The organism is Streptomyces sp. NPDC002640 (assembly GCF_053592575.1).
Genome location: NZ_JBSFVZ010000002.1, coordinates 113349 through 169595, shown reverse-complemented (window position 1 = coordinate 169595; position 56247 = coordinate 113349). Strand labels below are relative to the sequence as shown.

48 protein-coding genes, 2 pseudogenes and 1 riboswitch are annotated in these 56247 nt (G+C 73.2%); of the genes and pseudogenes, 34 read left to right on the top strand and 16 right to left on the bottom strand.

Going from position 1 to position 56247, the window contains the following annotated elements:
* Window positions 1-111: 111 nt before the first annotated feature.
* A riboswitch (ZMP/ZTP riboswitch) is annotated at window positions 112-201 on the top strand.
* Window positions 202-226: 25 nt separating this feature from the next.
* The 3 genes from ACWD3O_RS03410 to ACWD3O_RS03400 all read left to right on the top strand — a co-directional run bounded on the left by ACWD3O_RS03410 (window position 227) and on the right by ACWD3O_RS03400 (window position 3592).
* Complete coding sequence (locus tag ACWD3O_RS03410; RefSeq protein WP_451410863.1) at window positions 227-1669, top strand: glycine hydroxymethyltransferase; 1443 nt, start codon at window positions 227-229, stop codon at window positions 1667-1669.
* 113 nt (window positions 1670-1782) lie between these two features.
* Window positions 1783-2796 (top strand): tryptophan--tRNA ligase, encoded by a 1014-nt coding sequence (gene trpS / locus ACWD3O_RS03405; protein WP_451410862.1) that lies wholly within the window; start codon window positions 1783-1785, stop codon window positions 2794-2796.
* 223 nt (window positions 2797-3019) lie between these two features.
* Window positions 3020-3592 (top strand): 2'-5' RNA ligase family protein, encoded by a 573-nt coding sequence (locus ACWD3O_RS03400; protein WP_451410861.1) that lies wholly within the window; start codon window positions 3020-3022, stop codon window positions 3590-3592.
* 70 nt (window positions 3593-3662) lie between these two features.
* Here ACWD3O_RS03400 and ACWD3O_RS03395 read toward each other — a convergent pair whose 3' ends face one another.
* Entirely contained in the window at window positions 3663-4424 is a 762-nt protein-coding gene (locus ACWD3O_RS03395) for a decaprenylphospho-beta-D-erythro-pentofuranosid-2-ulose 2-reductase (RefSeq protein WP_451410860.1), read from the bottom strand.
* A 19-nt stretch (window positions 4425-4443) separates the two neighbouring features.
* Window positions 4444-5826 carry an FAD-binding protein gene (locus tag ACWD3O_RS03390; protein ID WP_451414715.1) on the bottom strand — a complete coding sequence of 461 codons (1383 nt, stop codon included), beginning with the start codon at window positions 5824-5826 and terminating at the stop codon, window positions 4444-4446.
* 140 nt (window positions 5827-5966) lie between these two features.
* Between ACWD3O_RS03390 and ACWD3O_RS03385 the strand changes: the two genes are divergently transcribed.
* Genes ACWD3O_RS03385 through ACWD3O_RS03370 form a run of 4 tightly spaced genes read left to right on the top strand, consistent with a single transcriptional unit; the run spans window position 5967 to window position 8938 of the window.
* Window positions 5967-6563, top strand: a complete 597-nt coding sequence (locus tag ACWD3O_RS03385; protein ID WP_451414714.1) for a phosphatase PAP2 family protein — start codon at window positions 5967-5969, stop codon at window positions 6561-6563.
* Window positions 6564-6585: 22 nt separating this feature from the next.
* Window positions 6586-7536, top strand: coding sequence for a decaprenyl-phosphate phosphoribosyltransferase (locus tag ACWD3O_RS03380; protein ID WP_451410889.1), 951 nt, complete (start codon window positions 6586-6588; stop codon window positions 7534-7536).
* A complete protein-coding gene (locus ACWD3O_RS03375; protein ID WP_451414713.1) occupies window positions 7533-8057 on the top strand; it encodes a GtrA family protein in 525 nt (174 codons plus the stop codon). The genes ACWD3O_RS03380 and ACWD3O_RS03375 overlap by 4 nt, the downstream gene beginning before the upstream one ends.
* Window positions 8045-8938, top strand: coding sequence for a YihY/virulence factor BrkB family protein (locus tag ACWD3O_RS03370; protein ID WP_451414712.1), 894 nt, complete (start codon window positions 8045-8047; stop codon window positions 8936-8938). The genes ACWD3O_RS03375 and ACWD3O_RS03370 overlap by 13 nt, the downstream gene beginning before the upstream one ends.
* 48 nt (window positions 8939-8986) lie before the next feature.
* On the opposite strand, the gene ACWD3O_RS03365 is transcribed toward ACWD3O_RS03370, so the two are convergent.
* The 3 genes from ACWD3O_RS03365 to ACWD3O_RS03355 form a co-directional block, all read right to left on the bottom strand.
* On the bottom strand, window positions 8987-9400 hold the full coding sequence (locus ACWD3O_RS03365; RefSeq protein ID WP_451414711.1) for a DNA-binding protein: 414 nt from the start codon (window positions 9398-9400) through the stop codon (window positions 8987-8989).
* Window positions 9382-9666, bottom strand: a complete 285-nt coding sequence (locus tag ACWD3O_RS03360) for a hypothetical protein (RefSeq protein ID WP_451410854.1) — start codon at window positions 9664-9666, stop codon at window positions 9382-9384. Before ACWD3O_RS03360 ends, ACWD3O_RS03365 begins: the two co-directional genes overlap by 19 nt.
* 135 nt (window positions 9667-9801) lie before the next feature.
* On the bottom strand, window positions 9802-11511 hold the full coding sequence (locus ACWD3O_RS03355; RefSeq protein WP_451414710.1) for a D-alanyl-D-alanine carboxypeptidase family protein: 1710 nt from the start codon (window positions 11509-11511) through the stop codon (window positions 9802-9804).
* A 139-nt stretch (window positions 11512-11650) separates the two neighbouring features.
* Between ACWD3O_RS03355 and ACWD3O_RS03350 the strand changes: the two genes are divergently transcribed.
* The 3 genes from ACWD3O_RS03350 to ACWD3O_RS03340 all read left to right on the top strand — a co-directional run bounded on the left by ACWD3O_RS03350 (window position 11651) and on the right by ACWD3O_RS03340 (window position 15047).
* Window positions 11651-11893 carry an SCO4848 family membrane protein gene (locus tag ACWD3O_RS03350; RefSeq protein WP_356128920.1) on the top strand — a complete coding sequence of 81 codons (243 nt, stop codon included), beginning with the start codon at window positions 11651-11653 and terminating at the stop codon, window positions 11891-11893.
* A 110-nt stretch (window positions 11894-12003) separates the two neighbouring features.
* A complete protein-coding gene (locus ACWD3O_RS03345; RefSeq protein WP_451414832.1) occupies window positions 12004-13362 on the top strand; it encodes a metallophosphoesterase in 1359 nt (452 codons plus the stop codon).
* Between the two features lie 131 nt (window positions 13363-13493).
* Window positions 13494-15047 carry an ABC transporter substrate-binding protein gene (locus tag ACWD3O_RS03340; protein ID WP_451410851.1) on the top strand — a complete coding sequence of 518 codons (1554 nt, stop codon included), beginning with the start codon at window positions 13494-13496 and terminating at the stop codon, window positions 15045-15047.
* A gap of 97 nt (window positions 15048-15144) precedes the next feature.
* On the opposite strand, the gene ACWD3O_RS03335 is transcribed toward ACWD3O_RS03340, so the two are convergent.
* A complete protein-coding gene (locus ACWD3O_RS03335; RefSeq protein WP_451414831.1) occupies window positions 15145-15891 on the bottom strand; it encodes a TetR family transcriptional regulator in 747 nt (248 codons plus the stop codon).
* A 268-nt stretch (window positions 15892-16159) separates the two neighbouring features.
* On the opposite strand from ACWD3O_RS03335, the gene ACWD3O_RS03330 reads away from it, so the two are divergent.
* Entirely contained in the window at window positions 16160-16546 is a 387-nt protein-coding gene (locus tag ACWD3O_RS03330; protein WP_451410887.1) for an NUDIX domain-containing protein, read from the top strand.
* A gap of 43 nt (window positions 16547-16589) precedes the next feature.
* On the opposite strand, the gene ACWD3O_RS03325 is transcribed toward ACWD3O_RS03330, so the two are convergent.
* From ACWD3O_RS03325 to ACWD3O_RS03315, 3 genes are all read right to left on the bottom strand, one after another.
* Complete coding sequence (locus ACWD3O_RS03325; protein WP_451414709.1) at window positions 16590-17717, bottom strand: hypothetical protein; 1128 nt, start codon at window positions 17715-17717, stop codon at window positions 16590-16592.
* Window positions 17717-18454, bottom strand: a complete 738-nt coding sequence (locus tag ACWD3O_RS03320) for an RNA polymerase sigma factor (protein ID WP_451414708.1) — start codon at window positions 18452-18454, stop codon at window positions 17717-17719. The genes ACWD3O_RS03325 and ACWD3O_RS03320 overlap by 1 nt, the downstream gene beginning before the upstream one ends.
* A 278-nt stretch (window positions 18455-18732) precedes the next feature.
* Window positions 18733-20304 (bottom strand): beta-N-acetylhexosaminidase, encoded by a 1572-nt coding sequence (locus ACWD3O_RS03315; protein ID WP_451414830.1) that lies wholly within the window; start codon window positions 20302-20304, stop codon window positions 18733-18735.
* Between the two features lie 301 nt (window positions 20305-20605).
* On the opposite strand from ACWD3O_RS03315, the gene ACWD3O_RS03310 reads away from it, so the two are divergent.
* The 5 genes from ACWD3O_RS03310 (at window position 20606) to ACWD3O_RS03290 (ending at window position 24863) form a co-directional block, all read left to right on the top strand.
* Complete coding sequence (locus tag ACWD3O_RS03310; protein ID WP_451410886.1) at window positions 20606-21295, top strand: 2-oxo-4-hydroxy-4-carboxy-5-ureidoimidazoline decarboxylase; 690 nt, start codon at window positions 20606-20608, stop codon at window positions 21293-21295.
* Window positions 21296-21432: 137 nt separating this feature from the next.
* Window positions 21433-21813 carry a succinate dehydrogenase, cytochrome b556 subunit gene (gene sdhC / locus ACWD3O_RS03305; protein ID WP_356128940.1) on the top strand — a complete coding sequence of 127 codons (381 nt, stop codon included), beginning with the start codon at window positions 21433-21435 and terminating at the stop codon, window positions 21811-21813.
* A gap of 8 nt (window positions 21814-21821) precedes the next feature.
* Entirely contained in the window at window positions 21822-22316 is a 495-nt protein-coding gene (sdhD, locus tag ACWD3O_RS03300; protein ID WP_451410847.1) for a succinate dehydrogenase, hydrophobic membrane anchor protein, read from the top strand.
* 19 nt (window positions 22317-22335) lie between these two features.
* The gene (sdhA, locus tag ACWD3O_RS03295; protein ID WP_451410846.1) at window positions 22336-24090 is read left to right on the top strand and encodes a succinate dehydrogenase flavoprotein subunit; all 1755 of its coding nucleotides are present in this window, start codon (window positions 22336-22338) and stop codon (window positions 24088-24090) included.
* Window positions 24090-24863: a succinate dehydrogenase iron-sulfur subunit gene (locus ACWD3O_RS03290; RefSeq protein ID WP_451410845.1), complete on the top strand. Its 774-nt coding sequence runs from the start codon at window positions 24090-24092 to the stop codon at window positions 24861-24863. The genes sdhA and ACWD3O_RS03290 overlap by 1 nt, the downstream gene beginning before the upstream one ends.
* 248 nt (window positions 24864-25111) lie before the next feature.
* Here the strand turns inward: ACWD3O_RS03290 and ACWD3O_RS03285 are convergent, their stop codons facing one another.
* Window positions 25112-26056 carry a L,D-transpeptidase family protein gene (locus ACWD3O_RS03285; protein WP_451414707.1) on the bottom strand — a complete coding sequence of 315 codons (945 nt, stop codon included), beginning with the start codon at window positions 26054-26056 and terminating at the stop codon, window positions 25112-25114.
* A gap of 230 nt (window positions 26057-26286) precedes the next feature.
* Between ACWD3O_RS03285 and ACWD3O_RS03280 the strand changes: the two genes are divergently transcribed.
* From ACWD3O_RS03280 to ACWD3O_RS03270, 3 genes are all read left to right on the top strand, one after another.
* Window positions 26287-27867, top strand: a complete 1581-nt coding sequence (locus ACWD3O_RS03280; RefSeq protein ID WP_451410843.1) for an acyl-CoA mutase large subunit family protein — start codon at window positions 26287-26289, stop codon at window positions 27865-27867.
* A 255-nt stretch (window positions 27868-28122) separates the two neighbouring features.
* Entirely contained in the window at window positions 28123-29604 is a 1482-nt protein-coding gene (locus ACWD3O_RS03275) for a glycosyltransferase family 29 protein (protein WP_451414706.1), read from the top strand.
* Complete coding sequence (locus ACWD3O_RS03270) at window positions 29601-31970, top strand: glycosyltransferase (RefSeq protein WP_451414705.1); 2370 nt, start codon at window positions 29601-29603, stop codon at window positions 31968-31970. The genes ACWD3O_RS03275 and ACWD3O_RS03270 overlap by 4 nt, the downstream gene beginning before the upstream one ends.
* A gap of 124 nt (window positions 31971-32094) precedes the next feature.
* On the opposite strand, the gene ACWD3O_RS03265 is transcribed toward ACWD3O_RS03270, so the two are convergent.
* Both ACWD3O_RS03265 and ACWD3O_RS03260 read right to left on the bottom strand, forming a co-directional pair.
* Entirely contained in the window at window positions 32095-33432 is a 1338-nt protein-coding gene (locus tag ACWD3O_RS03265; protein WP_451410840.1) for a polysialyltransferase family glycosyltransferase, read from the bottom strand.
* Entirely contained in the window at window positions 33429-34409 is a 981-nt protein-coding gene (locus ACWD3O_RS03260; protein ID WP_451414704.1) for a glycosyltransferase family 2 protein, read from the bottom strand. Before ACWD3O_RS03260 ends, ACWD3O_RS03265 begins: the two co-directional genes overlap by 4 nt.
* A 209-nt stretch (window positions 34410-34618) precedes the next feature.
* Here ACWD3O_RS03260 and ACWD3O_RS03255 point away from each other — a divergent pair, with 209 nt between their 5' ends.
* The 4 genes and pseudogenes from ACWD3O_RS03255 to ACWD3O_RS03240 all read left to right on the top strand — a co-directional run bounded on the left by ACWD3O_RS03255 (window position 34619) and on the right by ACWD3O_RS03240 (window position 38862).
* Window positions 34619-35953, top strand: coding sequence for a DUF6716 putative glycosyltransferase (locus ACWD3O_RS03255; protein ID WP_451414703.1), 1335 nt, complete (start codon window positions 34619-34621; stop codon window positions 35951-35953).
* Window positions 35950-36468 (top strand): annotated as a pseudogene (locus tag ACWD3O_RS03250) (acylneuraminate cytidylyltransferase family protein); the annotation flags it as partial. The gene ACWD3O_RS03255 and the pseudogene ACWD3O_RS03250, both read left to right, overlap by 4 nt.
* A gap of 360 nt (window positions 36469-36828) precedes the next feature.
* Window positions 36829-37767, top strand: coding sequence for an N-acetylneuraminate synthase family protein (locus tag ACWD3O_RS03245; protein ID WP_451414829.1), 939 nt, complete (start codon window positions 36829-36831; stop codon window positions 37765-37767).
* 42 nt (window positions 37768-37809) lie between these two features.
* Window positions 37810-38862 (top strand): hypothetical protein, encoded by a 1053-nt coding sequence (locus tag ACWD3O_RS03240; protein WP_451414702.1) that lies wholly within the window; start codon window positions 37810-37812, stop codon window positions 38860-38862.
* Window positions 38863-38998: 136 nt separating this feature from the next.
* Here the strand turns inward: ACWD3O_RS03240 and ACWD3O_RS03235 are convergent, their stop codons facing one another.
* The gene (locus ACWD3O_RS03235; protein WP_451414701.1) at window positions 38999-40342 is read right to left on the bottom strand and encodes an APC family permease; all 1344 of its coding nucleotides are present in this window, start codon (window positions 40340-40342) and stop codon (window positions 38999-39001) included.
* A 416-nt stretch (window positions 40343-40758) separates the two neighbouring features.
* On the opposite strand from ACWD3O_RS03235, the gene ACWD3O_RS03230 reads away from it, so the two are divergent.
* From ACWD3O_RS03230 to ACWD3O_RS03190, 9 genes and pseudogenes are all read left to right on the top strand, one after another.
* Complete coding sequence (locus ACWD3O_RS03230) at window positions 40759-42015, top strand: amidohydrolase (RefSeq protein WP_451414828.1); 1257 nt, start codon at window positions 40759-40761, stop codon at window positions 42013-42015.
* 346 nt (window positions 42016-42361) lie between these two features.
* Window positions 42362-43390 carry a BMP family lipoprotein gene (locus ACWD3O_RS03225; RefSeq protein WP_451410834.1) on the top strand — a complete coding sequence of 343 codons (1029 nt, stop codon included), beginning with the start codon at window positions 42362-42364 and terminating at the stop codon, window positions 43388-43390.
* A 356-nt stretch (window positions 43391-43746) separates the two neighbouring features.
* Complete coding sequence (locus ACWD3O_RS03220; RefSeq protein ID WP_451414700.1) at window positions 43747-45354, top strand: ABC transporter ATP-binding protein; 1608 nt, start codon at window positions 43747-43749, stop codon at window positions 45352-45354.
* Window positions 45351-46496 carry an ABC transporter permease gene (locus ACWD3O_RS03215; RefSeq protein WP_451410832.1) on the top strand — a complete coding sequence of 382 codons (1146 nt, stop codon included), beginning with the start codon at window positions 45351-45353 and terminating at the stop codon, window positions 46494-46496. Before ACWD3O_RS03220 ends, ACWD3O_RS03215 begins: the two co-directional genes overlap by 4 nt.
* A complete protein-coding gene (locus ACWD3O_RS03210) occupies window positions 46493-47758 on the top strand; it encodes an ABC transporter permease (protein ID WP_451410831.1) in 1266 nt (421 codons plus the stop codon). The genes ACWD3O_RS03215 and ACWD3O_RS03210 overlap by 4 nt, the downstream gene beginning before the upstream one ends.
* Window positions 47755-48183 (top strand): cytidine deaminase, encoded by a 429-nt coding sequence (locus ACWD3O_RS03205; RefSeq protein WP_451410830.1) that lies wholly within the window; start codon window positions 47755-47757, stop codon window positions 48181-48183. The genes ACWD3O_RS03210 and ACWD3O_RS03205 overlap by 4 nt, the downstream gene beginning before the upstream one ends.
* Window positions 48184-48254: 71 nt before the next feature.
* Window positions 48255-49532 (top strand): thymidine phosphorylase, encoded by a 1278-nt coding sequence (locus ACWD3O_RS03200; RefSeq protein WP_451414699.1) that lies wholly within the window; start codon window positions 48255-48257, stop codon window positions 49530-49532.
* A gap of 116 nt (window positions 49533-49648) precedes the next feature.
* Window positions 49649-50236 carry a Uma2 family endonuclease gene (locus tag ACWD3O_RS03195; protein ID WP_451410828.1) on the top strand — a complete coding sequence of 196 codons (588 nt, stop codon included), beginning with the start codon at window positions 49649-49651 and terminating at the stop codon, window positions 50234-50236.
* 44 nt (window positions 50237-50280) lie between these two features.
* Window positions 50281-50490: pseudogene (locus ACWD3O_RS03190) on the top strand (STAS domain-containing protein); the annotation flags it as partial.
* Window positions 50491-50520: 30 nt separating this feature from the next.
* Here the strand turns inward: ACWD3O_RS03190 and ACWD3O_RS03185 are convergent.
* Both ACWD3O_RS03185 and ACWD3O_RS03180 read right to left on the bottom strand, forming a co-directional pair.
* On the bottom strand, window positions 50521-51564 hold the full coding sequence (locus tag ACWD3O_RS03185; RefSeq protein WP_451414698.1) for a sigma-70 family RNA polymerase sigma factor: 1044 nt from the start codon (window positions 51562-51564) through the stop codon (window positions 50521-50523).
* Between the two features lie 215 nt (window positions 51565-51779).
* Window positions 51780-53087 (bottom strand): MFS transporter, encoded by a 1308-nt coding sequence (locus ACWD3O_RS03180; protein ID WP_451414697.1) that lies wholly within the window; start codon window positions 53085-53087, stop codon window positions 51780-51782.
* A 63-nt stretch (window positions 53088-53150) separates the two neighbouring features.
* On the opposite strand from ACWD3O_RS03180, the gene ACWD3O_RS03175 reads away from it, so the two are divergent.
* Window positions 53151-54104, top strand: a complete 954-nt coding sequence (locus ACWD3O_RS03175; RefSeq protein WP_451410825.1) for a LysR substrate-binding domain-containing protein — start codon at window positions 53151-53153, stop codon at window positions 54102-54104.
* Window positions 54105-54147: 43 nt separating this feature from the next.
* Here the strand turns inward: ACWD3O_RS03175 and ACWD3O_RS03170 are convergent, their stop codons facing one another.
* Window positions 54148-54936, bottom strand: coding sequence for an alpha/beta hydrolase (locus tag ACWD3O_RS03170; RefSeq protein WP_451414696.1), 789 nt, complete (start codon window positions 54934-54936; stop codon window positions 54148-54150).
* A gap of 86 nt (window positions 54937-55022) precedes the next feature.
* Between ACWD3O_RS03170 and ACWD3O_RS03165 the strand changes: the two genes are divergently transcribed.
* On the top strand, window positions 55023-56138 hold the full coding sequence (locus ACWD3O_RS03165; RefSeq protein WP_451410823.1) for an adenosine deaminase: 1116 nt from the start codon (window positions 55023-55025) through the stop codon (window positions 56136-56138).
* The last annotated feature ends 109 nt before the right edge of the window (window positions 56139-56247 follow it).

The window sequence follows — 56247 nt, the reverse complement described above, 5'->3', positions numbered from 1 at the left end:
CCGGTGCAGGCTAGGCGCGCCACCCGTCGCCCGGGTGAACACCGGGTGGACTGCGGCCCCCGTCCGCCCCGGGACCGTCACGCACGCCGGACGCGGGTGCCCGGTAGGGTGGCTCCGGGCCGTGACTGGCGCGCTGGGATGGGACGGACCATCGGGGAGCGGCCCGCAGAACGACACGTGCCGTGCGCCTGGGCCACACCGTGACCGCACCCTGCCGGAGGCCGCCATGTCAGACCTTTCCCCCGAGTCCGCCGCGTACCGGGCCGCCCTGGACGTCGTCCGCGCCGTCGAGCCGCGGGTCGCCGACGCGATCGGGCAGGAGCTCACCGACCAGCGCGAGATGCTCAAGCTGATCGCCTCGGAGAACTACGCCTCCCCGGCGACCCTCCTCGCGATGGGCAACTGGTTCAGCGACAAGTACGCCGAGGGCACCGTCGGCCGCCGCTTCTACGCCGGCTGCCGCAACGTCGACACCGTCGAGTCCCTCGCCGCCGAGCACGCCCGCGAGCTGTTCGGCGCCCGCCACGCGTACGTCCAGCCGCACTCCGGCATCGACGCCAACCTGGTCGCCTTCTGGTCGGTGCTCGCCGACCGCGTGGAGGTCCCCGCCCTCGCCAAGGCCGGCGTCCGCCAGGTCAACGAGCTCTCCGACGCCGACTGGGCCGAGCTGCGCGCCGCCTTCGGCAACCAGCGCATGCTCGGCATGTCGCTGGACGCCGGCGGCCACCTCACCCACGGCTTCCGCCCCAACATCTCCGGCAAGATGTTCGACCAGCGCTCCTACGGCACCGACCCGGCCACCGGCCTGGTCGACTACGAGGCGCTGCGCGAGACCGCCCGCGAGTTCAAGCCGCTGATCATCGTGGCCGGCTACTCCGCCTACCCCCGCCTGGTGAACTTCCGGATCATGCGGGAGATCGCCGACGAGGTCGGCGCGACCCTGATGGTCGACATGGCGCACTTCGCGGGCCTGGTGGCCGGCAAGGTGCTCACCGGCGACTTCGACCCGGTCCCGCACGCCCAGATCGTCACCACCACCACCCACAAGTCGCTGCGCGGCCCGCGCGGCGGCATGGTGCTGTGCGACGACTCGCTGAAGGACCAGGTCGACCGCGGCTGCCCGATGGTCCTCGGCGGCCCGCTGCCGCACGTGATGGCCGCCAAGGCCGTCGCCCTCGCCGAGGCGCGGCAGCCCGCCTTCCAGGACTACGCGCAGCGCATCGTGGACAACGCCAAGGCGCTCGCCGAGGGCCTGACGAGCCGCGGCGCCACGCTGGTCACCGGCGGCACCGACAACCACCTCAACCTGATCGACGTGGCGTCCTCCTACGGCCTCACCGGCCGCCAGGCGGAGCAGGCGCTGCTGGACTCCGGCATCGTCACCAACCGCAACGCGATCCCCGCCGACCCGAACGGCGCCTGGTACACCTCCGGCATCCGCATCGGCACCCCCGCGCTGACCACCCGCGGCCTGGGCACCGCGGAGATGGACGAGATCGCCGCCCTGATCGACCGCGTCCTCACCGAGGCCGTCCCGGGCACCACCGCGAAGGGCGCGCCGTCCAAGGCGCAGCACGTCCTCGACGCGAAGATCTCCGACGAGGTCTCCCGCCGGGCCACCGAGCTGGTCGCCGGCTTCCCGCTGTACCCGCAGATCGACCTGGGCTGACCCGCCCGCCGTCCGGGGCGCCCGCCGGCGCCCCGGACCGGCCCCGGCCGGACCGGTTCCGGCCTCCCCGACCCGTTCCCGGGCGTGGGGGGACACCTGAGACAATGAGAGGCATGGCCTCTGATCGTCCTCGCGTGCTCTCCGGTATCCAGCCGACCTCCGGCTCGTTCCACCTCGGCAACTACCTCGGCGCGGTCCGCCAGTGGGTGGACATGCAGAAGACCCACGACGCCTTCTACATGGTCGTCGACCTGCACGCCATCACCGTGCCGCAGGACCCGGAGCAGCTGCGCCGCAACACCCGGCTGTCCGTCGCCCAGCTCCTGGCGGCCGGCCTGGACCCGGAGCACTGCACCCTCTTCGTGCAGAGCCACGTGCCGGAGCACGCCCAGCTCGGCTGGGTCATGAACTGCATCACCGGCTTCGGCGAGGCCTCCCGGATGACGCAGTTCAAGGACAAGTCCGCCAAGCAGGGCAGCGACCGCACCACGGTCGGCCTGTTCACGTACCCGATGCTGATGGTCGCGGACATCCTGCTCTACCAGGCCGACCAGGTCCCGGTCGGCGAGGACCAGCGCCAGCACCTGGAGCTCACCCGCGACCTCGCCGAGCGGTTCAACACCACCTACGGCCCGACCTTCACCGTCCCGAGCGCGTACATCCTCAAGGAGACGGCGAAGATCTACGACCTGCAGGACCCGTCCGCCAAGATGAGCAAGTCGACGGCCAACCCCAAGGGCCTGATCAACCTCATGGACGACCCGAAGGTCACCGCGAAGAAGGTCAAGAGCGCGGTCACCGACACCGAGACCGTGATCCGCTTCGACCGCGAGAACAAGCCGGGCGTCTCCAACCTGCTCACCATCCTCTCCACCCTCACCGGCCGCCCCGTGCCGGCGCTGGAGGCGGAGTACGAGGGCAAGATGTACGGCGCCCTCAAGACGGACCTGGCCGAGGTCATGGTCGACTTCGTGACGCCGTTCCGCGACCGGACCCAGGAGTACCTGGACGACCCCGAGACCCTCGACCAGATCCTCGCCAAGGGCGCGGAGAAGGCGCGCGCGGTCGCGGCGGAGACGCTGGCCTCGACGTACGAGCGGATCGGCCTCGTCGCGGCCAAGCACTGACCGGCCGGCCGGCGGCGCGTCCGGCGCGTCCGGCGCGGCGGGGCAGGACACCGCCGGCGTCCGAGCGCCCCTCGCGCCACCGGTGATACAGGTGCGATCCTCCCGGTTCGGAGGTGCGCCGCCGTACAGTCGATGTCAGTGGTGGCGCCGGAGGGCGAGACGGGTGGCAGCACCCGCCCGGCACAACCCGGGCGTGACGGAAGACGACACGACAGGAGACGACGTGGGGACCGTAACGATCGGCGTGTCGATCTCGGTCCCGGAGCCGCACGGCACCCTGCTCCAGCAGCGCCGCGCGGGCTTCGGCGACGCCGCGGCGTTCGGCATTCCCACGCACGTCACGCTACTCCCGCCGACCGAGGTGGAAGCGTCCGCGCTGCCCGCGATCGAGGCGCACCTCGCGGAGGTGGCCGCGGCGGGCAGACCCTTCCCGATGCGGCTGGCGGGCACCGGAACGTTCCGCCCGCTGTCGCCGGTGGTCTACGTCCGGGTGGTGGCCGGCGCGGAGGAGTGCGCGCAGCTGCAGGCGCGGATCCGGGACGAGGCGGGGCCGGTGGCGCGGGAGCTGCAGTTCCCGTACCACCCGCACGTCACCGTGGCGCACGGGATCGCCGAGGAGGCGATGGACCGGGCGTACGAGGAGCTCGCCGACTACGCGGCCCAGTGGCCGTGCACGGGCTTCGCGCTGTACGAGCAGGGGGCGGACGGGGTCTGGCGCCGCCTGCGCGACTTCCCCTTCGGCGGCCTCACCGTCCCCACCCAGTCCGTCACCGAACGCCACCCCACCCTCAACTGACCCCCGGGGTCCTCTCCGGTGCCGCGGCGGCGGGGCAGCCCGCGGGGCAGCCGGCGGGCCGGCCCGCGGGTCAGAGGGGGAGACGGCGGAAGAGGGGGCGGGGAAGGTGGCGCAGCAGCGCCATGGCGGGGCGCAGCGGTGAGGGGACCCAGATGGTGGAGGCGCGGCGCCGGAGCCCCGCCTCGACCGCCCCGGCCACCGCCCCCGCCGTCGTCGCCAGCGGCACCTCCCGCAGGTGCGCCGTCATCCGGGTCCGCACGAACCCGGGCCGCACCACCATGACGTGCACCCCCGTCCCGCACAGCGAGTCCCCGAGCCCCTGCGCGAACGCGTCCAGCCCGGCCTTGCTGGAGCCGTAGATGAAGTTGCCGCGCCGCGCCCGTTCCGCGGCGACCGACGACAGCACGACCAGCGACCCGTGCCCCTGCCCGCGCAGCGCCGACGCGGCGACCAGCCCGGCCGACACCGCCCCCGTGTAGTTGGTCTGCGCGACCCGCACCGCCCCGGCGGGATCGCGCTCGTCCCGCCGCTGGTCGCCGAGGATCCCGAAGGCGAGCAGCACCAGGTCGACGTCGCCCTCCGCGAAGACCTTCCCGAGCACTTCCTCGTGCGTCCCGGTGTCCAGCGCGTCGAACTCCACCGTCCGCACGTCGGCGTCCGGCCGCAGCGCGCGCAGGGAGGCGGCGGCGGACTCCAGGGCGGGGGAGGGGCGGCCCGCCAGCCGGACGGTGCGGCAGCGGCGGGCGAGCATGCGGCGGGCCACCGCGATCCCGATCTCCGAGGCGCCGCCCAGCACCAGCATGGACTGGGGTGCGCCGAAGGCGTCCTTCACTTGAGCTCCTTGGAAGTCGTCACAGGCCGAGGCGGCGGGAGAGGTCGGAGGTGAAGACCCCGCGCGGGTCGAGCTCGGCGCGCAGCGCGCGGAACTCGTCGAGGCGCGGGTACATGGCGGGCAGCAGCTCGGGCCGCAGCCGGGCGTCCTTGGCGAGGTACACCCGGCCGCCGGCCGCGGCGACCTCCTCGTCGAGGCGGTCGAGCAGGTCGCCGAGCCCGGGCAGCCCGGCAGGGATGTCGAGGGCCAGCGTCCAGCCCGCCGTGGGGAACGACAGCCACCCCGGGTCGCCGTCGCCGAACCGCTTGAGCACGGCCAGGAACGACGGGCAGCGGTGGTCGGAGACCCGGCGCACGATCCGCCGCAGCGCCTCCTCCTCGCCGTGGCCGACCACGAACTGGTACTGCACGAACCCGCCCCGGCCGTAGATCCGGTTCCAGTGCGGCACGCCGTCCAGCGGGTGGAAGAAGGTGGGCAGGCGCTGCAGCTCGCCGGTGCGGCGCCGGGGCGCCTTGCGGTACCAGAGCTCGTTGAAGACGCCGACCGTGGTGCGGCCGAGCAGGCCGTCGGGGAGGAACGACGGGGCGGCGGGCAGCCGGGAGGGGCGGAACGCCAGCGGGTCGCGGCGGGCGCGCGAGGAGCGGGGCAGCGCGTCCAGCGGGGCGTGGTCGCCGCGGGTGAGGACCGCCCGGCCGGTGGCGCGGCCGCGGGCCAGCAGGTCGATCCAGGCGACCGAGTAGCGGTAGTGGTGGTCGGTGGCGGTGAGCCGGGCCATCAGGTCGTCGAGGTCCGCCGCCCGCTCGGTGTCCACCGCCATGAGGGACGTCTGCACCGGCTGGAGCCGCAGCGAGGCGGTGAGCACCACCCCGGTGAGGCCCATGCCGCCGCAGGTCGCGTCGAAGAGCGGGTCGCCGGGGGACACCGTGCGGATGGAGCCGTCCGCGGTGAGCAGCTCCATCGACAGCACATGGCGGGAGAAGGCGCCGGAGACGTGGTGGTTCTTGCCGTGGATGTCGGCGCCGATCGCCCCGCCGACCGTGACGTACCGGGTGCCGGGGGTGACCGGCACGAACCAGCCGAGCGGGAGCAGCACCTGCATCAGCCGGTGCAGCGAGACGCCCGCGTCGCACAGCACCACGCCCCCGGCGACGTCCACGGCGTGGATCCGGTCGAGGGCGGTCATGTCCAGCACGGCGCCGCCCGCGTTCTGCGCGGCGTCGCCGTAGGCGCGGCCCAGGCCGCGGGGGATGCCGCCGCGCGCCCCGCAGCCGCGGACGGCGGCGACCGCCTCGTCGTAGCTGCGGGGGCGGACCAGCCGGGCGACGGTGGGCGCGGTGCGGCCCCAGCCGGTGACCGGGACGGTGGGAGCGACGGTCGTCGGGGAGGGCTGCGTGGGCGGCATGGACGCGACGGTAGCGGCGGTCCGTCCGTTGTGCGGAGAGGTGTGGCGCTACGGCGCGAGTCTCGCCGGAACGGGTGATTAGTGGGGCTTTGGAGGTGATTGTCCAGGATCGGGGCCCGCCCCGGTGAACAGTGGGCCGTATGCACGGTGTCCCCCTCCTCGCCGCTCCCGCCCCGGCCCTCGTCACCCCCGGGCCGCCCTCCGCCCCCCTCCGTCCGGCCCACGCCGCCCGGCGGCTCGACGCCCGGCTGCTGGCCGCCCTGCACGCCCGCGGCGACGACCCGCGCACCGCCGCGGCCGCCCGCGCGCTCTCCCGCGCCGGGGAGCACGGCGCGCTCTGGCTGGCCGCGGGCCTCGCCGCGGCCGCCGCCGACCGGACCCGCCGCTCCGCCTGGCTGCGCGGCACGGCCCTGACGGCCGCCGCCCACCTGGCCAGCGTCGGCGTCAAGCAGCTGGTGCGCCGCCCGCGCCCCACCGCCGTCCGGGCCCGCGTGCCCGTCCTCGCGCCGCACTCCTTCCCCAGCTCGCACGCCGCCTCCAGCGCCGCCGCGGCCGTCGCCGCCGGGGTGCTGCTCCCGGCGGCGGGCGCGGTCGCCGCCCCGGTGGCCGTGGCGATGTGCCTGTCCCGGGTGGTGGCCGGCGTGCACTACCCCTCCGACGTCGCCGCGGGCGCGGCGCTGGGCGCGGTCGCCGCCGGACTGGGGGCGCGGGGGCTGCGGAGGAGGCGCCGTGGCTGAGCGCGTCGCCGCCACCGGGCCCCTGCTGGTCGGCCCGCGCGCCCGCCCCGGCGGCGCCCCGCGCCCCTCGCCGCCCCGCCGCCGGGGGACCGGCGCGCTGCTCACCGGGCTGGTGCGCACCGCCCGCCCCCGGCAGTGGGTCAAGAACGTCCTGGTGGTGGCCGCCCCGGCCGCCGCAGGCCAGCTCTTCACCGCGGCCGCCCTCACCCGGCTGCCGCTGGTCCTGGTCCTCTTCACCGCGTGCTCCGCCGCCGTCTACCTGGTCAACGACGCCCGCGACGCGGAGGCCGACCGCGCCCACCCGGTCAAACGCCACCGCCCGGTCGCCGCCGGGCAGGTGCCGGTCCCGGTCGCCTACGCGGCCGGCGGCGCTCTCGCCGTGCTGGCCCCGGCGGCCGCGGTCCTGCTCTGCCCGCCGATGACCGCGGCGGTGCTGGCGGGCTACGTGGTGATGCAGCTCGCCTACTGCCTGCGCCTCAAGCGGGTGCTGGTGGTCGACCTGGCGGTGGTGGCGGCCGGGTTCCTGATGCGGGCCATGACCGGCGGCATCGCCATGGACATCCCGCTCTCCCGCTGGTTCCTGATCACCACCGGGTTCGGGGCGCTCTTCATGGTCTCCGCCAAGCGGTACTCGGAGGCCGTGGAGATGGCCGGCAAGGGCGGCGCCACCCGTGCGCTGCTCACCGAGTACACCACCGGCTACCTCCGCTTCGTCTGGCAGCTCGCGGCGGGCGGCGCGGTCCTCGGCTACTGCCTGTGGGCCCTGGAGCACGGGGGCGTGCCGCAGACCGGGCTGCTGCCGTGGCGGCAGCTCTCCATGGTCGCGTTCATCCTGGGCATCCTCCGCTACGCCGTCTTCGCCGACCGCGGCACGGCCGGCGAACCCGAGGAGGTGGTACTGCGGGACCGGCCGCTGGCGGTGGTCGCCCTCGCCTGGGCGGTGCTCTACGGGCTGGCGGTGACCGGCTGGTGACGTCCGCCCCGGTCACCCGGCGGGAGCTGGCCGGGTTCGCGGCGGCGGGGCTGGCGGCCTACCTGGTGGACCTCGCCACCTTCACCGCCCTCCTCGGGCCGGCCGGCCTGCCGCCGCTGCCGGCGAAGGCCCTCGCCTTCCTCGCCGCCTGCGCCGTCGCCTACGCGGGCAACGCGCTGGGCCCGTACCGCGGTTCGACGCCCGGCCCCGGCCCCGGGCGCGGTCCCGGACCCCGGCCCGGTCAGCGGCCCGTGGTGGCCGAACGCCTGCGCCAGGCACTGCTGTTCACCGCCGTCAACGCCGCCGGGGCGGCGGTGCAGCTCGCCTGTCTGGCCGTCAGCCACTACGGCCTCGGCTTCACCTCGCACCGGGCGGATCTGGTCGCCGGGGCGGGAGTCGGCATGCTCCTGGGCACGGCCGTCCGGTTCTGGGGTACCAGAACCCTCGTGTTCCGCGACCGGCCAGGCCGCGGGGACGACGCGACCGGCGACGGGAACGGGGTCATGGGATGGACTGGCTGAGGAACCTGCCCGTCGTCGGCCCGTGGATGGCCCGGCTGATGGACACCCACGCGTGGCTCGCCTTCGACCGGCTGGACCGCGTGAAGTGGACCCGGCTCGCGGCCGCCATGACCTTCACCAGCTTCCTCGCCCTGTTCCCGCTGCTCACCCTCGCCGCCGCGGCCGGGGCGGCCACCCTCACCACCGCGCAGCAGCGGACGCTGCAGGACAAGGTGGCCGAACAGGTGCCGGGGATCTCCGACCAGCTCGACATCGAGAAACTGGTCGCCAACGCGGGCACCGTCGGCCTCATCGCCGGTGCGCTGCTGCTGTTCACCGGACTGAGCTGGGTCGACTCCATGCGGGGCTGCCTGCGGGCCGTCTGGGAGCTGCCGGACCCGGACGAGAACCTCCTCGTCACCAAGGCCAAGGACCTCGGCCTGCTGTTCGGGCTGGGCGGCGCGGTGCTGGCCACGCTGGTGATCTCCACGGTCGCCAGCGGCATGGTGGGGCGGCTGGCCCGGGCGATGGGACTGGAGGAGGGCGGGATCGGCGGCGTCCTGCTGGGCCTCGCCGCGTTCGCGGTCGCCGTGCTGGCGGACTTCCTGCTGCTCCTCTACGTGCTGCGGGTGGTGCCGGGCGCGCATCCGCGACGGCGGCTCCTGACGCAGGCCGCGTTGATCGGCGCGGCCGGCTTCGAGCTGCTGAAGCTGCTGCTCAGCGGCTACATCCAGGGGGTCGCGGCGAAGAGCATGTACGGCGCGTTCGGCGTGCCGATCGCGCTCCTCCTGTGGATCAACTTCACCAGCAAGCTCCTCCTCTACGCCGCCTCCTGGACCGCCACCGACAAGTCCCCCGCACCGCCCCCGCCCCGGCAGAACCCCCTCCCCCTCACGCCATGACGGGCGCCGACACAGTGGCTGCCCCGGTCTCAGCCGGAGGGGCGTCCGCTAGACGGCAACGAGGCGCACCCGGTCTCCGCAGATCTTCGTCATGTCGTCGACGTCCGAGGTGAGCATGACCACGGGGCGGCGTTGTCGCAGCGCCATCTCGGCCACGGCGGCGTCGATGGCGTACTTGTGGCCGTGCAGCCCGGCACTGATCAGCATGGCGGAAGCGGCCTTGGCCTCCTCGTCGCCGACGGGCACGATCCGCACGCCGGACAGGACCCAGGCGAGCCGTGCCTTCTCCGTCCGGCGGTGCACCGCTTCGATGATGGTGAGCGCGCTGACGGCCACCTCCATGCCCCGCTTGCGGGCCTCCGCCACGAGGGCGACGACGGGCTCGTGATCACCGACGAACCGGGAAAGGCCCTCGCAGTCGAGGACGAGGGTGCCTTCGTGGCTCAGCTTGCGGCGGGCCACTGCCCCTCCTCGGCGAACACCTCGTCGAAGACCCGACGCGCCCGCTCCTGCTCGTGCTCGGAGATCGGCCCTTGACGGCGTTCGTAGTCAGCGAGGTACTCGTCGAGGATCTGGCCGCGCAGCTCCCGCTCCACCGCCTCGGTGATGAAGGCCGAGAACTCACGCTTCCCGACCCGCTGACGGATCGCTTCCGCCGTCCCTTCGGGGAGGGAGAGGCTGACCCGAGTGGCCGGCCCTTCGCCGACGCCGTAGGGAGGCTCGCTCATGGGAGCCAGATTATCAAAGGAGTAGGAAAACCTGCGCCTGGTTGTGGGCATGTAGAGGGCCGCCCGGGTGGAGTGTCGGGCACCCTTTGACCAAGGGAGCCGCCGACGCCTTCCGGGCGGCCAGGGCAGGGCGTGTCAGGCGGGCTGGCCTTCGCCCTTGTCGGCGGTCCGGGGGGCGGAGGCCTGCTGGGGCATCTTGGCCTCGGGGGTTCCGTCCGGGACGGTGTCCTTCGCCGGGGCCGGAACTCCCGCCTCGGGGTCCGCGGCGGTCGCGGGGTCGGCGGCCTCCGGCTCGGAGTCCTCGGCGGCAGCCTTGGGCTTGGCCGTGTCGGCCGCGGCAGGGGGAGTGGCCGGCTCGCTGTCCGCGCCGGCCACGGGGTCGGAGGCCTTGGTGTCCGCGGGAGCGGCGGCGGCCTCCGCCGTGGTCGCGGCGTCGCGGCGGGCCGGGGTGCCGGGGAGGGGCCAGCGGCGGTGGACGAGGTAGCCGCCGCCGGCGAGGAGGAGGAGCACGCCGCCCACGATGGCGAGCGGGATCCACAGCGGCCCCGCCTCACCCTCCGCGGAGGCCGCCACCGCCGCCGTGTCCGTCTCCGCGTCGGCCCCCACCGGCGCCGCCACCGCGGCCGACGGTGACGCCGACGCCGCCGCCTGCGAGGCCGGCGGCACCAGCTCGCCCACCGGCGTCACCTTCCCCGACGCCGCGAACCCCCAGTCCAGCAGCGCCGCCGTCTCCTCGTAGACCCGGTTGAGCTCCTTCTTCTGCGGGTTCATCACGGTGACCAGCAGCACCCGGTCGCCCCGCTCTGCCACGCCGGTGAACGTCGCCCCGGCGTGGGTGGTGTTGCCGTTCTTCACGCCGGCGATGCCCCGGTACTGGTCCATGCCCGCACCGGTGAGCAGCCGGTTGGTGTTCTGGATCTCGAAGGAGCCGCGGGACGTCTTCCCGTCCTTGCCCTTCGTCGTCTCGCCGGGGAACTGCGCCTTGACCGTGGCGGCGTACTCGCGGAAGCCCGCCTTCTGCAGCCCCGACCGGGCTATCAGCGTGAGGTCGTACGCGGACGAGACCTGCCCCTCGGCGTCGTAGCCGTCGGGGCTGACGACGTGCGTGTCCAGCGCCTGGAGGTCCTTCGCGCGGGCGTTCATGTCGGCGACCGTCCGGTCGAGGCCGCCGTTCATCGCGGACAGCACGTGCACCGCGTCGTTGCCGGACCGCAGGAAGACGCCCAGCCACAGGTCGCGGACCGTGTAGGTCTCGTTCTCCTTGACGCCGACGAGGCTGGAGCCGGAGCCGACCTTGGAGAGCTCCTCCCCGGTCACCTTGTGGGTCTGGGTGGCGGGCCACCGGTCCAGCAGGGTGTCCGCGAAGAGCATCTTCAGCGTGCTCGCCGGCGCCATCGGCACATGGGCGCTGTACGAGGCGAGAACCTCGCCGGACTCGGCGTCGGCGACGATCCAGGACTTGGCGGAGATGTCGTCCGGCAGTTCCGGCGCGCCCACCCCGGGCTGGACCTGCACCCCGGCGGCGGCCAGCCGGGCGCCGCCCACCCGCGAGGTCGACGTCGGGGCCGCGTCCTTCCCGGCCGCCCCGGAGGGGGCCTTCGAGGCGTCGCCGCCCGCGACCTTCGTCGGCGTGGACGACGGCCGGGACGTGGGGTTCGCGGTCGACCTCCCCGTGGACGACGAGTCCGAGAGCCGGTTGCCGGGCGTCTTCGGGCCGGGCCGCAGCGGCTGCGCCTGAGCCTGACCGGCGGCCACCGGCAGGACGAGGCCGAGCGCCAGCGACAGCAGAGTGGCGGACGCGAGCAGGGCGGCGGGTCGCCTGGTGGTCTTCTTCACAGCGGGCACGGACGAGAACGTACATGCCACATCGGTCGTGGGCGTAGCCCCGGTGCGCGCCAGCTCCCCGCCGTGATTCCGGTCGCACTCCGCCCCCGGACGGCCACCCCGGCCGCCGGCCGCACCGCCCTGCGGAGATACTGGCGGTATGAAGCTCAGCCGACCCGTCTCCTGGTTCCTTCTCGCCTTCGGGGTGTGGAGCTGGGTCATCTGGATCACTTTCGTCAAGAACCTCTACAAGGACGGCAGCGGTCTCGCGTTCGACGACGCGGGGGACCCGACCGGGTACTTCTGGGTCCACCTGCTGCTCGCGGTGGTCTCCTTCGTACTGGGGACGGTCGTAGGGGTCATCGGGTTGCGCGGAATTCGCGCATTGCGGCGCAACTCATAGCCGCGACCGGTCAATCACACACAGGGACAGGGGACTTACCGGACGTGGGCGTCGTTTTCGTGCTCGTCGCACTGCTGGCTCTCGCCGTGCTGGCGGCACTCCACTGGTACATGTGGCGGCGCCTGGTGCGGGACACCACCGTGCCGCGGAGCCTGGCCCGGCGGCTGGGCACCGCCGTCTTCCTGCTCGCCGTGGTGCTGCTGTTCGGCGCCATGACCAGCCGGGGCGAGACCCTGCCGTTCTCCGTGCGCCAGGTCGTCGCCTGGCCCGGCTTCCTGTGGATGGCGGTGATGATCTACGTGCCGATGGCCCTGATCGTCACCGAGCCGCTGAGGCCCCTGCTGCGCCGCCGGCTCACCCGGCGCGACGCCCGCCGGGCGGGCGTGACCGGAGCCGTCCCCGCCGACGCCGCCGCGCCGCGGGAGACCCCCGCCGCGCAGGCCGGCGCCGCCTCCGCGGCCGCGCCCGCGGAGGCGCTCGCCACCGGGAAGCGGGCCGGCGCCGTCGCCGTGGACCCCGCCGAGCGGCCCGCGGGAGCGACCACCGAGGACGCCACCACGCCCACCGGCGAGCGCACCGCCGCGCCCGCCGGTGACGGGCTCGCCGCTCCCGCCGGGGACGGCGGCACCCTGGCCGCGGAGGGCCTGTCCCGCCGCCTCTTCGTCGCCCGTACCGTCGGCGCCGTGGCCGCCGTGGCGGGCCTCGGCACCGTCGGCGCCGGCACCTACGGCGTGCTGAACGGCCCGACCGTCAAGCGGGTCACCGTCCCGCTGGCCCGGCTGCCCCGCGCCGCGCACGGCTTCCGGATAGCCGTGGTGAGCGACGTCCACCTCAGCCCGGTGCTGGGCCGCTCCTTCGCCCAGCGCGTGGTGGACACCATCAACGGCACCCAGCCCGACCTGATCGCCGTCGTCGGCGACCTGGTCGACGGCACCGTCCGCGACCTGGGCCCGGCCGCCGCCCCCCTCGCCGGGCTGCGCGCGCGGCACGGCGCGTACTTCGTCACCGGCAACCACGAGTACTTCTCCGGCGCCGAGGAGTGGGTGAACGAGGTCCGCGACCTGGGCCTGCGCCCGCTGGAGAACGCCCGCACCGAGTTCGCCCACTTCGACCTGGCCGGGGTCAACGACATCGCGGGCGAGGAGCAGGGCCAGGGCCCCGACTTCGGCAAGGCGCTCGGCGACCGCGACCCCTCCCGCGCCGTCGTCCTCCTCTCCCACCAGCCCGTCACCATCGACGAGGCGGTGAAGCACGGCGTCGACCTCCAGCTCTCCGGGCACACCCACGGCGGCCAGCTGTGGCCGGGCCCGTACCTGGCGGGGCTGGCCAACCCCACGGTGGCCGGGCTGGAGAAGTACGGCGACACCCAGCTCTACGTGAGCCGGGGCGCCGGCGCCTGGGGCCCGCCCACCCGGGTCGGGGCGCCGTCCGACATCACCGTCGTGGAGCTCGCCTCGCTGAAGGCCTGAGCGCACCGGAATCCCCGGTTCGGGCACCCCCCTTTCCCCACGCGTCACTCCTGTGGTTCAGTGTGGCCGCCGATGTGAAGGTCTGTGGAAGATCGGCGACAGGTGATGTGTCGGGCCCTGGGGAGGGACCTGTGCGCTCGATTCGAGTGCGGATTCTCGCGATTGTGCTGACCCTCGCGGTGGTCGGCGTCGGTGCGTGGCAGCTGTTGCCGGACGACTCGGCGGACGCCGAACCCATCGTGGTCGGCACCAGCGACGTGGTGACCTCGCTGGACCCGGCCGGCGCCTACGACGCCGGTTCCTGGGGTGTGTTCTCCAACGTCTACCAGACGTTGCTGACCTACCAGCCCGGCAGCACCGACCCGGTGCCGGACGCCGCCGAGGAGTGCTCCTTCACCAGCGACGAGGCGGTCGAGTACGTCTGCACGCTGCGCGAGGGACTGAAGTTCCCCAGCGGCCGCGAGATGACCGCCGAGGACGTGAAGTACTCGTTCGAACGGGTCGTCACGATCGACTCCGAGGTCGGGCCCGCCTCGCTGTTCTCCACCCTCGAGTCGGTGAAGGCCGACGGCGACGAGGTGACCTTCCAGCTCTCCAGCCCGGACGCCACCTTCCCGTTCAAGGTCGCCACCGGCGCGGGCGCGATCGTCGACAGCACCCTGTACCCGGAGAAGGAGCTGCGCGGCGGCAACAAGGCCGACGGCACCGGCCCGTACCGGCTGACCTCCTACAAGGAGGGCAAGGAGGCCGTCCTCGAGCCCAACCCGGACTACCGGGGCGCCGTCGAGGAGAAGCCCGCACCGGTCACCCTGCGGTACTTCTACGACTCCGAGTCCCTGGACAAGGCGTGGAAGGCCGGGCGGATCGACGTGGCCTCGCGGCAGCTCCCGCCGGACACGATCGCCGAGCTGTCGACCACCGACCCGGACTACCGGGTGACCGAGAGCTCCGGCTCCACCACCAACAACCTGGTCCTCAACGTCCAGGACGGATCGCCGCTCGCCGACACCTCCGTGCGCAAGGCGATGGCCTGGATGATCGACCGCGAGAAGATCGCCGCCGAGGTGATGCAGAACTCGGTGGAGCCGCTCTACTCGCTGATCCCGGCGGGCTTCACCGGTCACAACACCGCCTTCTTCGACGCCTTCCCGGAGCGCGACCCGGACAAGGCCCGTGAGCTGCTGCAGCAGGCCGGCGTGCGGACGCCCGTCCACATCCAGCTCGGCTTCCCGCGGACCGGCGCCCGCGAGCAGGAGGCCTACGAGCTCAAGGATCAGCTGGAGGAGGGCGGCCTCTTCCTCGTCCAGCTCGAGGGCCGCGAGTGGGCCGACTTCCAGAAGCAGTACGCGCAGGGCAAGTTCGACGCCTACACGGTCGGCTGGATCGCCGACTACCCCGACGCGGACAACTTCTCCGCGGTGCTGATCGGCACCGGCAACGGCATGAAGAACGGTTTCAGCGACCAGCGGATCGACGAACTCATCCAGCAGAGCCAGTCGTTCGGCGAGCGCGTGCGGGCGGTGCGGACCTTCGAGGAGATCCAGCGGCGGACGGCCGAGCAGGTGCCGATGATCCCGCTCTGGCAGCGCAAGGAGTACACGGTCACCAGCAAGGACGTCGGCGGTGGCCAGTACCTCAACGACGGCACGGGAGTGTTCCGGCTCTGGCGCCTCAGCCGGCTCTGACGGGCCGTCCCGCGCCGCCGCCCGTGCGCCGCGAGACCCCGCGCCGCGCCACCGCCCGGCCGCTCGGTCCGCGCGGCCGTTCGCTCCGCCCGGCCGCTCAGTCCGAGCGGCCGGGCGCCTCCGCGTCCGGCTCCGCCGTCCCGCCGGCCGTCCTCCCGGCCGTCCCCTCGCCGGCGCCACCGGCCGTCCCGCCGGCCGTGCCGTCGCCCTCGGCGCCCGGCTTCGGGTCGGCCATCCCCGGGAGGAAGTCGGTGAACAGCTCGTGCACCTCGCGGACCAGGGGCCGCAGCACCCGGAAGCGGGCCAGCGAGACGCCCAGGGTGGTGAGGCGGGCGCCGCGTTCGGCGAGCCGGTAGCTGCGCTCGCGGCCCGGGGTGCGGTCGAAGACCCAGTACACGACCAGACCCATCAGCGAGAGCCACATCAGCTCCGGCAGCGTGTCCTTCAGCTCGGTCGGCACCTTGGCCTTCGACCCGGCCAGCACCTCGCGGAAGATGCCGATGGACTCCTCGCGCGGCCCCCTGGAGTCCGGGGAGAACGGGCTCAGCGGGGAGTCCGGGTCGGCGGCGTTCTTGAAGAACTGCGCGGCGAACTCGTGGTACGGCTCGGCCACGTCCAGCCAGGCCGTGAGCACCCCCGCCAGGCGGGCCTGCAGATCGGTCTCCCGGTCCAGGACCGACCGGACCGCCACCTGGTGCTCGGCGCCGATCCGGTCGTAGAAGCCCTGGATCAGGTGCTCCTTGCCCGAGAAGTAGTAGTAGGCGTTGCCCACCGACACCCCGGCCTCCTGGGCGACCGCCCGCATGGTGGTGCGGTCGTAGCCCCGCTCCTGGAAGAGGCGCATCGCCGTCTCCAGGATCAGCGTGCGGGTCTGCTCGCTCTTGGGCCTGGGGGCTCGGGTTTCCTTCGGTTCGGGCACGTTCCCGAGCCTAACCAGTGCCGTCAGCCCGCGGGGCACGCCCGGTCGGCGCCGGTGGACCCCGCCGGGGTGCGGGGTCGGCTCCGCCTACGCTGGGAGGGTGACGACTCCTCACCGGTTCATCGCCACCCTCTGGCGGCGGATCCGCGGCTCGTGGCAGTGGCGGATCCTCTGGCTGGCCAACGCGACCTTCATGGTGGGCGTGACCGGCGTGGTCCGGGACGACCGCGGGCGGGTGCTGCTGCTGCGGCACCGGCTGTGGCACCCGGACCGGCCGTGGGGGCTGCCGACCGGATTCGCCGAGAGGGGCGAGGAGTTCGGGCAGACGGTGGTCCGCGAGGTCAAGGAGGAGACCGGCCTCGACGTGCGCGTCGGCCGGCTGGTCCGGCTGCGGAGCGGGTTCCGGCTGCGGCTGGAGGTCGCCTACGAGGCCGAACTGGTCGGCGGCGAGCTGGTCGTCGACGACTTCGAGATCCTCGAGGCGAGGTGGTGCGACCCGGACGACCTGCCCGAGGGGCTCCAGCCGGCCCACCGCGCGCTGATCGCCGGGGCGACGGAGGGCCTGGACGGCTCGGCCTGACCCGGCGCCCCGCCCCGCGGGCAGCGGCCGGGTGGGCGGGGGATCAGCGGTCGGAGGTGCCGGTGCGGTGGCCGTCGCGCTGGGCGCGGTCGCTGCCGCCCGCGCCCCGGTCGCGGTCGCCCTTGCCGCCGTTGTGGTCGCGGCCGTTGCCGCCGCCCTTGCCGCCGCCGGAGGCGTGGTCGCCGCCGGAGGCGCGGTCGTGGCGGGTGTCCGCGTCGTTCCGGCGGGACGGGCGGTCCAAGTCGCCGCGGCCGGAGGGGGCGTCGCCGCGTTCGCCGTCGTCGGGGCGGCCGCGGCGGTCGTCGTCCTGGTCGTCGTCGCGCTCGACGGTGCCGTCGACCGGGGGACGGGCCTCGCCCACCAGGCGGGCGCAGTAGTCGACGGCGGACAGCCGCGCCTCGCGGGCCGCGGCGTCCAGGCCGCGGCGCTGCTCCGCGCTGAGCGGGCGGCCCGCGAGGTAGGCCCGGCAGGTGGCCCGCAGCTCCCCGCCCGTGCCACGGCCCTGCTTCCCGGCCCGGTCGCCGCCGCCCGCCGAGGCGGCGTCGCCCGCCGAGGTGTCGCCGCCGTCCCGGCCGCGCGGGTCCGCCCCGCCCGCCGTCCCGGTGCCGTCGTGGCCGCCGCCGGGGTTCCGGTCGCCGCCGTGCGCGCCACCGTCCTGCGGGGAGGCCGACGTGAGGCCGGTGAGTCCGGACGCCGCGTCCTGCGGCAGGCCCGTCCCGGGGGTCTCCGAGCCCAGCGGCACCGGGGTGGAGGTGCCGGCCGGCACCGGCGGCGCGGTGGCCGCCGCCCCGGCCGGGGCGCGGTCCGCGGACCCCAGCGCGTGCAGTCCGCCGCCGATCGCCGCTCCGCCGCCGACCACACCGGTCACCAGCACCGCGGCCAGCACGAACCGCTGCCGGGCGGCGCCCCGGCCCCGGGCGCGCCCGCGCACCGGACGCGGGGCGCCCGGCACGTCCGCGGGGGAGGCGGCCCGCGCCGCGCGGAAGGCGGCCAGCGCCGCCTCCTCACCACCGCTCCCGCCCGCGCCACCGGCCGCCGGTGGGGCCGACAGGCGGTCCAGCATCCGCGCCAGGTCCCGGGCCGGCGCCGGGTCCGCCGCGTCCAGGCGCTCACCGCGCAGCAGACGTTCCGCCGTGTCGCGGTCCAGCCACCTGTCGTGCTCGTCGGGCATCACATGTCCTTCTGCGTCCGCGTCGGCGCGTACGTCACTCCGGCGGACGCCGCCAGCCTCGGGCGCGGCCACCGCGGCGGCGGCACCAGGCCGAGGATGCCGATCCGCTCCGCGACGGCCTCCACCGATGCGGCGGCGACCCGCTCCGGCCCCCCTCCCGCCCCCGCCCCGGCCCCCGCCTCCGGCGACGCCGGCTCGGCCAGCAGCTCGGCCAGCTTCCTCAGCCCCCGGTGGGCGGCCTGCCGCACGGCGCCGGGCCGCTTGCCGAGCGTCGCGGCGGCGGACTTGGCGTCCAGCCCCATCACCACGCGCAGCACCACGGCCTCGGCCTGGTCGGCGGGCAGACGGGCGATCAGCGCGAACGCGCGGTCCGTGGCGAGGGCGTCGATCGCCTCGGCCGCCGTGTCGGTGGTGGCCGGCCGGTCGGCGAGTTCCGTCTCGTCGCCCGCGGTCGCCGGGCGGCGGCCCCGCATCCTGATGTGGTCGAGCGCCCGGTTGCGGGCGATCCGCGCGGCCCAGCCGCGGAAGCGGTCCGCGTCGCCGCTGAACCGGTGGAGGTCGCGGGCGATCTGCAGCCACGCCTCCGAGGCGACGTCCTCGGCGTCCGGATCGCCCACCAGTGTCCGTACATAACCGAGCAGCCGCGGATGCACCGAGCGGTACACAGTCCGGAACGCGGTCTCGTCCCCGTCCTGCGCCGCGTGCACCGCGGTGGTCAGCTCCGCGTCGTCCCCCACCCCACGCGTGCCTTTCTCGCGCCCAGACCGGCGCCGCTGCCGCGGCCCGGATTCGTCTCCGTCGCGACAGGCACGTTACGGCGCCGGGGAGCCCACGTCCACGCTCCCATGGAGGACACCAAGATTTTTGTGTGGTTGGTGTGACAAATATGCGAGGAAGGACGCTGACACCATTGCGGGCCGGTGACGGTCCGTCGGCAGCGACGGCCGGGGCCTCTCCTGTGGGGGGTGGCGGCCCCGGCCGTCGCCTCGTCGAGGGACGACCCGCGGGGCCGCCCTCAGCCCAGGCGCTCCGCGAGCTGCTGGAACTCCGTCCAGGTCAGGCCCGGTTCGCGGCGGTCCCAGAGCTTCTGCGCGGTGGCCCGCAGCGGCATCCGCAGCCCGGCCGCGATCTGCTCCTGCGTCTGGGCGTTCGGCCGGTCGCCCCAGACGGCGAACGAGCCGCCGAGGATCTGGTCGTCGTACCGCTCGGGCACTGGCGTGGAACCGCGCACCACCAGCGGCGTCCACTCCTCGTAGATCCGCCGGCCGGTCGGGTAGACGAAGGTCTGCGGCTCGCCGAGCACGTAGTAGAGGTACTCGTCGTTGTAGTTGATCACCTGGCGGCCGGCCTCCAGGAACTCGACGGGCTCGCGGGCGCCGATCTCCTTGCCCGTCCAGTACGCCACCTGGATGTCCTCCGAGGGGTTCACCGCGCCCCCGTCGAAGAAGCCGTCGTTCCAGGCCCGCGGGGTGCGGTCCAGCTTCTTCACGGTGGCGGCCCGGTCGTTGAGCCATCCGGTGGTGAGGTCCTCGACCGTGCCGTCGGGGCCGTACTTCTCCCGGGCGGCAGCGGCCAGGTTCGGGTAGGAGGCCTCCGGGTCCTCGGCCATCAGGGCCAGGTACTCGTCGGCTCCCAGGTGCCATTCGGTGCCGGGCAGGACCTCGGAGTACTCCTGGATCAGTTCGTCGACGATCCGGCCCGAGGCCGGCTTGGAGATGTCGATCGCCCCCGCGGCCGGACGGCCGTTCGCGTTGTACAGCTGGAGGTCCGGATGGGCCTCCAGCACCGCGCCCAGGTGCCCGGGGGAGTCGATCTCCGGGACGATCCGGACGTGCAGGCTGCGCGCGAGGTCGACGATCCGCCGCACCTCGGCCTTGGTGAGGTGGCGGTCGGAGACGACCTCCGGGTGGCCGCTCGACTCGATGCGGAAGCCCTGGTCGTCGGAGAAGTGCAGACCGAACTCGTTGTACTTCAGGTCGGCGATCTCCCGGATCCGGTCCTCGATCCAGTCGGCGGAGTAGAACTTCCGGGCGATGTCGAGCATCAGGCCCCGCTTGGGCTTGGCCGGCTCGTCGCGGATCTCGCCCTCGGGCGCGCCCCCGTCGGCGGCGAGCTGCTTCAGGGTGCGGGTGCCGAGGAAGACCCCGGCCTCGGTCGGGCCGTTGATCACCACGCGGCCGTCCCGGACGGTCATCCGGTACGCCTCCGGGTTGGCGCCCTGGTTCCCGCCGGCCTCCAGCCGCAGGTCGCCGTCCTCGGTGTCGCCGGCGCCCTTCTTCCCGGCGTAGGACAGGCCGAGTTCCTGGGCGACGAGGCGGCCCTCGTCGGCGAGGGCGTCGTCGTTGACGACCACCCGCGCGCCCTCCCGCGGCTTCCAGCCGGGGCCGGACGCGGCGGTGAACGCGCGGACCGCGGGGATGGTCCGGGGCGGTCCGGTGACCGGCGAGGCCGTGGGCGCCGCGCGGGTGCCGGCCGGGGTGCGGCTGCCGGGCTCCGGCCCGCCGTCCCCGGCGGGCCAGAGGTTGTGGGCCAGGACGACCGAGCCGGCGGCGAGGACCGCCGCCCCGGCCCACCGGGCCCGCCTCATCCGCCGCATCCGGTCGGCGGAAGGTCCGGACCTGCCGTGCTTCGGGCTCTTTGCGGTACGACGACTGTGCTGGCTCACCTTGCCAACGTAAGAGCGTTTCGTCCCGCTCGCCCGCCGACGCGCGGCGTCCACCCGTGGCCGGTCCTTTCTCCCCTGCGGGTGAAAGACGGATATTCGGCTACCGCCCCCGTGGTCGCCCCGCTACCGTGTGTCCACAACTCCCACACCGTCCGCGCAACGTTCCCGCCGACCACGACCGGCGCCGCCGCACGGCGCCCCCGGAACCCGCCGAGGACTCCCGCTGCCATCGCCACGTATCCCGGAACAGGGCTCGTACACGCCCGACGGCCTGGAGCGGTTCAACCGGGCATCCGAGACCGCCGCCAGGCACCTGCTCTCCCGCTGCCTGCGCAGTGACCGCTGGGCCGCCCGGATGGCCGCGCACCGCCCCTACCCGGACCCGGCGTCCCTGCTCGCCGCCTCCGACGAGGCCGCCTACGACCTCCCGCCCGACGAACTGCTCGCCGCCGTGCGCGAGGAGTGCCGGCTGCTCCGGACGGATGAACTCGCCCGCGCCTTCCTCGCCGCCGACGAGCCCTCCACCCCCGCCGAGGGGGCCGGGCCGCGGCGCACCGGCGACGGGGGAGGGCTGTGGTCCGAGGCGCAGCTGCGGGTGGTCCGCTCGATGCCGCGGGCGGCGCGGACCGCGGTGCGGGCGGCCTGGGCGGCCTACGAGCAGCGCTTCGGCCACGGCTTCGTGCTCTCGCTGGACGGCGTGGACCCGGAGGACGCGCTGAACCACGTCCTCACCACGGTCCGCAGCAGGCTGGCCCTGACCCCGGAGGACGAGCGGGTGGTCGCCGCCGAGGAGCTCCGGCAACTGGCGCGCGAACGACTCACCCGACTGATTCGTTCCGATCGTGCCCTTGATTTCGGTACGGAATGTGCCGAATTCCCCCCGTTCGCACCCCCGCTGGGGCTACCGGTTTGATCACATCGGCAGGGCTGCGCTAAAGGTTCCGACAGCACGTCGCTACGATGGCCGGGGCCGGTGGACCGTACCCGGCCGGGCCCGTCCGACAGACAAAGCCGGCGAGGCCCCAATCCCCGCTCCCGGAGGGTTCTTCCGTGCCGGCTGGAACGCTTTACCGCGGACGGGAAGGAATGTGGTCGTGGGTGGCTCACCGAGTCACCGGCGTGCTGATCTTCTTCTTCCTGTTCGTCCACGTGCTGGACACCGCTCTCGTGCGTGTCTCCCCCGAGGCCTACGACGAGGTCGTGGCCACGTACAAGACCCCGATCGTCGCGCTGCTGGAGTACGGCCTCGTCGCCGCGATCCTCTTCCACGCGCTCAACGGCCTGCGCGTCATCGCCGTCGACTTCTGGTCGAAGGGCACCCGCTACCAGAAGCAGATGCTCTGGGCCGTCGTCGGCGTCTGGGTCGTGCTGATGATCGGCGCCCTGTACCCCGTCCTCGGCCACGCCGCTGCTGAAGTCTTCGGGAGCTGACGCCAAGCATGTCGAACAACACCGTCAAGACGGACTCCGCCGCCTCGGGCATCGGCCCGGTCGAGGGCGCCTCCCTCTACTCCGTCGACAACCCGGCTCCCGTCATCGAGCCCCCGCGCAAGCGCACGAAGAAGACCGGGCGTTCCACCCGCGGCAACTTCGAGCTGTACGCGTGGCTCTTCATGCGCCTGTCCGGCGTCGTGCTCGTCGTCCTGGTCATCGGCCACCTGCTGGTGCAGCTGGTGCTGGACGGCGGCGTGCAGAAGATCAGCTTCGCCTTCGTGGCCGGCCGCTGGGCCTCGCCGTTCTGGCAGGTCTGGGACCTGCTGATGCTGTGGCTCGCCATGCTCCACGGCACCATCGGCCTGCGCACGATCATCAACGACTACGCGGAGCGCGCGAACACCCGGGTGTGGCTCAAGGGCCTGCTCTACACCGCCACGGTGTTCACCATCCTGCTGGGCACGCTGGTGATCTTCACCTTCGACCCGAACATCCGCTAGATCCGGGGCTGCAGACTTCATGAAGATCCACAAGTACGACACCGTCATCGTCGGCGCCGGCGGCGCCGGCATGCGCGCCGCCATCGAGGCGACGAAGCGCAGCCGCACCGCCGTGCTGACGAAGCTCTACCCCACCCGCTCCCACACGGGCGCCGCGCAGGGCGGCATGGCCGCCGCGCTGGCCAACGTGGAGGAGGACAACTGGGAGTGGCACACCTTCGACACGGTCAAGGGCGGTGACTACCTGGTCGACCAGGACGCCGCGGAGATCCTGGCGAAGGAGGCCATCGACTCGGTCCTCGACCTCGAGAAGATGGGCCTGCCGTTCAACCGCACCCCCGAGGGCCGCATCGACCAGCGCCGCTTCGGCGGACACTCCCGCAACCACGGCGAGGCCCCGGTCCGCCGGTCCTGCTACGCCGCGGACCGCACCGGCCACATGATCCTCCAGACGCTGTACCAGAACTGCGTCAAGGAGGGCGTGGAGTTCTTCAACGAGTTCTACGTCCTGGACCAGCTGCTGGCCGAGGTCGACGGCAAGCAGGTCTCCGCCGGCGTCGTCGCCTACGAGCTGGCCACCGGCGAGATCCACGTCTTCCACGCCAAGTCGGTCATCTACGCCTCCGGCGGCACCGGCAAGTTCTTCCGCGTGACCTCCAACGCGCACACCCTCACCGGTGACGGCCAGGCCGCCGTCTACCGCCGGGGCATCCCGCTGGAGGACATGGAGTTCTTCCAGTTCCACCCGACCGGCATCTGGCGCATGGGCATCCTCCTCACCGAGGGCGCCCGCGGCGAGGGCGGCATCCTCCGCAACAAGCACGGCGAGCGCTTCATGGAGAAGTACGCGCCGGTGATGAAGGACCTCGCCTCGCGTGACGTCGTCTCGCGCTCCATCTACACGGAGATCCGCGAGGGCCGCGGCTGCGGTCCCGAGGGCGACCACGTCTACCTGGACCTCACCCACCTGCCGCCGGAGCAGCTGGACGCGAAGCTCCCGGACATCACCGAGTTCGCGCGCACCTACCTCGGCATCGAGCCCTACACGGACCCGATCCCGATCCAGCCCACCGCGCACTACGCCATGGGTGGCATCCCGACCAACGTGAAGGGCGAGGTCCTCGCCGACAACACCACGGTGGTCCCGGGCCTGTACGCGGCCGGCGAGGTCGCCTGCGTGTCCGTGCACGGCGCCAACCGCCTGGGCACCAACTCGCTGCTCGACATCAACGTGTTCGGCAAGCGGTCCGGCATCGCGGCCGCCGAGTACGCCCACTCCGCCGACTACGCGCCGCTGCCGGAGGACCCGGCCGCGTTCGTGCAGTCCGAGGTGGAGCGCCTGCGCAACGCCACCGGCGGCGAGCGGGTGGCCGACATCCGCCGCGAGCTGCAGGACACCATGGACGCCAACGTCATGGTGTTCCGCACCGAGCAGACGATCAAGGCGGCGCTGGAGAAGATCCAGGAGCTGCGCGCGCGCTACAAGAACGTCGCGATCCAGGACAAGGGCAAGCGGTTCAACACCGACCTGCTCGAGGCCATCGAGCTGGGCAACCTGCTGGAGCTGGCCGAGGTCATGGCCACCTCCGCGCTGGCCCGCAAGGAGTCCCGCGGCGGTCACTACCGCGAGGACTACCCGAACCGCGACGACGTCAACTTCATGCGCCACACCATGGCGTACCGCGAGGTGGCCGAGGACGGCTCGACGAGCATCCGTCTCGACTACAAGCCGGTCGTCCAGACCCGCTACCAGCCGATGGAGCGTAAGTACTGATGGCAACCCCGACCATGGAGAAGTCCTCCGACGCCCCCGAGGCCGGTTTCGGCGACTCCCCGTTCATCACGGTCACCTTCCGCATCCGCCGGTTCAACCCGGAGGTCTCGGCCGAGGCCGAGTGGCAGGACTTCCAGATCGAGATGGACCCGAAGGAGCGCGTGCTCGACGGTCTCCACAAGATCAAGTGGGACCTGGACGGCACGCTGACCTTCCGCCGTTCCTGCGCGCACGGCATCTGCGGCTCCGACGCCATGCGGATCAACGGCAAGAACCGCCTGGCGTGCAAGACGCTGATCAAGGACATCAGCCCCGAGAAGCCGATCACCATCGAGGCGATCAAGGGCCTGACGGTCCTGAAGGACCTCGTCGTGGACATGGAGCCGTTCTTCCAGGCCTACCGCGACGTGATGCCCTTCCTGATCACGAAGGACACCAACGAGCCGACGCGCGAGCGCCTGCAGTCCGCCGAGGACCGCGAGCGGTTCGACGACACCACCAAGTGCATCCTGTGCGCCGCGTGCACGTCGTCCTGCCCGGTGTTCTGGAACGACGGCCAGTACTTCGGTCCGGCCGCCATTGTGAACGCCCACCGCTTCATCTTCGACAGCCGTGACGAGGCGGGCGAGCAGCGCCTGGAGATCCTCAACGACCGTGACGGCGTGTGGCGCTGCCGCACCACCTTCAACTGCACGGACGCCTGCCCGCGTGGCATCGAGATCACCAAGGCGATCCAGGAGGTCAAGCGCGCGCTGATCACGCGTCGCATCTGACCCCCGCCGCCGCGAGGCGGAACGCGCACGACGAGGGCCCCGTACCGGGTGGGACGACCACCGGGTGCGGGGCCCTCGTGCACGGAGTGACGTTTTCGCGGGCGGCGGCGCTGAAGGAAGTGGGCCGACTGGTCATCGGCTGTCGCGCGAGCCGGTGTTCCCCCCCGTACACCCGGCAGCGCATCCCGCGCGGGCGGGGCACGTTCCCCCTGCCCCGCCCGCGCACCCCTCTCCCCGCCCTCCCGCGGTCAGCGGTGCACGACGACCTTGTCGCCCTCCCGCACCGCGGCGTACAGCCGGGCGATCAGGTCCTCGTCCCGCACGTTGACGCAGCCGTGCGAGGCGCCCGCGTAGCCCCGCTCGGCGAAGTCCGGCGAGTAGTGGACCGCCTGGCCGCCGCTGAAGAACATCGCGTAGGGCATCGGCGAGTCGTAGAGCGTCGAGACGTGGTGCCGCGACTTCCAGTAGACGCTGAACACGCCCTCACGGGTGGGCGTGGCCACCGAGCCGAAGCGGACCGGCATGTGGGATACGGTCCGGCCGTCGATCATCCAGCGCAGGGTGCGGGTGGTCTTGTCGATGCACAGCACCCGCCCCTTCCGGCAGCGCTCGTCGGGCGGCCCCGGTTCCTGGCCGCCCATCAGGTACAGGTCCCAGCGCCCCGGTTCGGCGGTCATGTCCAGCAGCCGCTGCCAGCTGACGGAGTCCATCCGCCCGGTGCGGGGCAGACCGCGCTTGTCCTGGAAGCCCCGCACCGCCTCCTCGGTGGCCCGGTCGTACACCCCCGTGGGCCCCTCGAACAGCCAGGCGATCTGCCGCAGCCGGGCCTGGATCTCCCGGACGTCGCGTCCCCGGTCACCGGGTGACCACAGGACCTTCGCCGGGGCGGGCGGGGGAGCGGACGGCGTGGCAGGCCCGGACGGGGAGGAGGGGCCGGACGGGCCGGACGGGCCGGAGGGGGCCGGGGACTTCGGCGGGAGCGTGCTCCGGGACGGCGAGGGCCCCGGAGCGGTCGTCGCCGGGGAGGAGGCGGAGGGCGGGGGAGCGGCGGGCGGGCCGGTCCCGGTGTTCCTGTCGTCCGCGGTGACCTGGGTCCACGCCGGTTCGCTGCCCGGCTGCACCGTGCACCCCGCCAGCGCCGCCGTCACGGCCAGCGCGGCCGCGCCCCACCTCGTCGTTCCGCGTCTTCCCATCCTGCCGACCCCCGTCGTCGCCGCGCCCTGCTCCGTACCGTTTCCGTCATGCTCCCCGCCCCGGGGCCCCGCCGAACCAGGACCCGCTCCAGCGGTTTGTGAGCAAGCTCCCAGCGTGTGCCCCTCCACCGCTCGAGGGCGCGCCGCTACAGTCCGTGGCAGGACCCCCCTTTACCAGCGAGTAACCACCCCAACGGCCCCATCCCAGCAAGGACGCGGAGGAACATTCCATGGCGCGCGAGTCGGAGTCCGGACTGCCCATCGAGCCGGTCTACGGGCCCGGCGCCCTGGAGGGCTGGGAGCACGAGGGGAAACTCGGTGAGCCGGGATCGTACCCGTTCACCCGCGGCGTGTACCCCTCGATGTACACCGGCCGTCCCTGGACCATGCGCCAGTACGCCGGTTTCGGCACCGCCGTCGAGTCCAACCAGCGCTACAAGCAGCTGATCGCCAACGGCACCATGGGCCTGTCGGTCGCCTTCGACCTGCCCACCCAGATGGGCCACGACTCCGACGCCCCGATCGCCTCCGGCGAGGTCGGCAAGGTCGGCGTCGCCATCGACTCCGTCGACGACATGCGGGTCCTGTTCGACGGCATCCCGCTGGACAAGGTGTCCACGTCGATGACGATCAACGCCCCCGCCTCGCTGCTGCTCCTGCTCTACCAACTCGTCGCCGAGGAGCAGGGCGTGAGCGCGGACAAGCTCACCGGCACCATCCAGAACGACGTGCTGAAGGAGTACATCGCCCGCGGCACGTACATCTTCCCGCCCAAGCCCTCGCTGCGGCTGATCGCGGACATCTTCAAGTACTGCAAGGCCGAGATGCCGAAGTGGAACACCATCTCCATCTCCGGCTACCACATGGCGGAGGCCGGCGCCTCACCCGCGCAGGAGATCGCCTTCACCCTCGCCGACGGCATCGAGTACGTCCGCACCGCGGTCGCCGCCGGCATGGACGTGGACGACTTCGCGCCCCGGCTGTCGTTCTTCTTCGTGGCCCGCACGACCATCCTCGAGGAGGTCGCCAAGTTCCGTGCCGCGCGCCGGATCTGGGCCCGGGTGATGCGCGAGGAGTTCGGCGCGAAGAACCCCAAGTCGATGATGCTGCGCTTCCACACCCAGACCGCCGGCGTGCAGCTCACCGCCCAGCAGCCCGAGGTCAACCTGGTCCGCGTGGCCGTGCAGGGCCTGGCCGCGGTCCTCGGCGGCACCCAGTCGCTGCACACCAACTCCTTCGACGAGGCCATCGCGCTGCCCACCGACAAGTCGGCCCGCCTCGCCCTGCGCACCCAGCAGGTGCTGGCCTACGAGACCGACGTCACCGCCACCGTCGACCCGTTCGCCGGCTCGTACGTCGTCGAGAGGATGACCGACGACCTGGAGGCGCTGGTCGTCGAACTGATGGGCAAGGTCGAGGACATGGGCGGCGCGGTCGCCGCCATCGAGCGCGGCTTCCAGAAGGCCGAGATCGAGCGCAGCGCCTACCGGATCTCCCAGGAGACCGACGCCGGCGAGCGGGTCGTGGTGGGCGTCAACCGCTTCCAGCTCGACGAGGAGGAGCCCTACGAGCCGCTGCGCGTCGACCCGGCCATCGAGGCCCAGCAGGCCGAGCGCCTGGCCCGGCTGCGGGCCGAGCGCGACCAGGCGGCCGTCGACGCGGCGCTGACCGCCCTGAAGAAGGCCGCCGAGGGCGACGACAACGTGCTCTACCCGATGAAGGACGCCCTGCGCGCCCGCGCCACCGTGGGCGAGGTCTGCAACGCGCTGCGCGAGGTCTGGGGCGCCTACGTCCCGACCGACGCGTTCTGACGGGCCCGCCCTCCGGCGGGCCGGCCTTCCGGAGGATCGGCCCTCCGGAAGGCCGGAGGCGTCGGGATCTTCATGACGGCCGGGTGACGGGAGCGGCGGATTCGTCCTCCCGTCACCCGGCCGTCGGCCTGAGTTCCCATCATTCGCCCGCGCGCCGGGGTTCATTCACCTCCGCGCCGCTTTCCCTTCCTAGCTTGCTCACAGGACCCATCCGCCCCGGAGACCTTCGAGGGCGCGGCAGCAAGCGGGAGTGGCATGACGGTGGTCGAGGAGAGACGTCCGGGAACCCGGGGCGCGGGGCAGTTGGAGGACTGCCTGGCCGCCTGCGCGGTGCACAGCGGCAAGTTGGTCGGCACCGTCGACCGCCGGCGGGTCGAACTCGCCGAGCGGCTGCGCCAGCTGCTGGCCCTGTGGAGCATGCGGCCGGCGGCCGGCACGGCGCCGCAGGGACCGTCCGGCGCGGCCGCGGTGCTCAAGCGGGTGGTCAAGGGCGGTGGCGGCGGGACCAAGCTCAGCAACGACGTGCTGGACGCCCTGGTCTCCGTGGCCGACAAGGCGCTGCACTGCGGCTACGACGATGAGCGGCGGCTCGCCGAGCAGATCAGCCGGACCGTGCTGGCCCTGCGGGAGAACTCCCGGGCCGGCTGGCGGCTGCGCGCCCGGGTGCTGGAGGCCATGGGCGACGAGACCGCCGCCGTCGAGGCGTTCGAGCGCTACCGGTCGCTCACCGCGAACGACGGCACCGGTGTCGGCGCGAAGATCGCCGGACTGCGGTTCGCCGCCGGGCGCGAGGCGGAGCTGCTGGAGCTCCTCGGCCGTGACTGCCCGGCCGCGAAGGACGTCCCGGCCCGGCCCGTCACCGAGCTGTGGACCGAGGGCCTGGAGCTGCGCGCCCGCGGCGGCGAGGAGGAGGCCCGGCCGCTGCTGGTCGCCGCGCTGCTGGAGCACGCCCGGTCCGGGGCGCCGGTCACCGACCGGCAGGACCTGCTCGCCCAGTACATGGACCTGCGGGTCCAGGACGCCCGTGCCGACGGCGGCCCGGCCGCGGTCGGCGACCTCGCCACGACGGCCCGCCTGTGGGCCGACCAGCACCGCGCGCGGCGCCGCGGCCCGGTCGCCGATCCCACCATGGGCGGCGTGGAGTGGATCGGCCTCGGCGAGTTCCGCAACATGATCGCCGGACGCTCGGTCTGCCTGATCGCCAACTCCGGGCGCGTTGCCACCAGTTCACTGGGCAAGGAGATCGACGACTACGACCTGGTCGTGCGGTTCAACTCCTTCCGGCTGGAGCCCGCCCACACCGGGACCCGGACCGACATCCACGTCACCATCCACAAGCACGGCTTCAACTGGGAGAAGCCGGTGACCACCCGCCTGGTCTTCGGCGGCCTCTCCCACGAGTGGAAGTACTCGCTGCGCAACCGCCTGGTGCCGGGCGCCCAGCAGTACCTGGGCGACGAGTCGCTGCGCTGGCCGCTGCGCAACATCGGCAAGGTCGGCTCCGAGGCATGGCCGGCCATCCCCACCAGCGGCTTCAACATGCTGTGGCTGCTGGACTTCCTGGACGTCAACCCGGTGATCGACCTGATCGGCTTCGACTTCTACGAGAGCGGCGCCTACCGGGTCGACGCCGCGATGAAGCTGCCGATCACCACCGTCCACGAGTACACCAGCGAGAAGGACTGGGTCCTGGAGCGGGCCCGGCGCGTGACCGACATGAGGATCTCCCTGCGATGACCGCCACCTTTCCCGACCGCGCCGCCGCCTCCGCGCAGCCGTCGCGGGCGGCCCTCGCGCCGCCCGACACCGCCGCCCACGCCGTCACCGGCCGGCGCCGCATCGCCTTCGCCTCGTACGTGGACGAGAACTACCTCCCCGGGTTCCTGACCCTGCTGCGCAGCCTCGCCCTGACCAACCCGGGCGTGTGCGAGGACTTCGTCGTGCTGTACGACGACCTGCGGCCCGCCTCCGTCGCCCGGATCCGCGCCCTGCACCCGCGGATCGTGCTGCGCCGGGTGAACGCGGACCACTACGACTCCTACGCCAAGGGCGACCAGCACAACTACCTGGTCCGCAAGGCGTACTTCATCCTCGACGTGTTCCGCATCCGGGACTACGACACGGTGATCACCCTGGACACCGACATGGTGGTGCTCGGGGACCTGGGCGAGCTGCTGCGGCTGCGCGAGGGCATCGCCGCCGTCCCGCAGTTCTTCCACGGGCGGCACAAGCTCAACTCCGGCCTGCTGGTCATCCAGCGGGAGTACCTGTCCGACGCGTTCTGCGCCCGGCTCGACGAGACCGGCCGCACCGGCGCCTACGAGCTGGACAAGCACGACCAGGGCATCCTCAACGCCGTCCTCGACGGCGGCTTCGTCCGCCTCGACGCCCGCTACAACTTCGTCAAGCGGCGCCTCTCCGGCGACCTCGAGGTCCCCGAGGACGTGGCGATCCTGCACTTCACCGGCCGCCACAAGCCCTGGCAGGGCGGCGAGGCCGGTTACGGGCGGGGGGAGGAGCGCTGGCACGCGTACGACATGGGCGACGACGAGTTCCGCGCCGCGTTCGCCGCGCTGCCGGCCGCCGAGACCCACCACGACCTGCTGGTCCACCTCGGCACCGCCCACGTGGCCCGCACCGGTGACGTGGAGACCGCCCGCAAGGTCGCCCTCGCGCACATCGCGGCGGGCGAGTACCAGGAGGCCGTGGACATCCTCGGCCGGGTCGAGTTCCCGGTGCGGGACGCCTGGAGCCACGAGGTGCTGGGGCAGGCGCTGATGAGCGTCTCCCGGTACGAGGAGGCCCGCACCCACCTGCTGCTGGCCACCGCCGACCCCGGCAAGGCCGCCGTCGCCTACGCCCGGCTGGCGCAGATCGCCTGGGTGCACGGCGACGACGCGGAGGCCCAGCGGTACGCGCTGCTCGGTCTGTCCGTCGACCCGACCCACCGGTCCTGCCGCCTGTGGGCGCAGCGCTCCCGCCCGTCCGCCGCGCTCCCCGGCCAGAAGCAGGGCGTCGCGGAGGACCAGCTGGCGCACGTCGCCTTCTACATGGAGCGGCAGGGCAACGCGGGCGACAAGCTGCTCCCGGAGAGCGTGCGGCTGGCCTTCGGCGCGGACACCACCGCCCGGCGCTGGCACCCCGTCCACGCCCACCGGCTGTTCGACCCGGCCGCCCTGGAACGGGTCAACGCCCGCCGCGGCCTGGTCATCGGCGGCGGCGGCCTGTTCATCCCGGACACCATGCCCAACGGCGCCAGCGGCTGGCAGTGGAACGTCTCCGACGAGGCGCTCCGCGCCATCGACGTGCCCGTCATCGTGTACGCCGTCGGGTTCAACGCCTTCGACGGGCAGTCCTACCGGGCCCGCCGGTTCGCCGAGAGCCTGCGCCTGCTGGTGGAACGCTCGGCCTTCTTCGGCCTGCGCAACCACGGCTCCATCGAGAAGGTCCGCGCGATGCTGCCGGCCGGACTGCGGGACAAGGTGCGGTTCCAGCCCTGCCCGACCACCGTCACCCGGCACATCCTGCCCGGCTGGACGGACCCGGCGCGCCGCGAGGACACCGTCCTGCTCAACGCCGCCTACGACCGCGCGGGGCTGCGGTTCGGCCACGACTACGGCCACTTCCTCGCCGAGATGGCCAAGGCGGTCCGGGCGATCGGCGAGCGGGCCGAGGTCCGGTGCGCGGCGCACTCGCTGGACGACGAGCGGATCGCCTTCGACCTGCGGCGCGAGCATGGCATCTCGCTGCCGGTCATCCCCATGTACGACTTCGACAACGACGAGATCAGGGAGACCTACGCGGCCACCCGGCTGGTCGTCGGGATGCGCGGCCACGCGGGGATGATCCCCTTCGGCCTCGGCACCCCGATCGTCAGCCTGATCTCGCACCCGAAGATGGCGTACTTCCTCGCCGACATCGGCCGGCCCGAGTGGGGCGTCTCCGTCCACGACCGGAACCTCGGCGCGGTGCTCACCGAGCGGGCGCTGGGCATCCTCGACGACCACGAGGCCACCGTCGCCGACGTGCACGGGCGCCAGCGCGAGCTGTGGGAGGTCACCCGGAGCAACGCCGCGGAGATCAAGGCGCTGCTGGACCGCTGAACCGGCCGCGCCGCCGAGCCGGCCATGCCGTACCGGCGAGGCCGCTCCGGCGAGGCGGCGCCGCACGAAGAAACGGGCCGCCCCCTCTCCTCGCGAGGGGGCGGCCCGCGTTCACGGGGCGGCGTCAGCGGCGCAGCGTCCGCTTCAGCGACCTGGCCCGCCGCACCGCCCGCTTCAGCGCGCGGTTGCGGGCGAGGAAGGTGAGCTGGTCCGGGACCCCACCGGGCAGGCCCAGGCTGGTCAGGCGGCGGCGCTTGAAGTAGCGCATCCAGCGCGGGTCCTGGTGCTCCCGCAGGAACGCCTCGGCGGCCGGGCGCAGCGCGGGGTGGATCCGCGCCTGCATCGCGAAGCCCACCGCCGTCACCAGTTCGCCGAGCTGCTCGACCGTCATGCCGGGCCGCTGCTCGCGCACCGCCTCGGCGTCCTCCAGGTCGGGCAGCAGGGCGTCGACCACGGTGACCGGGACCCGGTTGCTGTTCTGGTAGGGGGCGAGCCGGTCCAGCAGCAGGGTGGTGCCGGTGCGGGCCACCGGCAGGCCGTGCAGTGCCGACGCGGTGAACAGGGCGGTGGAGAAGCAGCCCGCCACCAGCGCCGGGCGGAGCCGCCGGAACAGCACCTCGGCCAGCATCGGCTCGTCCAGCACCGTCAGTTCGACGCCCAGGCGCTCGGCCTCCGCCACCAGGGCCTGGTTCCAGGAGGCCGGTGCCGTGGGGTGCGGCTTGAAGACGATGGTCCGGTGCCCGAGGGCCACCGCGCCGCGGACCATCCGCAGGTGCAGCTGCTCCTCCTCCGCCGGCGTGAGGATGTTCAGCGCCGCCAGGTACTGGCCGAGCAGCAGCGCCGGCGACCCGGGCACCTCCGGCAGCCCTTCCTGGCCGGTGGCCAGCTCGTCGAGGACCTTCAGGAAGGCGTCGGTGGGCACCAGTTCGGCCGGCACCCCGAACTCGGTGAGCAGCAGCGGGCGCAGTCCGGGGACGAGGTCCAGGTGGAGCAGCCGGGTGACCCGGGTGCCGACCAGGGGGTCCAGCTTGATCCGGGTGGGCCCGTAGCTCATCAGGCCGTCCGCGTAGACGGTCAGGGGAGCGGCGCCGAAGATCTGGGCGATGCCCAGGGAGGGCTGGGCCTGGATCGACTCCACGGCCAGTTCGACGTCGTCGTCGCCGAGGTCCCAGGCCAGGCGCAGGTGGCGCTGCCACAGGACCGCGTCCTCCGGGCGGGGCTCCCAGCCGGAGGGGTGGAACGGGGAGATCGTGTCGTTCCAGGAGACGACCTCGTCGAAGCGCTCGCGCAGCTTCTCGAAGCCGGGCGCCTCGCTCGGCGCGGGGGTGGTCTCCGGCACGGCGGCGTTGTTGGAGACCAGCAGGATCCGGCGGCGGGCCGTGCCGAAGCAGCCCGCGTCCAGGGCGGCGGCCAGGGTGGCGGTGCCGTAGAGGGTCGAGGCGAGGAAGATCTGGGTGGTCATGCGGCTGCTCCCACGGCGGGACGGCGGCGCAGCCGGCGCAGCCGGGTGGCGCGTTCGGTGTCCATGGAGTCCAGGGTCAGGTCGAGTACGTCCTGCGGCATGCGGCGCAGTGCCGCGGCGCTCAGCGCCTTCAGTTTCCGTCCCACCGCCGGCTGGTATCGGCCTTCGGCCTCGGCGGTCAGGTGGTGGCACATCATCGCGCAATACGTGCGGACGACTTTCGGAAGGAAAAGGTCCGCGTCCCGGTCCTCGGAGGTTTCCGCGATCACCTGGTCGAATGCGCGGAGGAAATCGAGCTGCCGTTCGTCACCGATCTGGGTGAGCGACGAGGACACTCCGCGGCGGTAGAAAACGCCGTACATGTCGAGCACCGCGAAGGACTCCGCCTCCCGGTGCAGCCGCCAGGTCCACAGCCGGTCCTCGCAGGTGTGCAGCCCCTCCACGAAGCGCAGCAGGCCCCGGTCGTCGAGCCGGCGGTGGTAGACGTCGGCCCACACGAAGGGGTAGTCGACGGAGGTCGAACGGTCCGCGGGCAGGATCGCCTCCCGCGGGCTGGTCACCACGTTCCTCGGGCCGTGCGGCACCCGCTGCACCACCCGCTCGCGGCCCGTGGAACGGACGTGGTCGGTGCGCACGAAGTCGCAGCCCAGCTCGTCCGTGGCCGCGATCAGCCGCCCGTAGTGGCCGGGCGCGAGCCAGTCGTCGCCGTCCAGGAAGGTGAGGTACTCGCCGCGCGCCGCCTCCAGGCCGGTGTTGCGGGCGGCGGCGATGCCCCGGTTGCGCTCGTGCCGCAGCAGCCGCGCGCCCGGCAGGTCGCGCTCCGCTCTCTCGAGCAGCGCCGGGGTGTCGTCGGTCGAGCAGTCGTCGACCAGAAGGAACTCGACGTCGGACCGGGCGTTGGCCTGCAGGCTCCTCAGGGTGTCGGGCGCGTACTGCCGCACGTTGTAGAAGGGGACGATCACAGAGAGCTTGACCACGCCCCCGACGCTAGGCGCTCGCCCGGCACGCCCCCTTACCCCTCGATGTCCAGCGGGTGAACGAGGGCCGGAAATCATGTGAACCACGTTTTCCGGAATGCCGCATACCGGCCTCCCACCGGCTGATTGGTTTTTCGTCGGCCTTCTGTTCACCCTTTGTTGCAGTGCGGTTGGGCCGCGCCTCGGAATGCGTTCCTAGCGTTTCCGGCGTGCCAGCAAGTACCGCAGAAAACGCAACCACCGGGGCCCTGAGGGTCGCGGTCGTCGCGGACTCCGACACCCGGTGGAAATGGGGCGCCCTCACCGCGCGGCGCCTCGCGCCCGCCGGCCGGGAGATCCGCCTCGACGGCCACCTCCTGCGCGGCCGCGCCACCCCCACGCCCCGCCAGCTCGCCGAGGTCGGCGTCGAGGCCGACTCGCTCCGCGAGGTGAGCGCGGTCGAGTTCCTCCGCGCGGTCACCGAGGAGCCCTACGACGTGGTGGTGCTCGCCCTGGTGGGCGGCGGTGTCCAGGCCATGCTGCACGGACTGCGCCACGCCTGGGGCGCCCGCGACGAGAGCCGCCGGCCCGTGGTGATCACCGGCTACGTCGGGATCGTCTACGAGAAGCTCGCCGACGGCCTGCTGCTGCGCCACGGCGCCGACCTGGTGCTCGCCAACTCCCGCCAGGACGCGGACCGCTTCCGCGCCGTCTACGAGGGCGTGGGCGCCGACCCGGACGCCGTCACCGAGGTGGCCCTGCCCTTCCTCGGGGGCGACCGGTACCGGGAGAGCGGCGAGCGGCCCTACACCGTGGTGTTCGCCGCCCAGCCCTCCGTCCCGGAGTCCCGCAAGGACCGGACGTACCTGCTGGAGCGGCTCGTCGGCCACGCCCGCCGGCACCCCGAGCGCGAGGTGCTGCTCAAGCTGCGCTCCCGGCCCGGCGAGCACACCACCCACATCGAGGAACTGCCCTACCAGAAGCTGGCGCAGCGCCTGGACCTGCCCGCCAACCTCCGCCTGGTCTACGGGCACATGGGCGAGGTCCTGGACCGCACCGACCTGCTGGTCACCGTCTCCTCCACGGCCGCGCTGGAGTCCCTGCACCGCCGCATCCCCACCGCGGTCCTCACCGACCTCGGGGTGCGCGAGGCGCTCGGCAACCACCACTTCACCGGCTCCGGCATCCTCGCCTCCTTCGACCAGCTCGACGCGGGCCACCTGCCGGTGCCCGACGAGGAGTGGCTGGCCCGCCAGGGCGTCGCCGCCGACGGCGGCTACGAGCACGCCTTCGACGCCGCCGGCGAGCGCCTGGCGAAGCTGCTCCAGGCCCCGCAGCTGCCGCCGCTCGCCCCGTACTACACGCACCACACGGCGCCCGGCTACCTGCCCGGCATCCTCGCCCGCCACCACCTGGCCCCCGACGGCGCCCCGCTGCCCGGCGCGCCCGTAGCCGACCGCGAGCCCGGCCCCGTCCGCCGGGTCGTCCGGCAGACCGCCCGCGGCGCGTACCGGCACGGCGTGCAGCGCGTGGCCCCGCTGATCCGACGTCTGGGGGAGCTGTGACCTCCGCGACCACCACGTCCGCGACCACCGCCTCCGCGACCACCACTTCCGCGACGACCACCTCCGCGACCACCACTTCCGCGACCACCACCTCCGCGACCACCGCCTCCACCGGCCGGGGGCGCCGCGTCCTCGCCGTGATCCCCGCCCGGGGCGGCTCCAAGGGGGTCCCCGGCAAGAACCTCGCCGAGGTGGCCGGCGTCCCGCTGGTCGCCCGCGCGGTCCGCGCCTGCCTGGCCGCCCGCCTGGTCACCGACGTGGCGGTCTCCACCGACGACCCCGCCATAGCGTCCGCGGCCCGCGCCGCGGGAGCGGTGGCGGTCATGCGCCCCGCCGCCATCGCCGGGGACACGGCGACCTCCGAGTCCGCCGTCCTGCACGCCCTGGACGCCCACGAGGCGCTCACCGGCCACCCGGCCGACGTGGTCCTCCTCGTCCAGTGCACCAGCCCGTTCCTCACCGCGGCCGACGTCGACGGTGTCGCCGCCGCGGTGGTGGAGAACGGCGCCGACACCGCGGTCACCGTCGCCGCCTTCCACGGCTTCGTCTGGCGCGACGGCGCCGACGCGGACGCGGGCGGACACGGCGTGAACCACGACAAGTCCTACCGGCCGCGCCGCCAGGACCGTCCCCAGGACCTCCTGGAGACCGGCGCCGCCTACGCCATGGACGCGGCCGGTTTCCGCGCCCACCGGCACCGCTTCTTCGGCCGCACCGACCTGGTCCGCACGGACCCGGCACGGGTGCTGGAGATCGACGATCCGCACGACCTCGCCCGCGCCCGCGCGCTGGCCCCGCTCCTCGACCAGGACGGCGGCACCGCACCGGACACGGCAGGTCAGCACCACCCCAACCACGTAAGGAAGTTCCCCCTCATGAGCACCAACCCCCGTCTGCGCTCGTTCGGTTCGCGGCTCGTCGGTCCCGGTCAGCCGGTCTACGTCACCGGTGAGATCGGCATCAACCACAACGGCGACCTCGACAACGCCATCAAGCTGATCGACGCGGCCGTGGAAGCCGGCTGCGACGCGGTGAAGTTCCAGAAGCGCACCCCGGAGATCTGCACCCCGCGCGACCAGTGGGACATCGAGCGCGACACCCCCTGGGGCCGGATGACCTACATCGACTACCGCCACCGCGTGGAGTTCGGCGAGGACGAGTACCGCGCCATCGACGCCCACTGCAAGGAGCGCGGCATCGACTGGTTCGCCTCCCCGTGGGACACCGAGGCCGTCGCCTTCCTCGAGAAGTTCGACCTCCCGGCCCACAAGGTGGCCTCCGCCTCCCTCACCGACGACGAGCTGCTGCGCGCCCTGCGCGCCACCGGCCGCGCCGTCATCCTCTCCACCGGCATGTCGACGCCGAAGCAGATCCGCCACGCGGTCGAGGTCCTCGGCTCCGAGAACATCGTGCTCTGCCACGCCACCTCGACCTACCCGGCCAAGGCCGAGGAGCTCAACCTGCGGGTCATCAACACCCTGCAGCAGGAGTACCCGAACGTCCCGATCGGCTACTCCGGCCACGAGACCGGCCTGCAGACCACGCTCGCCGCGGTCGCCCTCGGCGCCGTCTTCGTAGAGCGCCACATCACCCTCGACCGCGCCATGTGGGGCTCCGACCAGGCCGCCTCCGTGGAGCCGCAGGGCCTGTCCCGCCTGGTGCGCGACATCCGCACCATCGAGGCCTCCCTCGGCGACGGCGTCAAGAAGGTCTACGAGTCCGAGATCGGCCCCATGAAGAAGCTGCGCCGCGTCCCCGGCGTGATCGCCGAGACCGAGGCCGGCGAGGCCGAGCAGGTCCCCGCCGCGGTCTGACCGCACCCCCAACCCCCCCACCGACAGGACGGCGGAACGCCCATGAGCACCGTGAGCCCGCGCACACTCGCCTTCGTCGAGAGCCCCGTTCAGCTGCTCAACGCCCTGGAATGGGCGGCCCACGCCCAGGAGAGGGGCATCTGCCTCGTCGTCCTGTCGCCCACCGACCCGATGAGCCGGGGCCAGCTGCGGCGGATGTCCGAGCTGGCCCGGCGGGAGGGTCACGAGGTCCGCTGGGAGGAGGCCCGGGGCGGCGCCTCGGCCCCCTTCCGGACCATCGGGGGGCTGGCCGGCCCGCTGCGGCGGGCCGAACGGATCGTCATAGGGGACCCGTTCTCGCGGTACGTCCAGCTGCTGCTGACCATCACCCCCACCCGGGACCTGGTGGTCGTCGACGACGGCACCGCCACCATGGAGTTCACCGCGCAGGTCGCGCGGCGCGAACCCCTGGTGCGGTGGCACCGGCGCGGGGCGCGGCCCTCGCCCCGGGAGATGGTGCTCGCGCCGGTCACGCGCTCGGCGCGGCGGCGGCTGACGCCGGGGGAGCGGCGGCAGGTGGAGATCTTCACCTCCATGCCGCTCGCCGAGATCCCGGACGACGCCGTCGTCACCGCGAACGACTTCGCGTGGACCCGGGCCACCTTCGGGCCGCCGACGGTCACCGCCGGGGCCGACCTGGTGGGGACCTCGCTGGTGGAGACCGGCGTCGTCGACGTCGACGCGTACCTCACCGCGGTGGGGCGGCTGGCGCGGGAGCACGGGGTGCGGCGGTACTTCGCGCACCGGCGCGAGAGCACCGAGAAGCTGCACCGGCTCGCCGTGGAGGCGGAGCTGGAGGTGGTGCGGCCGGACCTGCCGCTGGAGCTCATCGCGCGGCGGGGGCCGATCGCGCGGACGGTGCTGTCCTTCCCGTCCACGGTGCTGCACACGTTGCCGCTCGCGCTGGCCGGCACGGGGGCGCGGGTCATCGCGTGCGACATCGACCCCGAGTGGCTCACGCACCGGGCCTCCCCCCGCGCCCAGGGCTTCCTCAGCGGCGTCACCCTCGCCGCCCGCGACATCCACCGCCTCACCCCGGGCCCCACCCCTCTCTGACCGGGGCCGCGCCCCTACGGGGGCCGCCCTCCGCGCGTGACCTCGCGGCGGTGGGCGTCAGCGCCCCCGCGGAACGGGGCCCTTGCCGGAACCGGGGCTCCGGCGCTCCCGCTCGCGGCGGTGACGGAAGGCAGGGTCACGTCGTGGCGTCACGGCGACGGCGGCGGGTCGCGGCGATCGCGGCGAGGACCGCGCCGGCGGCCAGGACGATGCCGCCGCGGGCCCACACCTCGCCCTCCACCTGCGTGGCGAGGACGACGCACGACACCGCCCCCAGCGCCGGCACCACCGCCGGCGCCCGGAAGTGCTCCACCGTCGACTCCCCCTCGGGATCCCGCCGCCGCAGCACCAGCGCCGCCGTGCTGACCACGAAGAACACGACGAGGAGCAGCAGCACCAGCGTGGAGGCGAGCGTCGCCACGCTCCCGGTGACCGCGAGCAGTATCGACAGCAGCGTCGTCGCCGCGATCGCGGCCCACGGCGTCCGCCGCTGCGGCAGCACCCGCGCCAGCGCCGACGGCAGCAGGCCGTCCCGCGCCATCCCGTAGGCGAGGCGGGAGGACATGATCCCGGTGAGCAGCGCCCCGTTGGCCACCGCGACCAGCGCGATCGCGCTGAACAGCCACCCCGGCACCCCGCCGGCCGCCTCGACCACCTCGAGCAGCGGCCCGCTGGATCCGGCCAGCGTCCCGGTCGGGACGGTCGCCGACGCGACCACGCCGACCAGCAGGTACACCACACCCGCCGTGGCGAGCGCGCCGAACAGGGCCCGCGGGTAGGACCGCCGCGGGTTGCGCGTCTCCTCGGCGACGTTCACCGACGTCTCGAAGCCGACGAACGAGTAGAAGGCGAGCACCGCGCCGGTGAGGAGCGCCGCCCAGGCCCCCTGTTCGGGGGTGCCGAGGCGGCCGAGCCGCGAGAGGTCGGCGTCGCCGCGCAGCATCATCCACGCGCCCAGCACCACGACCACCAGCAGCCCGCCCACCTCGATCACGGTGGCGACCACGTTGGCCCGGGTCGACTCCTTGATGCCCCGCGCGTTCACCAGCGCCAGCACCAGCAGGAACACGACGGCGACCAGCGCCACCGGCAGCGTCACGAACTCGGAGAGGTAGTCGCCGCCGAAGCCGCGCGCCAGCGCGCCCACCGAGACGATCCCGGCGGCCAGCATGCAGAACCCGGTGACGAAGCCGGCGAACGGCCCGTACGCCCGCGTGGCGTAGTGGGAGGCGCCGCCGGCCCGCGGGTACTTCGTCGCCAGTTCGGCGTAGGACGCCGCGGTGAGCAGCGCCAGGCCGAGCGCCAGCAGCAGCGGCGCCCACACGGCGCCGCCCGCGTCCGCGGCGATCTCGCCGACCAGGACGTACACACCGGCCCCGAGGGTGTCACCGAGGATGAAGAAGTAGAGCAGCGGCGTGGTCAGCGCCCGCTTCAGCGGGGTGTCCGGCGCGGCGGGCTGAGCTGGGGAGACGGTCGACATGCCCGTCCATGTCCCCCGAACCGCCCCGCGCACGCCTGGCGGGGGATCCGGCTGCGTCCCGATGGACGGACGACACGGCGTGATTTCGCCCGTGCGTGGTAACCGTGGTGCAGGGACCACCGTGCCGGAACGTCCGGTTCGCGGTGGCTCCGCCCGGTTGCTCGAGCAGCGGCGGAGTCTACCCACAGGATGAGTCGCACAACCGTCGAGCGGCGGCATTCCCGTCCCCCGGCGGGCTGATCTTTTGCCGATCGACGGGCGGGGAGCCGCCCACCAGCCCTACCCTGCAGAGGGTGAACCAGTTGAAGTCCAGAGAGTCCGAGGCCGACCCGGCGGACACCGCCGAGGACGCCGTCACCGCCTCCGGCGAGGCCGCCGTCGCGGCTGTCGAGGAGGCCAGGGCGGCGGAGGTCGCCGTGGCCGTCTCCGGTGCCGCACTGCCCGGCGCCGCCCTGCCGGGCACGCTCCCCGACGACCTGCGCGCCGAGCTGATCGCGTTCCGCCGCGACCTGCACATGCACCCCGAGCTCGGCAACCAGGAGTTCCGCACCACCAAGGCGATCAAGACCCGCCTGGAGCGCGCGGGCCTGCGACCGCGGGTGCTCGCGAGCGGGACCGGACTCATCTGCGACATCGGCGTGGAGGGCGGCACCGCCGCCTACGAGGGGGCCCTCGCGCCCGTCGAGGCCGGTCTGCGCGGGATGCTGGCGCTGCGCGCCGACATCGACGCGCTGCCCATCCCGGACATGAAGACCGACTGCGCCTACCGGTCCACGGTCCCCGACCGCGCCCACGCCTGCGGCCACGACGTGCACACCACGGTGGTGCTCGGCGCGGGCCTGGTCCTGGCCGAACTGCACCGCCAGGGGCGGCTGCCGCGCCCGGTGCGGCTGATCTTCCAGCCCGCCGAGGAGGTCCTGCCCGGCGGAGCCGTGGACGCCATCGGCGACGGGGTGCTGGAGGGCGTCGGCAGGATCGTCGCCCTGCACTGCGACCCCAAGGTCGAGGCCGGGAAGATCGGCCTGCGCACCGGCGCCATCACCTCGGCCTGCGACCGGCTCGAGATCGCCCTGGACGGCCCCGGCGGCCACACCGCCCGCCCCCACCTGACCACGGACCTGGTCACGGCCGCCGCGCGGATCGCGATCGACGTGCCGGCCGTGGTGGCGCGCCGGGTCGACGCCCGCAGCGGTCTGTCCGTCACCTGGGGCCGGATCGAGTCCGGGCACGCCCCCAACGTCATCCCGCAGCGCGCCGAACTGTCCGGCACGGTGCGCTGCCTGGACCTCGTGTCCTGGCGCGACGCCCCCGACCTGGTGCACGCCGCGGTCGACGAGGTCGCCGCCCTGCACCGCGCCAAGTCGGAGATCACCTACGTGCGGGGCGTCCCGCCGGTGGTCAACGACCCGACCGTCACCGACCTGCTGTGGGACGCCATGACGGCGCGCCGCGGCACGGAGTCGGTGGAGGGCACCGAGCAGAGCCTCGGCGGCGAGGACTTCTCCTGGTACCTGGAGGAGGTCCCCGGCGCGATGGCCCGCCTCGGCGTCCGCGCCCCCGGCGACCGGCTGGTCCGCGACCTCCACCAGGGCGACTTCGACGTCGACGAGCACGCCATCACGGTCGGCGTGGAACTCTTCACCGCCGCCGCCCTGCTGGACGCCGCGCGCTGACCGACGGTCACCCCCGCCCCGGCGCGCGCCTCCGCGCCGGGGGAGCGGTGCCCGCCCCGTCGTCCGCCTCCGGGGGCCGTGGCACCGGTGTCCGTTACCTCCGGAAACGGGTGATCCTGTTACTGCTCCGTAACCCTGAGGTGACCGGTTTGGGCCCGTGTCGGCACGAATCGATAACAGCCGGGGGGCTGCCGTTCCCCTCGGGTTTCTACGCGCGTTACTGTCGCTGCGGTTTCGCCATGGGAGCGGGCCGGCAGGGGAAAGCGGGCCGGAGACGGTGCCGTGAGTCGAAGGGGTGCTTACAGTGCGTCTCATTTCTCGTAGGAACAGGATCACCCGTGCGGCGGTGACCGTGGCCGTCGTGGCGCTGGCCGCCGCGGGCTGCGGTCAGAGCAGCAAGACCGCCTCCACGGGCGGTGACAAGGAGACGGGCAAGTCCGGCAAGGGCATCGGCCTGGCCTACGACATCGGCGGCGAGGGCGACCAGTCCTTCAACGACGCCGCGCACGCCGGCTTCCTGAAGGCCGACAAGGACTTCGGCATCGGCGGCCAGACCTTCGAGCCCGCCGACGGCGAGGGCGAGGCCGACAAGGTCACCCGCATCGAGAACCTGGCGAAGCAGGGCTACAACCCGGTCATCGGCGTGGGCTTCATCTACGCGCCGGCGATCAAGGAGGTCGCGGCCAAGTACCCCGACACCACCTTCGGCATCATCGACGACGAGTCGGTCAACGCCCCGAACGTCGCCTCCATGGTCTTCAGCGAGGAGCAGGCCTCCTACCTGGCCGGCGTCGCCGCGGCCAAGGCCTCCAAGTCCGGCACGGTCGGCTTCATCGGCGGTGTCGACATCCCGCTGATCCACAAGTTCGGCGCCGGCTTCGAGCAGGGCGCCAAGGCGGCCGACCCGGACGTCAAGGTCATCGAGAAGATCCTGACCTCCACCCCGCAGGAGGGCGGCTTCAACAGCCCCGACAAGGGTCGTGAGGCCGCCAACGGCCAGATCGAGCAGGGCGCCGACGTGCTGTACCACGCCGCGGGCCTCTCCGGTCAGGGCGTCATCTCCGAGGCCGCCAAGAACAAGGTCTGGGCCATCGGCGTCGACTCCGACCAGTACCAGCAGGACGCGCTGAAGGAGTACAAGGACTACATCCTCGGCTCCGCCACCAAGAACGTCGGCGGCGCGGTGTACGACCTCGCCAAGTCCGTCCACGACGGCAAGCCGCTGACCGGCGTCATCCGCGGCGACCTGAAGTCGGGCGCGGTCGGCTTCTCCGACACCAACCCGAAGTACACGGAGATGACCGAGGTCGTCGAGGCCGTCGAGAAGGCCAAGAAGGACATCGTCGACGGCAAGGTCACCGTCAAGACCTCCTGACGCACGGGCACTCGCGTGCGCTGCGCCCCTCGCCCCCGGTGAGGGGCGCAGCGCTGTGAGCCCCGCCCGGTGCTCCCCGGCCACGCCGGAAGGTGCGCGAGCGCACCGGGAGCACCGGTTCACCGGCGGGTCTACGCGCGTTACCCTTGCGCGCGGAACACCACCCGGTACGCCTCCCGGACACAGCGGTACCGGGAGGCATGGCCAAAAGAGCGCTGTAATGGCAGCGTTACGGCCGCGGAACGGAGTGCGGGCAGCCTCGGCCCCGTACCCGGGCCGCGGTACCACCCGGAACGGCAGGGGCGCCGGACGCAGCGCGCGGCGGACGCCCTTCTCCCCCAGGTTTTCTCCAAGGAGTGTGCGCCATCGACGCGTCCAGCAGCCCTCCGCAGACCGAGCGGGCCACCGCGGTCGAGCTGGCGGGCATCACCAAGCGGTTCCCCGGCGTCGTCGCCAACCACGACATCCGGCTCCGCGTCCACGAGGGCACCGTCCACGCCCTCGTCGGCGAGAACGGCGCCGGCAAGTCGACGCTGATGAAGATCCTCTACGGCATGCAGAAGCCGGACGAGGGCACCATCACCGTCGGCGGCCGGGAGGTCGCCTTCTCGTCGCCCGCCGACGCCATCGCCCGAGGCATCGGCATGGTGCACCAGCACTTCATGCTGGCCGACAACCTCACCGTGCTGGAGAACGTGGTGCTGGGCAGCGAGAAGCTGCACGGCATCGGCGGCGCGGCCCGGCGCCGGATCCTGGAGATCTCCGAGCGGTACGGCCTGGGCGTCCGCCCGGACGCGCTGGTCGAGGACCTGGGCGTCGCCGACCGGCAGCGCGTGGAGATCCTCAAGGTCCTCTACCGCGGCGCCCGCATCCTGATCCTGGACGAACCGACCGCCGTGCTGGTCCCGCAGGAGGTCGACGCGCTCTTCGACAACCTGCGCGAGCTCACCTCCGAGGGCCTGTCCGTCATCTTCATCTCGCACAAGCTGGGCGAGGTCCTCTCGGTCGCCGACGAGATCACCGTGATCCGCCGCGGCACCACCGTCGGCACCGCCGACCCGAGGACCATCACCCCGCGCAAGCTGGCCGAGATGATGGTCGGCAGCCAGCTCCCCACCCCGGAGACCGCCGAGTCCACCGTCACCGACCGCCCGGTGCTGACCGTGGAGGGCCTGCGGCTGGAGGCCGAGGGCGGCCGTGCCGTCCTCGACGACATCAGCTTCACCATCCACGCCGGGGAGGTCCTCGGCATCGCGGGCGTCGAGGGCAACGGCCAGACCGAGCTCATCGAGGCCCTGATCGGCCTCGAGCACGCCGACTCCGGCACCATCACGCTGGACGGCGAGGAGATCACCTCCTGGGCCACCCGCCGCCGCCGCGAGTCCGGCATCGGCTACATCCCGGAGGACCGCCACCGGCACGGCCTGCTGCTGGACTCCCCGCTGTGGGAGAACCGCATCCTCGGCCACGTCACCGAGAAGCCCAACGCCAAGGGCGTCTGGCTGGACCCGAAGGGCGCGCAGACCGACACCCGGCGCATCGTCGAGCAGTACGACGTCCGCACCCCCGGCATCGACGTCACGGCCGGCTCCCTGTCCGGCGGCAACCAGCAGAAGCTGATCGTCGGCCGCGAGATGAGCCACGGCCCGCGGTTCCTGATCGCCGCCCACCCCACCCGCGGTGTGGACGTCGGCGCGCAGGCCGCGATCTGGGACGTCATCCGCGACGCCCGCCGCGAGGGCCTGGCGGTGCTGCTGATCTCCGCCGACCTGGACGAGCTGATCGGCCTGTCCGACACCCTGCGCGTGATCTACAACGGCCGCCTGGTCGCCGACGCCGACCCCGCCTCCGTCACCCCGGAGGAACTGGGCTCCGCGATGACCGGCGCGGCCTCGGGCCACCTGGAACACACGGAGCCTGCGGACTCCGCCGCCCCCGCCGCCCCGGAGGACGAGGCACGATGAAGAAGTTCGACAAGGAGCGGCTGCTCCTGGCCGTGGCCGGGCCGGTCATGGCCCTGGTCGCGGCGATCCTGCTGACCTCGGTGGTCCTGCTGGCCTCGGGCCGCAGCCCCATCGAGCCGTACGTCCTGATGGGCGAGCAGCTGGTCTTCTCCGACGTCCAGGTGCAGATCGTCAACCAGGCGACGCTGTACTACATCGCCGCACTGGCGGTCGCCCTCGGCTTCCGGATGAACCTGTTCAACATCGGCGTCGACGGCCAGTACCGCCTCGCCGCCATGACGACCGCCGTGGTCGGCGCCCACGTGGCGCTGCCGGCGTTCCTCCAGGTGCCGCTGCTGCTGCTGGTCGCCGTGCTCACCGGCGCGTTCTGGGCCGGCGTGGCGGGCGTGCTGAAGGTGACCCGCGGCGTCAGCGAGGTCGTCGCGACGATCATGCTGAACTCGATCGCCACCGCGCTGATCCTCTACCTCACCCAGAAGGACAACTGGGGCGTCGAGATCAGCAACAACCGGACCACCGGCGAGATGCACCCCTCCGGCTGGATCCCGGGCATCGACCTGGGCCCCGACATCGGCGAGGTCTACGGCCTGGTCTTCCTCGCCGTGGTGCTCGGCCTGCTGTACTGGCTGGTCCTCAACCGCACCCGGTTCGGCTTCGACCTGCGCGCCTCGGGCCAGTCCCCGGACGCGGCGAAGGCCTCCGGCGTCGACGCCAAGCGGATGACGCTGATGGCCATGCTGATCTCCGGCGGCGTGGCCGGCCTCTCCGGCCTGCCGCTGCTGCTCGGCGACGCCCACACCTACGACCTGAGCTTCCCCGCCACCCTCGGCTTCACCGCGATCGGCATCGCCCTGCTGGGCCGCAACCACCCCGGCGGCATCGCGCTCGCGGCGCTGCTGTGGGCCTTCCTCGACAAGGCCTCCCAGGCGCTCGACTACGCCGAGCCGGAGCCGTACGAGAAGGAAATCGCCATGATCATGCAGGGCGTGATCGTGTTCGCGGTCGTCATCTCCTACGAGGTGGTCCGCGTCTGGGGTCTGCGCCGCCAGCAGCGGCGCGTCGGCGAGGAACTCGCCGCGGCGGCCGCGGCCGCCAAGTCCGACAACGGTGACACGACCGAGAAGGAGGTGGCGGCCCGATGAGTACCGCGACCCTCGCCAAGTCCCGGCCCGCCAAGGCCGCGAAGCCCGGCCGCCGCCGGATGTCGCTGCCCGTGGTGCTGCTGATGATCGCCGGAGCCCTGGTCCTGGTCTCCGTCGTCCGCATGATCACCGGGGTGAACGGCATCACCTCGACCGGCCAGATGTCCACCGCGCTGCGGCTCGCCGTGCCGATCGGCCTGGCCGGCCTCGGCGGCCTGTGGGCCGAACGCGCCGGCGTGGTCAACATCGGCCTCGAGGGCATGATGATCCTCGGCACCTGGTTCGGCGCCTGGGCCGGCTACCAGTGGGGCCCGTGGGTCGGTGTCGCCTTCGGCGTCATCGGCGGCTGCCTCGGCGGCATCCTGCACGCCATCGCCACCGTCACCTTCAACGTCAACCACATCGTCTCCGGTGTGGCGCTGAACATCCTGGCCCTCGGCCTGGCCCGCTACCTGTCGAAGTACGCCTTCGAGGGCGTCGAGGGCGGCACCTCCAAGCAGTCCCCGCCGATCGAGTCGCTGGGCACCTTCGACGTGCCAGGCCTGTCCGGCTGGCTGGAGACGCTCAACGAGAAGCACTGGTTCGTGATCTCCGACGTCGCCGGCCTGCTCGGCGGCATGATCACCAACCTGTCGCCGCTGACCGTCGTCGCGGTCGCGCTGGTCCCGCTGACCTGGTTCATCCTGTGGCGCACCGCCTTCGGCCTGCGCCTGCGCTCCTGCGGCGAGAACCCGGTCGCCGCCGAGTCGCTGGGCGTCAACGTCTACAAGTACAAGTACATCGCGGTGATCATCTCCGGCGGCCTCGCCGGCATGGGCGGCGCCTTCCTGTCGATCGTGGCGTCCAACGTCTACCTCGACGGGCAGACCGCCGGCCGCGGCTACATCGGCCTCGCGGCGATGATCTTCGGCAACTGGATGCCGGGCGGTCTCGCCCTCGGCGCGGGCCTGTTCGGCTACACCGACAGCCTCAACCTGCGCGGCGGCACCACCAACGTGCACGCGCTGCTGCTGCTGGTCGCCCTGCTGCTCCTGGTGGGCGTGGTCTACCTGGCGTGGCGCAAGCGGTACCTGCCGGCGCTGGTCACGGCCGTCGTCGCCGCGGTGGTGTTCGCCTGGTACGCGACCACCGACGAGGTGCCCTCGCAGCTGGTGTCCGCCACCCCGTACCTGGTCACCCTGCTGGTGCTCTCGCTCTCCGCGCAGCACCTGCGGATGCCCAAGGCGGACGGCCTGCCGTACCGCAAGGGCCAGGGCGGATGACGGGCCCGGCCCCGGCGGCCGGGGCCGACCACGACTGGGACGCCCTGAGGAGGGTGGCGCACGAGGCGATGACCCGCGCGTACGCCCCCTACTCGGGGTATCCCGTCGGGGTCGCCGCGCGGGTGGACGACGGGCGGACCGTGTCCGGCTGCAACGTGGAGAACGCCTCGTACGGCCTCGGTCTGTGCGCGGAGTGCGGGCTGGTGTCCGAACTCCACCGGACCGGGGGCGGGCGGCTCACCCACTTCACCTGCGTCGACGGGGAGGGGGCCGTGCTGGTCCCCTGCGGACGGTGCCGGCAGCTCCTGTACGAGTTCGGCGGCCCGGACCTGCTGCTGGAGACCCCCGAGGGCGTCCTGCCCCTGTCCGCCATGCTCCCCCAGGCCTTCGGCCCCGGTCACCTCACCCAGGGACCCGGAGCCTGACGTCCCGGCGGGGCGGCCACCCCGCCGGGACGGGCACCATCACAGCAACGAAGCGAGAAGAAGGGGGCGTCATGGACGCCATCAGCGTCATCCGCGCCAAGCGCGACCACGCGGAGCTGACCGACGAGCAGATCGACTGGGTCGTCGACGCCTACACCCGCGGCGACGTCGCCGACTACCAGATGGCCGCCCTCAACATGGCGATCCTCCTCAACGGCATGAACCGCCGCGAGATCGCCCGCTGGACCGCCGCGATGATCGCCTCCGGCGAGCGGATGGACTTCTCCTCCCTGTCCCGCCCCACCGCCGACAAGCACTCCACCGGTGGCGTCGGCGACAAGATCACCCTCCCGCTCGCCCCGCTGGTCGCCGCCTGCGGTGCCGCCGTCCCGCAGCTCTCCGGCCGCGGGCTCGGCCACACCGGCGGCACCCTCGACAAGCTGGAGTCGATCCCCGGCTGGCGCGCCGCGCTCTCCAACGAGGAGATGCTCGCCGTCCTCGACGACGTCGGCGCCGTGATCTGCGCCGCCGGCGAGGGCCTCGCCCCCGCCGACCGCAAGCTCTACGCGCTGCGCGACGTCACCGGCACCGTGGAGGCCATCCCGCTGATCGCCTCCTCGATCATGTCCAAGAAGATCGCCGAGGGCACCGGGGCCCTGGTCCTGGACGTCAAGGTCGGCTCCGGCGCCTTCATGAAGACGCTGGACGACGCCCGCGAGCTGGCCACCACCATGGTCGGCCTCGGCCGCGACCACGGCGTGAACACGGTGGCGCTGCTCACCGACATGTCCACCCCGCTCGGCCTCACCGCCGGCAACGCGCTCGAGGTCCGCGAGTCCGTCGAGGTGCTGGCGGGCGGCGGCCCCTCCGACGTGGTCGAGCTGACCCTCGCCCTGGCCCGCGAGATGCTCACCGCGGCCGGCCTCCCCGACGCCGACCCGGCCAAGGCGCTCGCCGACGGCTCCGCGATGGACGCCTGGCGCCGCATGATCCGCGCCCAGGGCGGCGACCCGGACGCCCCGCTGCCCACCTCCCGTGAGCAGCACGTGGTCACCGCGCCGTCCTCCGGCGTGCTGACCGGCCTGGACGCCTACGCCGTGGGCGTCGCCGCCTGGCGTCTCGGCGCGGGCCGCGCCCGCAAGGAGGACCCGGTGCAGGCGGCGGCCGGCGTGGAACTCCACGCCAAGCCCGGTGACACGGTCACCGCGGGCGCCCCGCTGATGACCCTCCACACGGACACCCCCGAGCGGTTCGCCTACGCCCTGGAGTCCCTGGAGGGCGCGTACGAGGTCGCCGCCGCGGGCACGGAGTCCACCGCGTCGCCGGTGGTGCTGGAGCGGATCGGCTGACCTGCGCTTTTCCCGCGCTCGACCCCGGTCATTCGTTCGGGGGAACCGGATCGGTGGACCCCCGCCGGTCCGGTTCGGCATGCTGGGATCGGTGACGCACCGATAGGAGAACCGCCATGAGCGCACTCGCCGTGAGCCACGGCCTCTCCCCGGACTGGGACGAACTCGTCCGGACCTGGGAGGGCACATTCGGGCCCGAGGGCAGCAAGGTGGAGATCATCGAGGGGATCGTCACCGTGGCTCCACCGCCGTCCAAGACCCACAACCTCATCGCCCACCTGGTTCACCGGAGCCTGCTCCGTGGCGTTCCCACGGAGTGGGCGGTCTGCCAGACACTGGGCACGGCCGTTCCGTCGCGGAGCGGTCTGTACATCCCCGACCTCGTGGTCGTGCCGGAGCGCGAACTGCGAACGGACGGGGACGTGTACGTCCTGGCGTCCGTGGCGGAACTCGTGGTGGAGATCACCTCGCCGGGCAACGCCGCGCACGACCGGCTGAAGAAGCCCGCCGGCTACGCCCAGGCCGGGGTGCCGCTCTACCTGCTCATCGACCGGTGGGCGCCCGGCGGTCCCGCGGTCACCCTCTACGGGGAGCCCCAGGGCGACACCTACCGGGTGCTGAGCGCCGGCAAGTTCGGTGACCCGGTCGACCTTCCCGAGCCCTTCGGGTGCGTGCTGGACACCGCGGACTACCCGACCGAGTGACGCCCGCCCGATGAGTTCCGCGCCGGCGCGCGGTCTATCCGTTCATGAGGGACGCGGAGGCAGTCGTCGTCGTGCGCGTGCCGGGCGAGGCCGTCGGGAAGGACGGGACCGCCCGGCTCTGTGACGTGGCACGCGGCGGGCTGGAGGCCGGCGCGGCGGTCGTCGTCTGCGACGTCCGCGCACTGCGGCGCCCCACGCTGGCCGCCGTCGACCTGATCGCCCGGCTCCAGCTCACCGCCCGGCGGGCCGGGGGCCGCGTCCTGCTGCGCGGCCCCGACCCCGGCCTACTCGCCCTGCTGGACCTCGTCGGGCTTCCCGTCCTCGTCGAGGTGGGCGGGGAGGCCGAAGAGGGGGAACCAGCGCAGGGCCGGCATCAGTTCCAGGGAGTCCAGGAAGCAGTGCATCCCGGTGATCCGCCCCTCTGAGATCTCCAGCGCCTGCACCGCCCACGGGGTGTAGCCCCCGTTCTCCGGGTCCGGCTTGTAGTGCGCGAACCCGGGCAGGCCGTTGACCTCCACCGGGAGCAGCCGGGAGTTCGCGCAGGCGGCGCCGATCGTGGTCATGAAGCCGGCCATGTCGCCCGGGCCCCGCAGCCACAGGTCGAACGGCGGCATGGTCATGATGGCGTCCTCGTGGAGCAGCGCCGTCAGCGCGGCCATGTCGTAGCCCTCGAAGGCGGCGACATAGCGCTCCAGCAGCTTCTGCTGCTCCTCGTCCAGCGGGTCGGAGACCTCGCCGGGCCGCTCCCGCGCGCGTTCGGAGAGCGTCGCCCGGGCGCGCTGGAGGGCGCTGTTGACGGAGGCGACCGTGGTGTCGAGCAGTTCGGCGACCTCGCTCGCCTTCCAGGCGAGCACCTCGCGCAGGATCAGCACCACCCGCTGCTTGGGCGGCAGCTCCTGCAGCGCCGCCATGAACGCCAGCCGCACCGACTCCTTGGCGACGGCCCGCTCCGCGGGGTCGGACACGTCCGGCAGCACGCGGGCGTCGGGCATCGGCTCCAGCCAGGTGTGGTCGGGGCGCGGCGTGAGCGCGGCCTGCGCGAGCGGGGTGGACGCCGTGAGGTCCACCGGCCTGGCGCGCTTGTTGCCCGCCGTCAGCATGTCCAGGCAGACGTTGGTGGCGATGCGGTAGAGCCAGGAGCGGAGGCTGGAGCGGCCCTCGAACTTGTCCCGGCTCCGCCATGCCCGGATCATCGTGTCCTGCACCGCGTCCTCGGCCTCGAACGAGGAGCCCAGCATGCGGTAGCAGTAGCCGGTGAGCTCGGTGCGGTATCTCTCGATGGCCGCGTCGGCCCCCGCCGCTCCGGTCGCGGTGGATACGTCGGTCATGGCAACCCGCCCCTCGGCCTCTTCGCCTGTTCGGTCCTCTCTTCGGAAGCTACCGCAGGGCACCGACAACCAGCCGGTGATCGGGGGAAAAGGCGGGTGGGCGGGTTGCCGGTGCTGCTGCTGCTGCCGGCCGGCACCGGCGCCGGCGCCGGGCCCGCGAACGGAACCGAGGCCGGGGCCGGCACCGGGGCCAGCCCCGGGGCCGGCGGGGGAGGTCAGGCGGCCAGGGCGGTCCGGCGGGCGGCCAGGGTGCCCAGCAGGGTGATCCCGGCGACGCCGGCCACGGCCAGCAGCCCCACGGCCACCGTGCCGCCCCAGCCTGCGGCGTGGAAGGCCACCGCGCCGACGGTGCTGCCCACGCTGGACCCGATGTAGTACGCCGACTGGTACAGCGCCGCCGCCTGCGCCCGCCCGTGCCGGGCCGTGCCGCTCACCGCGGAGGACGCCGCCGAGTGGCCGGCGAAGAACCCGCCGGTGACCAGGACCAGGCCGAGCAGGACCAGGAGCAGCCGGTCCGACAGCGAGACCAGCAGACCCGCCGCCGTCAGCGCGCCGGACAGGTAGAGCGTGCCCCGGCGGCCGAACCGCCCGACCAGCCGGCCGGAGCCGGAGGCGGCGACGGTGCCCACCAGGTAGACCAGGAAGATCGAGCCCACCACGCCCTGCGGCAGCGAGAACGGCTCCTGGGTCAGCCGGTAGCCGATCACCGTGTACACGCCGCCGAACACCGTCATGAACAGCGCGCCGATGGCGTACAGCCGGCGCAGCAGCGGGTTGCCCAGGTGGTCCCTGACCGTGCGGGCCACCACGCCGGGGCGCAGCGAGCCGCGGGTGAAGTGCCGGGGCGTCGGCAGCAGCATCCGGAACGCCACCGCGCAGGCGACCGCCAGCACGCCCAGCACCGCCAGCGCCACGCGCCAGCCCCACTCCTGCGCCACCCAGCCGGTGATGACCCGGCCGCTCATGCCGCCGACGCTGTTGCCGGCCACGTACAGCCCGATCGCGGTGACCAGCGCCCGAGGCCGCACCTCCTCCGCCAGGTAGGCGGTCGCCGAGGCCGGCAGGCCCGCCAGGGCCGCGCCCTGCACCGCGCGCAGCGCCACCAGCACGCCCAGCGAGGGGGCGAAGGGCACCACCAGGCCGATGCCGACCGCGACGGCGATCGCGCCGGTCATGGTGGCGCGCCGGCCGAACCGCTCGGAGAGCGCGCTCATCGGGATGACGAACAGCGCGAGCCCGCCGGTGGCGGCGGCCACCGTCCACGACACGTCGCTCACCGAGGAGCCGTAGTCGGCGGAGATCAGCGGGAGGAGGGCCTGCGTGGAGTAGAGGAGGGCGAAGGTGGCGACACCGGCGAGGAAGAGCGCGAGGCTCATCCGGCGGTACGCGGGGGTGCCGAGGTCGACACGGGAGTCGGCGGCACGGGAGTCGGCGGCGCGGGGGTCGGCGGCGGGTGCTGACGAGGGGGCGGTGACGGGGGTTCCGGCGCCCACGCGGGTGGACGCCTCGGTACTGGCAGGCATGGTTCGACCGTAGGAACGGCAGGGCTCATCCGTCCAATGCACGGATTCGCCATAATCGTTCCCGTGGTGCATCAGCAGAGGTCACAGGAGTGGCTGTCACAGACCGGTGACGTGGAAGACATTGTCACCATGCTCGTCCCGCGGCTCGCCTACTTCGCGGGGGTGGCGCGGACCGAGCACGTCACCCGGGCCGCGCAGGAGATGCGGGTGCCGCAGTCGACGCTGTCACGGGCGGTGGCCCGGCTGGAGGAGGACCTGGGCGTCGACCTCTTCGCCCGCCGGGGTCGCACCGTCTCCCTGACACCCGCAGGGCGGACGTTCCTGGCCTCCGTGGAGCGGGCCCTCGCCGACCTGGAGCGGGCCGCCGAGGAGGTCCGTGCGGACGCCGACGCGGCGGTGGGCAAGGTGGCGTTCGGGTTCCTGCACACCATGGGCGCGGAGACGGTGCCCGGGCTGATCCACGCCTTCCGCGAGAACCACCCGCGGATCCGGTTCAGCCTGGTCCAGAACTACGGCGAGGCGATGCTGGAGGGCCTGCGGCGCGGCGAACTCGACCTGTGCCTCACCTCCCCGGTGCCGGACGCGCCGGACCTGGTGGCGCGGCGCCTGGACGAGCAGAAGCTGCGGCTGGTGGTGCCGGCCGACCACCGGCTCGCCGCCCGGCGGCGGATCCGGCTCTCGGAGGCGGCGGAGGAGACCTTCGTGACGCTGGAGGCGGGGTACGGGCTGCGGCGGATCACCGACGACCTGTGTGCGCAGGCCGGGTTCCGGCCGCGGATCGCGTTCGAGGGCGAGGAGGCGGAGACCCTGCGGGGGCTGGTCGCCGCCGGACTGGGGGTCGCGCTGCTGCCGCCGCCCGCCTTCCCCCGGCCCGGGGTCGCCGAGCTCACCGTCACCGCGCCCCGCGCGGTCCGCGAGATCGGCGTCGCCTGGCTCGACGGGCACCCCGACACCCCGCCGGTGGCCGCCTTCAAGAAGTTCCTCCTCTCCCGCCGCGGCCACCTCCTGCCGCACTGAACGGGGCCCGCACGCCCGCCCCGCCCCGGACCGGCCGGAGCCGTCAGCGTTCGCGGACGCGTCCGAAGCCGGACGCCAGCGGCATCCGGAGCCCCAGCGGCGGCGGCGCGGCGAGCGCGTCGCGGATGGCGCGGGGCAGGGGCGTGCCGAAAAGGGTGCCGAGGGCGAAGTCGGCGGTCAGCGTGTGGACCTCCCACCGGTACACCCGCAGCGCGTGCCCGTCGGTGTGCACCTCGAACCGGCACACCTCCCGGTTCGTCTTCTTGATCCGCTCCGCCAGCCGGAACGACCGGTCGGGCGCCACCCGGGCGTCGTCGGTGCCGTGCACGATGAGCACCTGACGCGACGCCAGCTGCTTCACCGGCTCCGGCCCCGCCGCCCCGCGCTCCGGGTCGGCGGGGAGCCACGGCGCGAGGGCCACCACCGAGACCACCGCCGGGTGCCCGGCCGCCCGCAGCGCCGCCCGGCCGCCCATGCCGACGCCCACCAGGCACACCGGCACGTCGCCGTAGCGCAGCACCGCCTCCTCCACGGCCCGCGTCGCCTCCGCGGCCAGCACCGCCTCCGCGCCGTTCCAGCCGCCGCGCCGGTAGCGCACCAGGTGGACCGCGAGCCCGTGCGGTTCCCCGGCGCGGGCCAGCCGGCGGCCCAGGGCCCGCGTCGAGACCCACCCCGCCACCGGGGAGGGCGGCCGGTCGGACACCTCCTTGCCGCGGGGGAGCAGCAGCACCACACCGGCCGGCGCGCCCCGTTGGTCCGGCCGCCGCAGGGCGTGCGCGGCGAACGGCTTTCCGAGCCGGGCCGGGCGGTCCGGGGTCCCTTGGTGTGCCATGCGCCCACACTGGCAGAACACCGCGCCCACGCCACCCTTCCGCGCGGACTCTACGCGCGTAGGGAATTGCGCGTTATGGTTCAGCGATGAAACGCCAGACCATCAACACCCCGACCGCGGAACAGATCCGCCGGGCACCGAAGGTCGTGCTGCACGACCACCTCGACGGCGGCCTGCGCCCCGGCACCGTCGTGGCACTCGCCCGGGAGAACGGGTACCGGGCCCTGCCGTACGAGGACGTCGACAAGCTGGGCTCCTGGTTCCGGGAGGCCGCCGACTCCGGCTCCCTGGAGCGGTACCTGGAGACGTTCGCCCACACCGTCGGCGTCATGCAGACCGAGGACGCCCTGCGCCGGGTCGCCGCCGAGTGCGCCGAGGACCTCGCCGCGGACGGCGTGGTCTACGCCGAGGTGCGGTACGCCCCCGAGCAGCACCTGGAGGGCGGGCTGACGCTGGAGCAGGTCGTCGAGGCGGTCAACTCCGGCTTCCGCGAGGGGGAGCGGCGTGCCCGGGAGAACGGCCACCGGATCCGCGTCGGCGCCCTGCTCACCGCGATGCGGCACGCCGCCCGTTCGCTGGAGATCGCCGAACTCGCCAACAGCTACCGGGACTCCGGGGTGGTCGGGTTCGACATCGCGGGTGCGGAGGCTGGTTACCCGCCCACCCGTCACCTGGACGCCTTCGAGTTCCTGAAGCGGGAGAACAACCACTTCACCATCCACGCCGGCGAGGCCTTCGGCCTGCCGTCGATCTGGCAGGCCATCCAGTGGTGCGGCGCGGACCGGCTCGGCCACGGCGTGCGGATCATCGACGACATCGAGGTCGCCGAGGACGGCACGGTGAAGCTCGGCCGGCTCGCCGCCTACGTCCGCGACAAGCGGATCCCGCTGGAGCTCTGCCCGACCTCCAACCTGCAGACCGGCGCCGTCGGCTCCTACGAGGACCACCCGATCGGGCTGCTGCGGCGCCTGCACTTCCGGGTCACCGTCAACACCGACAACCGCCTGATGTCCGGCACCACCATGAGCCGCGAATTCGAGCACCTGGTCGAGACGTTCGGTTACACGCTCGACGAGATGCAGTGGTTCACCGTCAATGCGATGAAATCAGCATTCATTCCTTTCGATGAAAGGGTGGCGATGATCGATGACGTGATCAAGCCCGGATACGCCACGCTGAAGGCCGAGTGGCTGTTCCAGTGAGGCGCCGCTGAACTGCGGTGACGCGGAAACGGAGGAAGCCGGGCGGACAATACGCCCGGCTTTCCCTTCACGAATCCACCGCATTTCGGTGTTTGCGGCCGACGGCGGG

Coding starts and splice junctions, on each gene's coding strand:
- ACWD3O_RS03205 (WP_451410830.1), top strand. CDS start 47,755: ATGACGGGCCCGGCCCCGGCGGCCGGGGCCGACCACGACTGGGACGCC.
- trpS (WP_451410862.1), top strand. CDS start 1,783: ATGGCCTCTGATCGTCCTCGCGTGCTCTCCGGTATCCAGCCGACCTCC.
- ACWD3O_RS03330 (WP_451410887.1), top strand. CDS start 16,160: ATGGTGGGCGTGACCGGCGTGGTCCGGGACGACCGCGGGCGGGTGCTG.
- ACWD3O_RS03215 (WP_451410832.1), top strand. CDS start 45,351: ATGAAGAAGTTCGACAAGGAGCGGCTGCTCCTGGCCGTGGCCGGGCCG.
- ACWD3O_RS03180 (WP_451414697.1), bottom strand. CDS start 53,087: ATGCCTGCCAGTACCGAGGCGTCCACCCGCGTGGGCGCCGGAACCCCC.
- ACWD3O_RS03370 (WP_451414712.1), top strand. CDS start 8,045: ATGGACTGGCTGAGGAACCTGCCCGTCGTCGGCCCGTGGATGGCCCGG.
- ACWD3O_RS03280 (WP_451410843.1), top strand. CDS start 26,287: ATGGCGCGCGAGTCGGAGTCCGGACTGCCCATCGAGCCGGTCTACGGG.
- ACWD3O_RS03200 (WP_451414699.1), top strand. CDS start 48,255: ATGGACGCCATCAGCGTCATCCGCGCCAAGCGCGACCACGCGGAGCTG.
- ACWD3O_RS03290 (WP_451410845.1), top strand. CDS start 24,090: ATGGCAACCCCGACCATGGAGAAGTCCTCCGACGCCCCCGAGGCCGGT.
- ACWD3O_RS03165 (WP_451410823.1), top strand. CDS start 55,023: ATGAAACGCCAGACCATCAACACCCCGACCGCGGAACAGATCCGCCGG.
- ACWD3O_RS03240 (WP_451414702.1), top strand. CDS start 37,810: ATGAGCACCGTGAGCCCGCGCACACTCGCCTTCGTCGAGAGCCCCGTT.
- ACWD3O_RS03385 (WP_451414714.1), top strand. CDS start 5,967: ATGCACGGTGTCCCCCTCCTCGCCGCTCCCGCCCCGGCCCTCGTCACC.
- ACWD3O_RS03410 (WP_451410863.1), top strand. CDS start 227: ATGTCAGACCTTTCCCCCGAGTCCGCCGCGTACCGGGCCGCCCTGGAC.
- ACWD3O_RS03185 (WP_451414698.1), bottom strand. CDS start 51,564: ATGACCGACGTATCCACCGCGACCGGAGCGGCGGGGGCCGACGCGGCC.
- ACWD3O_RS03265 (WP_451410840.1), bottom strand. CDS start 33,432: ATGACCACCCAGATCTTCCTCGCCTCGACCCTCTACGGCACCGCCACC.
- ACWD3O_RS03360 (WP_451410854.1), bottom strand. CDS start 9,666: ATGAGCGAGCCTCCCTACGGCGTCGGCGAAGGGCCGGCCACTCGGGTC.
- ACWD3O_RS03315 (WP_451414830.1), bottom strand. CDS start 20,304: ATGAGGCGGGCCCGGTGGGCCGGGGCGGCGGTCCTCGCCGCCGGCTCG.
- ACWD3O_RS03195 (WP_451410828.1), top strand. CDS start 49,649: ATGAGCGCACTCGCCGTGAGCCACGGCCTCTCCCCGGACTGGGACGAA.
- ACWD3O_RS03325 (WP_451414709.1), bottom strand. CDS start 17,717: ATGCCCGACGAGCACGACAGGTGGCTGGACCGCGACACGGCGGAACGT.
- ACWD3O_RS03350 (WP_356128920.1), top strand. CDS start 11,651: ATGAAGCTCAGCCGACCCGTCTCCTGGTTCCTTCTCGCCTTCGGGGTG.
- ACWD3O_RS03345 (WP_451414832.1), top strand. CDS start 12,004: ATGTGGCGGCGCCTGGTGCGGGACACCACCGTGCCGCGGAGCCTGGCC.
- ACWD3O_RS03285 (WP_451414707.1), bottom strand. CDS start 26,056: ATGGGAAGACGCGGAACGACGAGGTGGGGCGCGGCCGCGCTGGCCGTG.
- sdhD (WP_451410847.1), top strand. CDS start 21,822: ATGTCGAACAACACCGTCAAGACGGACTCCGCCGCCTCGGGCATCGGC.
- ACWD3O_RS03245 (WP_451414829.1), top strand. CDS start 36,829: ATGAGCACCAACCCCCGTCTGCGCTCGTTCGGTTCGCGGCTCGTCGGT.
- ACWD3O_RS03170 (WP_451414696.1), bottom strand. CDS start 54,936: ATGGCACACCAAGGGACCCCGGACCGCCCGGCCCGGCTCGGAAAGCCG.
- ACWD3O_RS03275 (WP_451414706.1), top strand. CDS start 28,123: ATGACGGTGGTCGAGGAGAGACGTCCGGGAACCCGGGGCGCGGGGCAG.
- ACWD3O_RS03210 (WP_451410831.1), top strand. CDS start 46,493: ATGAGTACCGCGACCCTCGCCAAGTCCCGGCCCGCCAAGGCCGCGAAG.
- ACWD3O_RS03390 (WP_451414715.1), bottom strand. CDS start 5,826: ATGCCGCCCACGCAGCCCTCCCCGACGACCGTCGCTCCCACCGTCCCG.
- ACWD3O_RS03270 (WP_451414705.1), top strand. CDS start 29,601: ATGACCGCCACCTTTCCCGACCGCGCCGCCGCCTCCGCGCAGCCGTCG.
- sdhA (WP_451410846.1), top strand. CDS start 22,336: ATGAAGATCCACAAGTACGACACCGTCATCGTCGGCGCCGGCGGCGCC.
- ACWD3O_RS03235 (WP_451414701.1), bottom strand. CDS start 40,342: ATGTCGACCGTCTCCCCAGCTCAGCCCGCCGCGCCGGACACCCCGCTG.
- ACWD3O_RS03335 (WP_451414831.1), bottom strand. CDS start 15,891: ATGCGCCTCTTCCAGGAGCGGGGCTACGACCGCACCACCATGCGGGCG.